The sequence below is a fragment of the Bradyrhizobium sp. RDM12 genome (genome assembly GCF_051917485.1).
GTDB lineage: Bacteria > Pseudomonadota > Alphaproteobacteria > Rhizobiales > Xanthobacteraceae > Bradyrhizobium.
Genome location: NZ_CM133064.1, coordinates 6,704,005 through 6,761,675 on the forward strand (window position 1 = coordinate 6,704,005; position 57,671 = coordinate 6,761,675).

43 protein-coding genes and 7 pseudogenes (2 of these 50 only partly in view) are annotated in these 57,671 nt (G+C 64.3%); 16 read left to right on the forward strand and 34 right to left on the reverse strand.

Annotation, left to right across the window (positions count from 1 at the left end; translation table 11 throughout):
- From ACTGJ9_RS32755 to ACTGJ9_RS32770, 4 genes are all read right to left on the reverse strand, one after another.
- Positions 1-704, reverse strand: partial view of a TRAP transporter large permease gene (locus ACTGJ9_RS32755; RefSeq protein WP_456674417.1) — the 5' portion only. Its footprint begins 637 nt before the window's first position; 704 of the gene's 1,341 nt are visible here — the first part of the coding sequence; the start codon lies at positions 702-704; the stop codon falls past the left edge of the window.
- Positions 701-1,279, reverse strand: a complete 579-nt coding sequence (locus tag ACTGJ9_RS32760; protein WP_456674418.1) for a TRAP transporter small permease — start codon at positions 1,277-1,279, stop codon at positions 701-703. The genes ACTGJ9_RS32755 and ACTGJ9_RS32760 overlap by 4 nt, the downstream gene beginning before the upstream one ends.
- A 214-nt stretch (positions 1,280-1,493) precedes the next feature.
- The gene (locus ACTGJ9_RS32765) at positions 1,494-2,501 is read right to left on the reverse strand and encodes a TRAP transporter substrate-binding protein (protein WP_456674419.1); all 1,008 of its coding nucleotides are present in this window, start codon (positions 2,499-2,501) and stop codon (positions 1,494-1,496) included.
- Positions 2,502-2,560: 59 nt separating this feature from the next.
- Positions 2,561-4,279: an IlvD/Edd family dehydratase gene (locus tag ACTGJ9_RS32770; protein ID WP_456678700.1), complete on the reverse strand. Its 1,719-nt coding sequence runs from the start codon at positions 4,277-4,279 to the stop codon at positions 2,561-2,563.
- A gap of 174 nt (positions 4,280-4,453) precedes the next feature.
- Between ACTGJ9_RS32770 and ACTGJ9_RS32775 the strand changes: the two are divergent.
- Positions 4,454-5,129 (forward strand): annotated as a pseudogene (locus ACTGJ9_RS32775) (GntR family transcriptional regulator).
- Between the two features lie 15 nt (positions 5,130-5,144).
- On the opposite strand, the gene ACTGJ9_RS32780 reads toward ACTGJ9_RS32775, so the two are convergent.
- A complete protein-coding gene (locus ACTGJ9_RS32780; RefSeq protein ID WP_456674420.1) occupies positions 5,145-5,966 on the reverse strand; it encodes an NAD-dependent epimerase/dehydratase family protein in 822 nt (273 codons plus the stop codon).
- 89 nt (positions 5,967-6,055) lie between these two features.
- Between ACTGJ9_RS32780 and ACTGJ9_RS32785 the strand changes: the two are divergent.
- A pseudogene (locus tag ACTGJ9_RS32785) lies at positions 6,056-7,032 on the forward strand (SMP-30/gluconolactonase/LRE family protein).
- A 209-nt stretch (positions 7,033-7,241) separates the two neighbouring features.
- On the opposite strand, the gene ACTGJ9_RS32790 reads toward ACTGJ9_RS32785, so the two are convergent.
- Together ACTGJ9_RS32790 and ACTGJ9_RS32795 are read right to left on the reverse strand one after the other, a co-directional pair.
- Positions 7,242-8,672 (reverse strand): aldehyde dehydrogenase family protein, encoded by a 1,431-nt coding sequence (locus ACTGJ9_RS32790; RefSeq protein ID WP_456674421.1) that lies wholly within the window; start codon positions 8,670-8,672, stop codon positions 7,242-7,244.
- A gap of 302 nt (positions 8,673-8,974) precedes the next feature.
- Positions 8,975-11,338: a transketolase gene (locus ACTGJ9_RS32795; RefSeq protein WP_456674422.1), complete on the reverse strand. Its 2,364-nt coding sequence runs from the start codon at positions 11,336-11,338 to the stop codon at positions 8,975-8,977.
- A 134-nt stretch (positions 11,339-11,472) separates the two neighbouring features.
- Here ACTGJ9_RS32795 and ACTGJ9_RS32800 point away from each other — a divergent pair, with 134 nt between their 5' ends.
- Positions 11,473-11,934, forward strand: coding sequence for an Lrp/AsnC family transcriptional regulator (locus tag ACTGJ9_RS32800; protein ID WP_456674423.1), 462 nt, complete (start codon positions 11,473-11,475; stop codon positions 11,932-11,934).
- Positions 11,935-11,938: 4 nt separating this feature from the next.
- Here the strand turns inward: ACTGJ9_RS32800 and ACTGJ9_RS32805 are convergent, their stop codons facing one another.
- The 8 genes and pseudogenes from ACTGJ9_RS32805 to ACTGJ9_RS32840 form a co-directional block, all read right to left on the reverse strand.
- Positions 11,939-13,018, reverse strand: a complete 1,080-nt coding sequence (locus tag ACTGJ9_RS32805) for a zinc-binding dehydrogenase (protein WP_456674424.1) — start codon at positions 13,016-13,018, stop codon at positions 11,939-11,941.
- A 60-nt stretch (positions 13,019-13,078) separates the two neighbouring features.
- Positions 13,079-14,026 (reverse strand): DMT family transporter, encoded by a 948-nt coding sequence (locus ACTGJ9_RS32810; RefSeq protein WP_456678701.1) that lies wholly within the window; start codon positions 14,024-14,026, stop codon positions 13,079-13,081.
- 188 nt (positions 14,027-14,214) lie between these two features.
- Positions 14,215-15,053, reverse strand: a pseudogene (locus ACTGJ9_RS32815) (aldo/keto reductase).
- Positions 15,054-15,099: 46 nt separating this feature from the next.
- Complete coding sequence (locus ACTGJ9_RS32820; RefSeq protein ID WP_456678702.1) at positions 15,100-16,002, reverse strand: SMP-30/gluconolactonase/LRE family protein; 903 nt, start codon at positions 16,000-16,002, stop codon at positions 15,100-15,102.
- Between the two features lie 220 nt (positions 16,003-16,222).
- Positions 16,223-18,925, reverse strand: a complete 2,703-nt coding sequence (locus tag ACTGJ9_RS32825; RefSeq protein WP_456674425.1) for a molybdopterin-dependent oxidoreductase — start codon at positions 18,923-18,925, stop codon at positions 16,223-16,225.
- 15 nt (positions 18,926-18,940) lie between these two features.
- The gene (locus ACTGJ9_RS32830; protein ID WP_456674426.1) at positions 18,941-20,158 is read right to left on the reverse strand and encodes an NAD(P)/FAD-dependent oxidoreductase; all 1,218 of its coding nucleotides are present in this window, start codon (positions 20,156-20,158) and stop codon (positions 18,941-18,943) included.
- Between the two features lie 10 nt (positions 20,159-20,168).
- Positions 20,169-20,597 carry a globin family protein gene (locus ACTGJ9_RS32835; RefSeq protein WP_456674427.1) on the reverse strand — a complete coding sequence of 143 codons (429 nt, stop codon included), beginning with the start codon at positions 20,595-20,597 and terminating at the stop codon, positions 20,169-20,171.
- A 123-nt stretch (positions 20,598-20,720) separates the two neighbouring features.
- Complete coding sequence (locus tag ACTGJ9_RS32840; protein ID WP_456678703.1) at positions 20,721-22,103, reverse strand: MFS transporter; 1,383 nt, start codon at positions 22,101-22,103, stop codon at positions 20,721-20,723.
- Positions 22,104-22,790: 687 nt separating this feature from the next.
- Here ACTGJ9_RS32840 and ACTGJ9_RS32845 point away from each other — a divergent pair.
- Together ACTGJ9_RS32845 and ACTGJ9_RS32850 are read left to right on the forward strand one after the other, a co-directional pair.
- On the forward strand, positions 22,791-23,630 hold the full coding sequence (locus ACTGJ9_RS32845; RefSeq protein WP_456674428.1) for a formate/nitrite transporter family protein: 840 nt from the start codon (positions 22,791-22,793) through the stop codon (positions 23,628-23,630).
- 59 nt (positions 23,631-23,689) lie between these two features.
- Positions 23,690-25,416: pseudogene (locus ACTGJ9_RS32850) on the forward strand (protein kinase domain-containing protein).
- Positions 25,417-25,512: 96 nt separating this feature from the next.
- On the opposite strand, the gene ACTGJ9_RS32855 reads toward ACTGJ9_RS32850, so the two are convergent.
- On the reverse strand, positions 25,513-26,382 hold the full coding sequence (locus tag ACTGJ9_RS32855; RefSeq protein ID WP_456674429.1) for an SDR family oxidoreductase: 870 nt from the start codon (positions 26,380-26,382) through the stop codon (positions 25,513-25,515).
- A gap of 103 nt (positions 26,383-26,485) precedes the next feature.
- On the opposite strand from ACTGJ9_RS32855, the pseudogene ACTGJ9_RS32860 reads away from it, so the two are divergent.
- A pseudogene (locus ACTGJ9_RS32860) lies at positions 26,486-27,377 on the forward strand (LysR family transcriptional regulator).
- Positions 27,378-27,400: 23 nt separating this feature from the next.
- Here ACTGJ9_RS32860 and ACTGJ9_RS32865 read toward each other — a convergent pair.
- Entirely contained in the window at positions 27,401-28,318 is a 918-nt protein-coding gene (locus ACTGJ9_RS32865; protein WP_456674430.1) for a dioxygenase family protein, read from the reverse strand.
- A gap of 171 nt (positions 28,319-28,489) precedes the next feature.
- Here ACTGJ9_RS32865 and ACTGJ9_RS32870 point away from each other — a divergent pair.
- Positions 28,490-29,758: pseudogene (locus ACTGJ9_RS32870) on the forward strand (serine hydrolase domain-containing protein); the annotation flags it as partial.
- 159 nt (positions 29,759-29,917) lie between these two features.
- Here ACTGJ9_RS32870 and ACTGJ9_RS32875 read toward each other — a convergent pair.
- On the reverse strand, positions 29,918-30,151 hold the full coding sequence (locus ACTGJ9_RS32875) for a hypothetical protein (RefSeq protein WP_456674431.1): 234 nt from the start codon (positions 30,149-30,151) through the stop codon (positions 29,918-29,920).
- A gap of 136 nt (positions 30,152-30,287) precedes the next feature.
- Here ACTGJ9_RS32875 and ACTGJ9_RS32880 point away from each other — a divergent pair, with 136 nt between their 5' ends.
- A complete protein-coding gene (locus ACTGJ9_RS32880) occupies positions 30,288-30,629 on the forward strand; it encodes a DUF1236 domain-containing protein (RefSeq protein WP_456674432.1) in 342 nt (113 codons plus the stop codon).
- A 345-nt stretch (positions 30,630-30,974) separates the two neighbouring features.
- The gene (locus ACTGJ9_RS32885) at positions 30,975-32,432 is read left to right on the forward strand and encodes a sensor histidine kinase (protein ID WP_456678704.1); all 1,458 of its coding nucleotides are present in this window, start codon (positions 30,975-30,977) and stop codon (positions 32,430-32,432) included.
- A 4-nt stretch (positions 32,433-32,436) separates the two neighbouring features.
- On the opposite strand, the gene ACTGJ9_RS32890 is transcribed toward ACTGJ9_RS32885, so the two are convergent.
- Both ACTGJ9_RS32890 and ACTGJ9_RS32895 read right to left on the reverse strand, forming a co-directional pair.
- Positions 32,437-33,168 carry a cytochrome c biogenesis CcdA family protein gene (locus ACTGJ9_RS32890; protein ID WP_456674433.1) on the reverse strand — a complete coding sequence of 244 codons (732 nt, stop codon included), beginning with the start codon at positions 33,166-33,168 and terminating at the stop codon, positions 32,437-32,439.
- Positions 33,169-33,376: 208 nt separating this feature from the next.
- Complete coding sequence (locus ACTGJ9_RS32895; protein ID WP_456674434.1) at positions 33,377-33,643, reverse strand: hypothetical protein; 267 nt, start codon at positions 33,641-33,643, stop codon at positions 33,377-33,379.
- 531 nt (positions 33,644-34,174) lie between these two features.
- Here ACTGJ9_RS32895 and ACTGJ9_RS32900 point away from each other — a divergent pair.
- The 5 genes from ACTGJ9_RS32900 to ACTGJ9_RS32920 all read left to right on the forward strand — a co-directional run bounded on the left by ACTGJ9_RS32900 (position 34,175) and on the right by ACTGJ9_RS32920 (position 38,690).
- Positions 34,175-35,224: a LysR family transcriptional regulator gene (locus ACTGJ9_RS32900; protein ID WP_456674435.1), complete on the forward strand. Its 1,050-nt coding sequence runs from the start codon at positions 34,175-34,177 to the stop codon at positions 35,222-35,224.
- Between the two features lie 29 nt (positions 35,225-35,253).
- On the forward strand, positions 35,254-35,625 hold the full coding sequence (locus ACTGJ9_RS32905) for a helix-turn-helix domain-containing protein (RefSeq protein WP_014497036.1): 372 nt from the start codon (positions 35,254-35,256) through the stop codon (positions 35,623-35,625).
- 489 nt (positions 35,626-36,114) lie between these two features.
- The gene (locus ACTGJ9_RS32910) at positions 36,115-37,347 is read left to right on the forward strand and encodes a L,D-transpeptidase family protein (protein ID WP_456674436.1); all 1,233 of its coding nucleotides are present in this window, start codon (positions 36,115-36,117) and stop codon (positions 37,345-37,347) included.
- Between the two features lie 107 nt (positions 37,348-37,454).
- Positions 37,455-38,270, forward strand: a complete 816-nt coding sequence (locus ACTGJ9_RS32915) for an enoyl-CoA hydratase (RefSeq protein WP_456674437.1) — start codon at positions 37,455-37,457, stop codon at positions 38,268-38,270.
- A 132-nt stretch (positions 38,271-38,402) separates the two neighbouring features.
- Entirely contained in the window at positions 38,403-38,690 is a 288-nt protein-coding gene (locus ACTGJ9_RS32920) for a hypothetical protein (protein WP_456674438.1), read from the forward strand.
- Positions 38,691-38,739: 49 nt separating this feature from the next.
- Here the strand turns inward: ACTGJ9_RS32920 and ACTGJ9_RS32925 are convergent, their stop codons facing one another.
- The 9 genes and pseudogenes from ACTGJ9_RS32925 to ACTGJ9_RS32965 form a co-directional block, all read right to left on the reverse strand.
- On the reverse strand, positions 38,740-39,138 hold the full coding sequence (locus ACTGJ9_RS32925) for an ASCH domain-containing protein (RefSeq protein WP_456674439.1): 399 nt from the start codon (positions 39,136-39,138) through the stop codon (positions 38,740-38,742).
- A gap of 48 nt (positions 39,139-39,186) precedes the next feature.
- On the reverse strand, positions 39,187-40,266 hold the full coding sequence (locus ACTGJ9_RS32930) for an isocitrate/isopropylmalate dehydrogenase family protein (RefSeq protein WP_456674440.1): 1,080 nt from the start codon (positions 40,264-40,266) through the stop codon (positions 39,187-39,189).
- Positions 40,267-40,430: 164 nt separating this feature from the next.
- A complete protein-coding gene (locus tag ACTGJ9_RS32935) occupies positions 40,431-41,498 on the reverse strand; it encodes an alcohol dehydrogenase (RefSeq protein ID WP_456674441.1) in 1,068 nt (355 codons plus the stop codon).
- A gap of 79 nt (positions 41,499-41,577) precedes the next feature.
- A pseudogene (locus tag ACTGJ9_RS32940) lies at positions 41,578-42,547 on the reverse strand (ABC transporter ATP-binding protein).
- On the reverse strand, positions 42,544-43,536 hold the full coding sequence (locus ACTGJ9_RS32945; RefSeq protein ID WP_456674442.1) for an ABC transporter ATP-binding protein: 993 nt from the start codon (positions 43,534-43,536) through the stop codon (positions 42,544-42,546). Before ACTGJ9_RS32945 ends, ACTGJ9_RS32940 begins: the two are co-directional and overlap by 4 nt.
- On the reverse strand, positions 43,533-44,270 hold the full coding sequence (locus ACTGJ9_RS32950) for an ABC transporter permease (protein ID WP_456674443.1): 738 nt from the start codon (positions 44,268-44,270) through the stop codon (positions 43,533-43,535). The genes ACTGJ9_RS32945 and ACTGJ9_RS32950 overlap by 4 nt, the downstream gene beginning before the upstream one ends.
- 117 nt (positions 44,271-44,387) lie before the next feature.
- Positions 44,388-45,338, reverse strand: a complete 951-nt coding sequence (locus ACTGJ9_RS32955) for an ABC transporter permease (RefSeq protein ID WP_456674444.1) — start codon at positions 45,336-45,338, stop codon at positions 44,388-44,390.
- Between the two features lie 7 nt (positions 45,339-45,345).
- Positions 45,346-46,890: an ABC transporter substrate-binding protein gene (locus ACTGJ9_RS32960; RefSeq protein ID WP_456674445.1), complete on the reverse strand. Its 1,545-nt coding sequence runs from the start codon at positions 46,888-46,890 to the stop codon at positions 45,346-45,348.
- 127 nt (positions 46,891-47,017) lie between these two features.
- Complete coding sequence (locus tag ACTGJ9_RS32965; protein ID WP_456674446.1) at positions 47,018-48,214, reverse strand: CaiB/BaiF CoA transferase family protein; 1,197 nt, start codon at positions 48,212-48,214, stop codon at positions 47,018-47,020.
- 196 nt (positions 48,215-48,410) lie between these two features.
- On the opposite strand from ACTGJ9_RS32965, the gene glgA reads away from it, so the two are divergent.
- Complete coding sequence (glgA, locus tag ACTGJ9_RS32970) at positions 48,411-49,826, forward strand: glycogen synthase GlgA (protein ID WP_456674447.1); 1,416 nt, start codon at positions 48,411-48,413, stop codon at positions 49,824-49,826.
- Between the two features lie 116 nt (positions 49,827-49,942).
- Here the strand turns inward: glgA and ACTGJ9_RS32975 are convergent, their stop codons facing one another.
- The 5 genes from ACTGJ9_RS32975 to ACTGJ9_RS32995 all read right to left on the reverse strand — a co-directional run bounded on the left by ACTGJ9_RS32975 (position 49,943) and on the right by ACTGJ9_RS32995 (position 56,890).
- Positions 49,943-50,893 carry an oxygenase MpaB family protein gene (locus tag ACTGJ9_RS32975; protein WP_456674448.1) on the reverse strand — a complete coding sequence of 317 codons (951 nt, stop codon included), beginning with the start codon at positions 50,891-50,893 and terminating at the stop codon, positions 49,943-49,945.
- An 85-nt stretch (positions 50,894-50,978) separates the two neighbouring features.
- Positions 50,979-52,328: an MFS transporter gene (locus ACTGJ9_RS32980; RefSeq protein ID WP_456674449.1), complete on the reverse strand. Its 1,350-nt coding sequence runs from the start codon at positions 52,326-52,328 to the stop codon at positions 50,979-50,981.
- Entirely contained in the window at positions 52,325-52,840 is a 516-nt protein-coding gene (locus ACTGJ9_RS32985) for a PRC-barrel domain-containing protein (RefSeq protein ID WP_456674450.1), read from the reverse strand. Before ACTGJ9_RS32985 ends, ACTGJ9_RS32980 begins: the two co-directional genes overlap by 4 nt.
- A 22-nt stretch (positions 52,841-52,862) precedes the next feature.
- Positions 52,863-55,067 (reverse strand): amylo-alpha-1,6-glucosidase, encoded by a 2,205-nt coding sequence (locus ACTGJ9_RS32990; RefSeq protein WP_456674451.1) that lies wholly within the window; start codon positions 55,065-55,067, stop codon positions 52,863-52,865.
- Between the two features lie 59 nt (positions 55,068-55,126).
- Positions 55,127-56,890, reverse strand: a complete 1,764-nt coding sequence (locus ACTGJ9_RS32995; RefSeq protein ID WP_456674452.1) for an ABC transporter ATP-binding protein — start codon at positions 56,888-56,890, stop codon at positions 55,127-55,129.
- Positions 56,891-57,164: 274 nt separating this feature from the next.
- On the opposite strand from ACTGJ9_RS32995, the gene ACTGJ9_RS33000 reads away from it, so the two are divergent.
- Positions 57,165-57,671: the start of a glycosyltransferase family 4 protein gene (locus ACTGJ9_RS33000; RefSeq protein WP_456674453.1), read on the forward strand. It continues 564 nt past the right edge of the window; the window shows 507 of its 1,071 coding nt (coding positions 1-507); it begins with the start codon at positions 57,165-57,167; its stop codon lies beyond the right edge, outside the window.

The following is a 57,671-nucleotide window of genomic DNA, read 5'->3' on the forward strand; positions in this document are numbered from 1 at the left end:
CAGCCGGTCAGGATGCCGCCGAGCAGAATCACCGGGATCATCAGCGGCAGCGCCGCATCGCCGGCCGCGAACACGATTTGCCGCAGCGGCGCGCGCGGCTTGCGCAAGCCCGAGGGGCCGAAAAAATAGCAATAGATCATCAGGCCGAAGCCGATCATCAGGCCCGGCACCACGCCCGCCATGAACAGGCCGGCGATCGAGACGTTGCCGACGGCACCGTAGACCACCGCGGTGATGCTCGGCGGCACCAATGCAGCGATGGTCGAGGCTGACGCGATGATCGCGGCGATGAACGCGGGCTCATAACCCTCGCGCTTCATCGGGCCTCCCAGCGCGCGGCTCATCACGGCGACGTCGGCCGTGGTCGAGCCCGACATTTCCGAGAAGAACATGCTGAAAACGACCACGACCTGCGACAGCCCACCCCTGATATGCCCGACCAGCGACACCGAGAGATTGGCTATTCGCACCACCACATTGGCCGAGCTCATGAGCTCGCCGACCAGCAGGAAGAACGGGATCGCCAGCAGCGCCTCGGAGTCCACACCGTCAAAGATCTTCTGGATGATGGCGGCGAGCGAGACATCGGACAGGATCGCACCGATGAACACGCCGGCCATCAGCGAGAACGGCACGGGCACGCCGAGGTAGCCGAACGACAGGAAGCAGATCGACATCAACGCCAGGACGACGGGTGCGCTCACGGCTGCGCCCTCGTTTGCGTTTCGGTCGAGGCAGGCGCAGCACCCTCGTCCGGCGGCTCCGGATGGTCAAAACCGTTGCGCAGACCGTTGACGAGCTGCTCGATCGTGAACAGGCCGACCAGGACGCCGGACAGCGGAATGATCGCGTAGAGCGAGGCAATCGGCGTACCCGATGGCAAGCGGAAGCTGCCGAATCCGCGCAGATAATTCTGGTAGCCGTACCAGATCAGGCAGAAGGCGACGCCGAGCACGATGAGGCGGATGATGATTTCGACGATGATCCTGGGCGCGCCATGCATCGCCTCGGAGATCGCTGTGAGATAGAGGTGATCGTTGCGCCGCGTCGCGACGGCCGTCCCGATGAAGATCGCATAGATGAACAGCGTCGAGGTGACCTCCTGCAGCCATAGCCAGGGATGGCCGATGGTGCGGGTGACGATGTCGGCCGTGACCGACAGCGAGAAGCCGAAGCACAGCACGCCGCAGAGGATCATCAGCGCGAGCTCGAGCCAGTCGAGCCAGCGCCATTTCAGGTAGCGCTGGCGTTGCAATACGAGCTTGTCGGCGATGGCCATTGGCTTCCTCGTCGTCCGAGCCTAGTGCGGAATGATGTCAGATTGAATCGGAGGCTGCGGGTTGGCTGAACCTCTCCCGCTTGCTTGCGGGAGAGGTCGGCGCGGAGCGCCGGGTGAGGGCTCTCTCCTCATTGGGAGTCTCGCCGTGGAGGCACCCTCTCCCCCACCCTCTCGCGCAAGCGGGAGAGGGAGCGCACCGTCTTCCGGCATCACGCTAGTTGATCGATCGGACCAGGTCCTTGACCTTCACCGCGTGCGGGCCGAGCTCCTTGGCGAGCTTGTCGAGATAGGGATCGGCGATCGCAATGAAGCCGGACTTGTCAACATCGGGAACGATCTTGACCCCGATCGATTTCAGCTTGACCTGCGATTGATGCTCGAGCTCGATGGCCTTGGCCGGCTGGGTCTTGTTGACCTCGTCGGCAGCGGCCTGCACCCAGCCCTGCTGCTCCGGAGTGAGGCTGTTCCAGAGCTTGTCGCTGACCCAGACCAGACTGTTGTTGGCCTCGTGCTCGGTCATCGAGAGCACCGGCGCCACTTCGTAGTGCTTGTTCGCGAGATAGACGTTGACACCATTCTCGGCGACATCGACCACACCGGTTTGCAGCGACGTATAGACGCTCCCGAACGGCATGTGCACGATCTGCGCGCCATAGGCCGGGAACATGGTGTCCTCGGTCGGCGTCGCCTGCACCCGCACTTTCAGGCCCTTCATGTCCTCGACTTTCTTGATCTCCCGTTTGGAATACATGTTGCGCAAGCCAAGCGTCGCGAGCGCAATGACGTGTGTGCCCTGAACTGTCTCTGCAATCATTGCCTTGACCGCGCTTGCCACTTCGGGGCTAGCCATCGCCTTGACGAGATGGTCTTCCGAGCGGAACAAATAGTGCATCGACATGACGCCCGCCTGCGGTGAGAGCGTCGCGGCGTTCGCAGACGAGGAAATGCAGAACTCGATATCACCCGCCTTGACGAGTTGCAGCACCTGAGGCTCCTGCCCTAGCTGCGCGCCGGGATACTGGTCGATCAGCATCGTGCCCTTGCTGAGTGCCTTGAGCTTGTCGCTGAAGATGTCACCGAGAATGCCATAGCCAGTGGTCTTGGGCTGGTCGTAGGCGAAGCGATAATGCTTCACCTCCTGCGCCGACGCCCCCGTGACGAAGAGAACAGCGGCAGTCGCCGCCAGCCCGCGCAAGAATCTTGGCATGGATCGCGCAATCATCGTTTCCCCTGTTATGGTTCGCCGCTTTGGCGGTCTGAACTACGCTTCTGGGTGGTCGATCACCCCTTTTCAGTCTTTGGTCCAGTCCTCTGCATAAAGTCGAAGTCGCAGCCCTCGTCGGCCTGCAGGATGGTCTTGTCGAACAGCCAGGCGTAGCCGCGCTTGACCTCGTCCGGCGCGGTGGCCGGCTTCAGGGCGGCGCGCCGGCGCTCCAGCTCGGCGGCATCGACCAGCAGCTCGATGCTGCGCTTGGCCACATCGAGGCTGATCTTGTCGCCGTTCTTCACCAGCGCCAGCGGGCCGCCGACGGCGGATTCCGGCGTGATGTGCAGAACGATGGTGCCGAACGCGGTGCCGCTCATGCGCGCATCCGAAATGCGCACCATGTCCTTGGTACCGTTCCGTGCGAGCTTCTTCGGGATCGGCAGATATCCCGCCTCGGGCATGCCAGGCGCGCCCTTCGGACCGGCATTGCGTAGCACCAGAACGTCGTCGGCGGTGACGTCGAGTTCGGGATCGTCGACCCGCAGGGTCATGTCCTCGACGGATTCGAACACCACCGCGCGCCCGGTGTGCTGCAACAGTTTTGCGCTCGCAGCCGATTGCTTGATGACCGCGCCGCGCGGCGCGAGGTTGCCGTGCAGGACGGCGAGGCCGCCTTCCTTCTTGATCGGGTTATCGCGCGACCGGATCGCGTCCTGGCCGGGCACATCCTCCGCATTCGCGACGACATCGCGCAGCGTTTCGCCCGAGATCGTCTTGGCGTCGAGATCGACGAGATCGCCGAGTTGTGCCAGCAGTTTCGGCACGCCGCCGGCGTGATGAAAATGCTCCATATAGTGCTCGCCGGACGGCTTGAGATCGACCAATACCGGCACCTCGCGGCCGATCTGGTCGAACACTTCGAGATCGAGCCGGTGCGGCGAGCGGTGCGCCATCGCGGTCAAATGGATCAGGCCATTGGTCGAGCCGCCGATCGCCTGCAGCACGACCTGCGCGTTCTTGAAGGAGGCTGGCGTCAACAACTCGCTCGGCTTCGGGCCCTTGGTCCTGGCCATTTCGGCCGCAACCCGGCCGCTGGCCTCGGCCAGACGAAAACGCTCGGCATGCGGCGCCGGAATCGTCGCGCTCATCGGCAGCGACAGGCCCATGGCCTCGATCATGCAGGCCATGGTCGAGGCCGTGCCCATCACCATGCAGGTGCCGACCGACGGGGCAAGGCGGCCGTTGACGGCTTCGATCTCCGCATCGTCCATTTCGCCGGCGCGATACTTGCCCCAGAGACGGCGGCAATCGGTGCAGGCGCCCAGCACCTCGCCCTTGTGATGCCCGACCACCATCGGACCGACCGGAATGACCACGGCCGGCAGGTCGGCGCTGATCGCGGCCATCACCTGCGCCGGCAGCGTCTTGTCGCAACCGCCGATCACGATCACCGAATCCATCGGTTGGGCCCGGATCATCTCCTCGGTGTCCATCGCCATCAGGTTGCGCAGATACATCGAGGTCGGATGCGCAAAGCTCTCGGCGATCGAGATGGTCGGAAACACGAACGGCATCGCGCCCGACAGCATCACGCCGCGCTTGGCGGCCTCGATGATCTGGGGGACGTTGCCGTGGCAGGGATTGTAGTCGCTATAGGTGTTGGTGATGCCGACGATCGGGCGCTCGAGCGCGTCGTCGGAATAGCCCATGGCCTTGATGAACGCCTTGCGCAGGAACAGCGAGAAGCCGGCATCGCCATAGCTCGTCAGACCCTTGCGCAAACCACTCGTCATCATGCCGCTCCTTGCGTTGCCATTGTGGTACAACCTGCCCCCTGATTGTCAATAAGATAGGGCTGGACTGCCGCGCTTTCTGCTCCTGATAGCGCTCACCGATACAAATTATTGACAATCCGGGCTCGCGCTGCTCCACAAGGCGGGACCGGCGAGGCGCCGGAGGCTCAGGGCATGTCCGACATCCGCACCGCAGACGCCATGACTATCCGGCGCGACGATCCCGATGACGTGGTGGCGCGGCTGGAGGAAGACATCATCTTCGGTCGCCTGCGCCGGGCGCGCGCCTGACCGAGGACGCGCTGATGTCGGCTTACGGCACCTCGCGCCACTTCGTGCGCCAGGCGCTGGTGGATGCGGAACGCCGCGGCATCGTCCGCCGCGAGAAGAATGTCGGCGCCACGGTGCGGTTCTATTCCGCGGAGGAGGTCCGGCAGATCTACGAGGTCAGGGAGATGTTGACGCGGCAGGCCGCGCTGATGATCCCCTGCCGGCGCCGCAAGGCCTGATCGACGAGTTGATCGCGCTTCAGTCGCAGTATTGCGCCAAGGCGAATGTGCGCGACCTGCGCGGCATCCACGAGGCCAACGATGCCTTCCACGTCGCGCTGTTCGCCGCCTGCGGCAATCCGTATCTGGTGCGCTCGGTCCAGGACTATATGAGCCTGACGTTGCCGATGCGCGCGAAGAACCTCGCCGATCGCGAGGGCCTCGCACAGTCGCGCCGCCAGCACGAGCTGATGATCGAGCTGCTCAGGGGCCGCGACAGCTGGGCACTGGCGCAGCTGTGTGTGGACCACATGCAGTTCAGCAAGGCGGATTATCTGACAAGGATTGCGGCGGAGAGCTAACGCTGCCGTTCAAGACTACCGCTTATTCCAATCAATGATCCGGCTCGTGTCGCCGTCGAATTCGTTGCTGCAGAACGCGCCGCCCTGATAGTGGTCGCCGATCGGATCCGGCTTCAGCTTGGCCTGCTCGGCCATCGCGTGCGCCACGTGATCCTCGGAGCGGCCGGTGGGGCGGTAGCCGAATTCGTAGGCGCGGTGGTTATCCCACCAGGCGCGCTCGTTCAGCGAGACGCCATAGAACACCTCGAAATGGATGTCGGGATGTTCGAGCCCGATCTGGCAGAGCTGCACCAGGTCTTCCGGCTTCAGCCAGATCGAGATCCGGCGAAGGTCCAGCGGCACGTCACCGAAATTGCCGATGCGGAGGCACGTCACTTTCAGGCCGTGCTTATCAGCATAGAGCGCGCCGAGAGCTTCGCCGAACACCTTGCTGACGCCATAGCGGCCGTCCGGGCGCGCGGTGACGTCGGTGTCGATCCTGCGGTGGCGCGGATAGAATCCAACGGCATGGTTCGAGGACGCGAACACCACGCGCTTGACACCCTTGCGATAGGCGGCCTCAAACAGATTGTAGCCGCCGATGATGTTGGCCTGGAGGATGTCGTCCCAGGGGCCCTCGACCGAATAGCCGCCGAAATGGATGATGCCGTCGACGCCCTCGCAGATCGCCTCGATCTGCGCGAGGTCGGACAGGTCGGCCGCCTTGAACTGCTCGTTCGCCCCGAGATCCCCGGGCGGGCGGATGTCGGAGAGCAGGAGGTCCGGATAGATCGGCGGCAGCAATTTCCGCAGACGCGTTCCGATTCCGCCCGAAGCTCCGGTCATCAAGATGCGCATGTCATTCCTCGTCTTTGGCGACAGATTTGCCGTCACGTGTCTCTAATGATAGCTGGATTGTCCAGAGGGAACGAAACGAGAGAACCGACATGAATGAGGCATCGCCCCACACCCAGGAGCGGTCAGGCTGGCGGCCGGCGAGCTACTATCCCGATCCGGCCATTCAGGCGCTAGATCCCCGCTTCGAAAAATACTGGTTGAAACTGTCGGCCGTGGAGCGGCTGGCGAGCGGCCTCCGCTGGGCCGAGGGCCCGGTCTGGTTCGGCGACGGGCGCTATCTGCTCTGCAGCGACATCCCGAACCAGCGCATCATCAAATGGGAGGAAGAGACCGGCGCGGTGTCGGTATTCCGAAAGCCCTCAATTTCGCGAACGGCAATACGCGCGACCGCCAGGGACGGCTTGTCACCTGCGAGCACGGCGGCCGCCGCGTGACGCGTACCGAATATGACGGCGAGATCACGGTTCTGATGGAGTCGTTCAACGGCAAGCGGCTGAACTCGCCGAACGACGTCGTGGTCAAGTCCGATGGCTCGATCTGGTTCACCGATCCGACCTTCGGCCTGCTCGGCAATTACGAGGGCTACAAGGCGGACTCCGAGATCGACCCGAACGTCTACCGGCTCGATCCTGCGACCCGCAAGGCGACCATCGTCGCCGAGGGCGTGCTGGGCCCGAACGGGCTGTGCTTCTCGCCGGACGAGAAGATCCTGTACGTGGTGGAATCGCGTGGGCAACCGAACCGAAAGATCCTCGCCTATGACATCTCGGTCGACGGCAGCACCCTCTCCAACAAACGCGTCCACATCGACGCCGGTCCGGGCACGCCCGACGGCATGCGCTGCGACATCGACGGCAATCTCTGGTGCGGCTGGGGCATGGGCGATCCCGAGCTCGACGGCGTCGTGGTGTTCGCGCCCGACGGCGTCATGATCGGCCGCATCGCGCTGCCGGAGCGCTGCGCCAATCTCTGCTTCGGCGGCGTCAAGCGCAACCGCCTGTTCATGGCGGCGAGCCAGTCGATCTACGCGCTGTATGTGAACACGCAGGGCGCAGTCGGGGGATAGGTTCTCCGCGCCCTCCTCCGTCGTTGCGAGTCTCGTAGGGTGGGCAAAGCGAAAGCGTGCCCACCATGTCTTGTTCGTCGCGGAATGGTGGGCACGTCGCTATGCGCCTTTGCCCACCCTACGGCGCCTCGCATTGCCGAGACACTTCAGCAAAACAAACGCCGGAGCGGTTGCCCGCGCCGGCGTCATGTTGGTTCAGGCGCTCAAACCTACGCCGCGTTGAAGCCGGCGACGGCCTTCACTTCGAGGAAGTCCTCGAGGCCGTACTTGCCCCACTCGCGGCCGTTGCCCGACTGCTTGTAACCGCCGAACGGCGCGGTGCGGTCGTTGGGCACGCCCTGGAGATTGACATTGCCGGCGCGGATCTGGCGACCGACGCGCTTGGCGTCCTCGACCGAAGCGCCCGTGACGTAGCCAGCGAGGCCATACGGCGTGTCATTGGCGATGTGCACGGCCTCCGCTTCGTCCTTGGCGCCGAGGATGGTCAGCACCGGTCCGAAGATTTCTTCACGGGCGATCGTCATATCGGGCGTGACGTCGGCGAAGATGGTCGGGCGGACATAGAAGCCCTTGTTGACGCCCTCGGGCAGACCGGGGCCGCCGGCGACAAGCGTTGCGCCCTCGTCGATGCCCTTCTTGATCAAGCCCTGGATCTTGTCCCATTGGCCACGATTGACCACGGGGCCGATCGTCGTGCCTTCGGCGCGGGGATCACCGGCCTTGGTCTTCTCGGCGACGGCTTTCGCGATCGCGGCGACTTCCTTCATCTTCGACAGCGGCACGATCATGCGCGAGGGCGCGTTGCAGGACTGGCCGGAGTTGTTGAACATGTGCATCACCCCGCCGGTGACCGCCTTCTGCAGGTCGGCGCCTTCGAGGATGACGTTCGGCGACTTGCCGCCGAGCTCCTGGCTGACGCGCTTCACGGTGGGCGCCGCGCGCTTGGCAACGTCGATGCCGGCGCGGGTCGAGCCGGTGAAGGAGATCATGTCGATGTCGGGGTGCTCGCTCATGGCGGCACCGACCTCGGGGCCGAGGCCGTTGACGAGATTGAACACGCCCTTCGGCACGCCGGCTTCATGAAGGATTTCCGCGAAGATCAGCGCCGAGGTGGGCGTGAACTCCGACGGCTTCAGGATCATGGTGCAACCGGCGGCGAGCGCGGGCGCGACCTTGCAGGCGATCTGGTTGAGCGGCCAGTTCCAGGGCGTGATCATGCCGACCACACCGATCGGCTCGCGCAGCACCATGGCGGTGCCGACCGGCTCCTCGAAATGATAGTTCTTGAGCACGTCGAGCGTGGTCATGAGATGGCCGAGGCCGGCGCCGGCCTGGAGCTTTTCGGCCATCGGCAGCGGCGCGCCCATTTCGTCGGAGACGGCGACCCCGATCTCCTTGAGGCGACCCTTGTAGACCTCGATGACCTTGGTGAGCAGCGCGACGCGCTCGTCGCGGCTGGTCTGGGAGAACGTCGCAAAGGCGCGCTTGGCGGCGGCGACAGCCTTGTCCACGTCGGCCTTGGAGCCCAGCGCAACCTCGTACATCGCCTCTTCCGTCGCCGGATTGACGACCGGCGTGGACTTCTTGACGGCGGGATCGACCCAGGCGCCGTCGATGTAGAATTGCATGCGATTGACCATCGTTAACCTCTTCTTGGGGGCTTGGGGGGCGTTTCGGCAGGCATCCTTGCACGAAAGCCCCGGCAATTGAACCCGCCATATGCGGGGCCAGCGTTGCGGCGGACGCGCGGAATATGGGACTTGGATTAAACCGAGGCAAGCGCACCATGGGTCCCGGCTCAGCGTCGCGACATTTCATGTCGCGCCGCGTCCGGGACACGAGATTAGAACGAGTGCAAACACCTCTCGTGCCCCGGACGCAGCGCAGCACTTCTTCAGTGATGCGCTGCAGATCCGGGGCCCACGCGACCCGGTCACCCCGACTACACCGCCATCTTCCGATGCAGCACCGGTGCGCCGGTGGTGAGGCTTTCCGCCGCATCGATGATCGCGTTGGCGTCGATACCGTAGTGTCGATAAAGGTCCGCGATGCTGCCGGTCTGGCCGAACTGCTCGACGCCGAGCGCCTCGACGCGATGGCCGCGAACGCTGCCGAGCCAGCCGAGCGCGGAAGGATGGCCGTCGATCACCGTCACGATGCCGCAATCGCGCGGCAGTGGCGCCAGCAGTTTTTCGATGTGGCTGAGGTGCTGCACGCCGCGCCGGTCGCGCCGCAATTTTCGCGCGGCGGTCCAGCCCGAGTGCAGGCGGTCCGCCGAGGTAATCGCGAGCAGCCCGATGTCGCGCCGGCTCTCGCCGATGAAGCCGGTCGCCTCGATCGCCTCCGGCGCGACGGCGCCGGTATAGGCGATCACGAGTTCGGCATTCGGACCAGGCTTGCGCAGCCAATAGGCGCCGTCGGTGATGCCCTGCTTCAGCTCCGGCGTCATGATCCGCTGCGCTTGCTCGATCGAGCGCGTCGAGAGCCGCAGGTAGACGGAACCGCCCTCGCCCGGATCGCGCTGCATGTGCTCGAAGCCCCAGCCCATGATCACGGCGAGCTCGTCGACGAAGGCCGGCTCGAACGAGGCGAGCCCGTCCTGCGCCATGCCGATCAGCGGCGTCGCGATCGACTGGTGCGCGCCGCCTTCGGGCGCAAGCGTAATGCCCGACGGCGTCGCCGCCACCATGAAGCGCGCATCCTGGTAGCAGGCGTAATTCAGCGCATCGAGACCGCGCTCGATGAAGGGATCGTAGAGCGTGCCGATCGGCAACAGCCGCGCGCCATTGATCTGGTGCGACAGGCCGAGCGCCGACAGCATGATGAACAGGTTCATCTCGGCGATGCCGAGTTCGAGATGCTGGCCCTTGGGCGAGAAGTCCCAATTGAAGGTGGACGGAATTTTCTCGCTGCGGAATAAATCCGCCTTCTCGCCGCGCGCGAACAGGCCACGCCGGTTCACCCACGGGCCGAGATTGGTCGAGACGGTGACGTCGGGCGACGTCGTGACGATCCGTTGTGCCAGTTCGCTGTCACCGCGCGCAATCTCGTTCAGCACGAGGCCAAAGCCCTGCTGCGTCGACATCTGCGGCGCCGGCTTGAACGCAAGCTGCTGCGGCACCTCGATGACGGGCCCCGTCAGCCGGCGGCCATCCTTGTTGAACGGCACGCCTGCGAGGAACGCATCGAGCTCGGCGGCATCCTGCGCGAGACCCTCATACTTGTCCCATTCGTGGCCGGGCCGGATGTTCTGGCTCTCGCGATATTTCTCCATCTGCGCGACCGTCATCAGGCCGGCGTGGTTGTCCTTGTGGCCCTGGAACGGCAGGCCGACGCCCTTGATGGTGTAGGCGATGAAGCAGACTGGGCGATCATGGTCGATCGATTCGAATGCCTCCAGCATGCTCGCCATGTCGTGGCCGCCGAGATTCGACATCAGCGCGAGCAGATCGTCGTCGCTGCGGCGGTCGATCAGCTTCGTGATCGGCCCCTGATCGCCGATCTCGTCATACAAATGCTTGCGGAAGGCGGCGCCGCCCTGGAAGCACAGCGCCGCGTAGAGCGCGTTCGGGCAATTGTCGATCCAGCGCTTCAGCGCCTCGCCGCCGGGCTCGGCAAAGGCCTCGCGCATCAGGCGGCCGTATTTCACGATGACGACGTCCCAGCCGAAATTGCGGAACATGGTCTCGAACTTTTCCCAGAGACCTTCGCGCACGACGGCATCGAGCGACTGGCGGTTGTAGTCGACCACCCACCAGGTGTTGCGCAGGCCGTGCTTCCAGCCTTCGGCCAGCGCCTCGAAAATGTTGCCCTCGTCCATCTCGGCATCGCCGACCAGCGCAATCATCCGCCCCTCGCGGCGATCGTCCATCCAGCCATGCGCCTTGACGTAGTCCTGCACCAGCGAGGCAAACAGCGTCTGCGCGACACCGAGACCGACCGAGCCTGTCGAGAAGTCGACATCATCGACGTCCTTGGTGCGCGAGGGATAGGACTGCGCGCCCTTGAAGCCGCGGAAGTTCTCGAGCTTCTCGCGGCTCTGCCGGCCGAACAGATATTGGATGGCATGGAACACCGGGCTCGCATGCGGCTTCACCGCGACGCGGTCCTCGGGGCGCAACACGCTGAAATACAGCGCCGACATGATGGTGGCGAGCGAGGCCGAGGAGGCCTGATGTCCCCCGACCTTCAGTCCATCCGTGTTCGACCGGACGTGGTTGGCATGGTGGATAGTCCATGACGACAGCCACAGCGCCTTGCGGGCCAGCGCGGTCAATGTGTCCAAACGGGCGGTATCGACGGGCATGGCAATGCTCCCGGAATCTCCATCGGAAGATAATACGCCTGCGGGCCGCGCCAGATTTCTCAATTTTTCGCGTCATATCCACGAAATTGGGATATCATTCCAATGAATGCACTGAAAACCCAGGTTTTATCCCAATGCCCGAGCTCGACGCCATCGACCGCAAGATCCTCAGCTCTCTCCAGATCGACAGCCGCCTGACGATGCAGGAACTCGCCGACAAGGTCGGATTGTCTGTCTCGCCCTGCCATCGCAGGGTCAAGCTGCTGGAGGAGCGCGGCGTGATCTCGCGCTATATCGCAACCGTGGACCAGAAGGCGCTGGGGCTGCATGTCAGCGTGTTCATCTCGATCAAGCTGGCGCGGCAGAAGGAGGAGGACCTCAATCGATTTGCGCGGGCGATCTCGAAATGGGACGAGGTGCTGGAGTGCTATCTGATGACCGGTAACCGCGACTACCTCCTGCGCGTCGTCGCGGCCGACCTCGCCTCCTATGAGACCTTCCTCAAGACCAAGCTGACCCGGCTCGACGGCATCGCCTCGATCGAGTCGAGCTTTGCGCTCAGCCAGGTCAAATATTCGATCGCGCTGCCGGTGTAAGGCATCACCGCCACGGCTGCACGATGATCTTGGTGTGCGTCTCGGGATTGGCGAGATCGGCGAACGCCTTGGCGACGCCGTCGATGCCCACTTCCGCCGTCACCATCGCCGCGGCATCCACCTGCCCTTCTGCGATCAGGCGCAGCGACGCCGAAAACTCCTCCGGCGTGTAGCCGAGAACGTACTGAACATTGAGCTCCTTCATGATGCCGAGCATGGGCTCACATCTGTCGCTCTCCATGCAGACTCCGACCACGACGATCTTGGCGTCGCGCGGCGCACCTTCGAACACCTGCTGCAGCAGGCCGGGTACACCGACGCATTCGAAGATGACCGCGGGCTTCAGCGCCGGCAGCATGGCCTGGAGCGGCGGCCGCGCCGCCTTCTCCGCCTCCGACATCTGCGCGTGCTCGGCCCAGGTCGCATAGGGCTGCGACGTCAGGGGATCGACGATGATGTCGGCACCGAGCTGAGCTGCGAGGGCACGCCGCGCCGGCGAATAGTCGGCCGCGACGATCGGATGCAGCCCCTTGATCTTCAGAGCTGCGATCACCGCGAGCCCGACCGGCCCGCAACCGATCACGAGCGGCACTTCGCCGCCACTGATATTGGCCTTTGCGACGGCGTGAACGCCGACCGCGAGCGGCTCGGTCAACGCGGCATGTTCCGGCGCAAGGCCATTCGGCACCTCCAGCAGCAACGGCTCGCTGAGCAGCATCGCTTCCGCATAGCCGCCGACAAAGTCGTTGGAATAGCCGATGCCCTTGATGCCCTCCGGCGTCAGGAGTGCGGGCAGCGAGCACACATGCGTGCCGGGCTTGAGCTTGCGCGTCGTGCCGGGGCCGTAGTCGACGATCTCGCAGCAAAACTCGTGGCCGAACACGACATCGCGCGACAGATCCATCGGCGTTCGCCCGGTCTTCTTCGCCATCTCCACCATCCGCGGCGCGTGCTGGCGCGCATGCAGGTCGGAACCGCAGATGCCGCAGGCGAGCGTCTTGACCAGCACCTGGCCGGGGCCCGGCTTCGGCTCGGCCATCCGGTCGACGACAATCTCACCGTTCCTGAAAATCGCAGCGCGCATCCGGCTCCTCCCCGTTTGTTGGAGCCGTTGATAGCACAAAGCGGGACGTTTGGACTTGCGTCAGGGGTTCGGGGAACGCTCTTCCAGCACCAGCAACAGCAGCTGAGCGCGGCGGATGCGTTCGCGATGGGCGATGTAGAGACCGCTGGCGACGATGAAGGCCGCGCCCGTGACGGTCCAGACATCCGGCAGCTCGCCGAACAGGAAGAAGCCCAAAATGCTGACCCATAGCAACTGCGTGTACGAGAACGGCGCCAGCACCGAGGCGTCGCCATAGCGATAGGCGAGCACGACGATCCACTGGCCGACGGTGGAGGCGACGCCGATCACGATGCCGAGTCCGATCGCGGTCCAGCTCGGCGTGACCCAGACGAACGGCACCATCACGCTGAGGATCGCAACACCGGTGAGAGCCGAGTACGCCATCGTTGTGAGGACCGCTTCCCGCCCGCTCATCATGCGCGTCATGATCAGCGCGGCAGCCCAGCAGAACGCCGAGACGATCGGGAAGAAGGCAGCGACGTGGAACGCGCTCGAACCCGGCCGCAGAATGATCATCACGCCGATCAGCCCGATCGCGGTCGCGATCCAGCGGCGCATGCCGACCATCTCGCTGAGGAAGATGATCGAAAGCGCGGTGACGAACAGCGGCGAGACGAAACCGGTGGCAGAGGCTTCCGCGATGGGAAGGAAGCGCAAACCGGTGATGAAGAACAGCGAAGAGCCGAGCAGCGCGACACCGCGCATCAATTGCAGCCCGAGACGCTCGGTCCGCATGGCATGCAGCGGCGAGCCCGGCAGCATCACCGGCGTGAACATCAGCGCGAAGGTGACGAAGCGGATCCAGGTGATCTCGATCGACGGCAGGCTCGTCGAGAGATATTTCGCGGTGACGTCGGAGCAGCCGAGAAACACCGTCGACAGTAGCACCAGCGCGATCCCCTTGAAGGGATGATCGACGCGCGCAGGCGCGCGGCGCGTCTGCTGCTTCTTCTCCGGCACGGGCATGGAAACACTGTCGAGCCTTGCGGCTGCGGCGGGCGGCGGTGTCACGGCTGAAACCTGGGAAAAAGACGATTCGCGAACGGTCGTAAAAAACGACAAATGCACCGCTTTCACAACTTCCGAAAACAGGATGCCGATATGCGCTCACGTCCGCGCGCGTCAATACTCCATTAACAATAGGCTTTTGTGCACTACAACATGGGCAAGCTGCGCGGCTTCGGACCGCGCGGAAACGCCGCATCCAGCGCTGAAATCTCCTCTTTCGTCAGCAAGAGATCGCCGGCAGCCGCATTTTCGCCGGCGTGTTCCGCGGACGACGCCTTCGGAATCGCAAACACCGTATTTGCACGGGTGAGGAAGCTCAGCGCGACCTGGCGCGGTGTCACGCCACGCGCATCCGCGATGCGCGCCAGCACGGCGCCGCCCTTGCTGCGCTCATCGGGAAAATCATCGTGTCCGAACGGCGAATAGGCGACGACCGCGACGCCGTGCTTCTCGCACCAGGGGATGACGGCATGCTCGATCGCACGTTCCTTCAGATGATAGAGCACCTGATTGCAGGCGATCTTGCCTTCGCCGGAAACCTCGAGCATCTCGTCGAGATCGTCGGCGTCGAAATTGGAGACCCCCAGGATCTGATCTTGCCGGTCTCCACCAGTTCCTCGAACGCGGCGGCGGTGTCTTCAAGGTCGTACGAGCCGCGCCAGTGCAGCAGATAGCAATCGAGCCGGTCCGTCTTCAGCCGCTTCAGCGAGCGTTCGCAAGCGGTGATGGTGCCGCGACGGGACGCGTTGCTCGGCAGCACCTTTGACACCAGGAACACTTCATCCCGACGGCCGGCGATCGCATCGGAGATGACGAGTTCGGCATCGCCATACATCTCGGCGGTGTCGATATGGGTCATGCCGAGATCGAGCCCGCGCTGCAGCGCCTCGACCGCGCGTTTGCGATCGCCATGGTCGAGATACCAGGTGCCCTGCCCGATCACGGAGACGTTGGCGCCGGTCTTGCCGAAGGGCTTTGTGTTCATGTTCGTCTCCGATGCCACTTTTTCGCTCTGGCAACTGCCAAGCGGCTCAGGAGTTCAATCCGCTGATGTCCGCAACCAGCACGCTGCCGGTCGCCGACTCCGTGATATAGAGCCGATCCTTCTTCGCACCACCGATGGCGACATTGGTGCAGTTCGGCCCTGCGCACGATTTGATCCGGGCGATCAGTTCACCATTCGGTGCGAATACGAAGACGTGGCCGAGCGAGGCGTGACAGACGAACAGGCGGCCGTTCGCATCCATGGTCATGCCGTCGGGGCCTGATGTGCCGAACAGCCAGCAGAAGCGGCCAACCTTCGACACGCTGCCATCCTTCATGAACGGCAGCCGCCACACCGCATTGTCGCGTGTCATCGCGACGAACAGCACGGTCTCGGTCGGATCAAGCACCAGTCCGTTCGGGCTGATGCCGGTGTCGATCAGACAATCGAGCCGGCCGTCCGGCGCCAGCTTATAGACGCGGCCGCTTGCGTCATGCAGGCCGGTCTGACCCTGGTCGGTGAAATAGATGTCGCCGTTGGAGGCGAGATGCAGATCGTTGCAGCCGCGGAACGATTCCGAATTGCGCGCGGTGAGGAGAGGCTTGATGCGGCCGGCCCTGGCGTCGAGCTCCATAATTCCGTGCATGTAATCGGCCACCAGGATGCGACCGTCAGCGGCGATCTTCAGCCCGTTTGGCCAGCCCTCATACTCGATTACGAGCGACCACGTCCCATCCGGCGCGATGCGGAAGATGCGACCGAAGGGAATGTCGACGATGTAGAGATTGCCATCCCCGTCGAACGACGGCCCCTCGATGAAGCTGTCCGTCGGCACGCCCGGCCGGTTGGCGTCAGCCCAATCCGTCCGCACGCCCTTGCGGCGGAAATTGTCGGGCATGGCGGAAAAGATCTTGGTTTCGATCAGGCGCGGTGGCGTTTCCAGGTACATCATAGCTTTTATGATTGTTGAGGGGCGAGAGCGCGCAAGATAGGGCACAATCGCCGGCGCGTCGATTGGGGAGATGGGCGCGCCCCGACGACGGCAGGAGATATCTCGAGCACTGCATCCACGCCGTCATTGCGAGCGTAGCGAAGCAATCCAGAATCCCTCCGCGGAAAGACCCTGGATTGCTTCGCTGCGCTCGCAATGACGATAGAAAGAGTTGGGCCTACCCGGCCGCGCCCGCGAGCCTGGCTTGCTTCGCCGCCACCTCGGTCGTCGCAATCAGCCGCTTCAGCTCGGGGATGCAGGAGCCGCAATTGGTGCCGGCCTTGAGCTTGGTGCCGATTTCGGCGGCGGTGCGGGCACCGCTCGCGATGGTGTCGCAGATGGTGCCGCGGCCGATGCCGAAGCAGGCGCAGACGATCGGGCCGGTCGCCGCGGCGCCTTCGCTCGACTTGCCCGATAGCAGCATGCGGCGCTGATCGTCGGTGACGTGATCGGCCGCAAACACGCTCTTCACCACCTCCCAGTCGCCGGCATCGTGCGCGGGGCCGACGAACAGACAGGTCTCGATGCGATCGCCCGCAAACGAGGCCGCGCGATAAACGCCGCCGCCGAAATCGCGGTACTCGGCCACGTCCTCGCCGGCGAGGCCGTCGAGCCAGGCCGGCCAACGCGACAGATCGGCATTGTCGGCGAAGAGATAGCCGAAGCCGCCGGCGACGGTCGCGCGGGTCCACAACAAATTCGGCGGCAGATCAAGCTGTTTTCGCGTGAGCGCGAAGCCGCGGAAGACGTATTCATAGGGCGCGATCGCAGCCGGCGTGGCCTTCGACTCCGGCTGGCCCGAGAATGGATCGGTGAACGGCGCGACCAACGCACCGACGCGGCCGTGCGAGGCATTCATTGCGCTCCAGTGGATCGGCGCGAACAACGCACCGCGCTGCTGCCGATCGCTGACGACGGCTTTCAAAATGCACTGCCCGTAATCGGTGGTGATGCGGGCATAGCCATCATGGGCGATGCCGTATTTGTTGGCGTCGTCGGGGTGGATCTCGACGAAGGGCTCGGGCAGATGCGCGCCGAGCCGCTTGCTCAGCCCCGTGCGCGTCATGGTGTGCCACTGGTCGCGGATGCGTCCGGTGTTGAGCCGCAGGGGACGCGACGGTCCCGTCTCGCTGCGCAGTGCCGGCACCTCGGGCGCGACGAAGCGGCCCTTGCCGTCATTGGTGAAGAAGCCGCCTGTCGCGAAGAAGCGCTCGCCCGGCGCTTCACCTTCGCGCGCCGGCCATTGCACGGGCTTCAAGGCGTCAAAGGCTTCGTCGGACAGCGACGCCAGCGCGCCGATGTCGAAATCGCGGCTGCCGTTGTTCTCGAAGGCCGAGAGCGCGGCATGTTCGCGGAAGATCTCGGCGGCGGATTTGTAATTAAAGCTATCGCCGAAGCCGAGGCGTTTTGCGGTCTCGCTGAGGATCCACCAATCGGGGCGCGCCTCACCGGGTGCGGGGAGGAACGAACGCTGGCGCGAGATGCGGCGCTCGGAGTTGGTCACCGTGCCCGACTTCTCGCCCCAGGCCAGCGCCGGCAGCAGCACGTGCGGGCCGGCCTCGACCGTGTCGTTGGACAGCACGTTCTCGGATACCACGAACAGCTCGAGCTTCTTCAGCGCCTCGTGCACGAAATCCGCATCGGGCAGCGACACCGCGGGATTGGTGCCCATCACCCAGAGCGCCTTGACCTCGCCGCGATGGATCGCCTCGAACAGCTGCACCGCCTTCAGCCCTTCATGGGTGGCGATGCGCGGCGCCTTCCAGAACCGCCTGACGCGATCGATGTCGGGCGGCGTGAAGTTCATGTGCGCGGCGAGCTGGTTCGCGAGGCCGCCGACCTCGCGGCCGCCCATCGCGTTGGGCTGGCCGGTCAGCGAGAACGGCGAGGCACCGGGCTTGCCGATGCGCCCCGTCGCGAGATGGCAATTCAGGATCGCATTGACCTTGTCGGTGCCCTGCGCCGACTGGTTGACGCCCTGCGAATAGAGCGTCACGACACGCTCGGTCTCGCGAAACATCCTGAAGAAGGCGGCGACGTCCTGCTCGGAGAGGCCGGTCGCCAGCGCGGCCGCGGTGACGCTGCCGGCGATGTTGCGCGCGCGCGCCAGCGCATCATCAAAGCCGGACGTGTTCTGAGCGATATACTCCCGATCCAGTGCGCCGCTGTCGGCGAGATGGACCAACAGGCCCGAGAAAAGGGCGGTGTCGGTGCCGGGCTTGAGGCCGAGGAACAGATCGACGTCGCTCGCGGTATCGGTGCGGCGCGGATCGATCACGATCATGCGCGCGCCGCGCTCCTGCCGGTTTTTCAGCATGCGCTGGAACAGCACCGGGTGGCACCAGGCCGCATTCGAGCCGACGAAGACGAGCAGATCGGCCTGGTCGAGATCCTCATAGCAGCCCGGCACCGTGTCGGCGCCGAAGGCACGGCGATGACCGGCGACCGAGGACGACATGCAGAGCCGCGAATTGGTGTCGACATTGGCGGTGCCGACGAAGCCCTTCATCAGCTTGTTGGCGACGTAGTAATCCTCGGTGAGGAGCTGGCCCGAAAGATAGAACGCGACCGCATCGGCACCGTCGCGCGCGACGATATGCTGCATGCGATGGGCGACATGATCGAGCGCATCGCTCCAGGCGACGCGCTCCAGCACGCCCTTGCAGCGGATCATCGGATACAGCAGCCGGCTCTCAAGCCCGACGGTCTCGCCGAGCGCAGAGCCTTTCGAGCACAGCCGGCTGAAATTGGCGGGGTGATCGGGATCACCCGCGATCGCGGCGCCACCCGCGGCATCGGGCGTTGCGAGCACGCCGCAGCCGACGCCGCAATAGGGACAAGTCGTCTTGGTAGCGCCGAGGCCAGGGTCGATCGCCGTCATGTCAAGCCGCCTCCTTCACGCCGCCTTGGACGGAAGCCCGAGCGCGCGGCCGAACATCATGTCCGCGCAGATCCCGGCGATCTTCTCGCGGGTGCGGATCAGCTCGAGATACCAGAGTGCATCGGCGGTATCGCCGATCAGCACGGCGCCCGTGAGGCATCCGTCGGCAATAACAAGCTTCTTGTAGGTGCCGCGCCTGCGGTCCGTCAGCACGAGACTCTCGCTGCCCTCGCCGCCGATGAAGTCGCCGGCGGAAAACACGCTGACGCCGGAGACTTTGAGATTGGTCGAGACCACGCTGCCCTGATAGGCGGCGGGGCGGCCGCCGAGATGGCGCGCCAGGACGCGCGCCTGCTCGTAGGCCGGCTCGACCAGACCGTAGCAGGTGCCGCGATGCTCGGCGCACTCTCCGAGCGCGTAGATGTCGGGCGATGCGGTCTGCATCTCGTCATTGACGACGATGCCGCGGTTGACCGCGATGCCTGCCTCCTTGGCCAGCGCGATGTTGGGTCTGATGCCGGCGGCGAAGATCACGGCGTCAGCTTCGATGCGGCTGCCGTCGGCAAGCTCGACGGCTTCGACATGGCCAACGCCGTGGATGCACTTGGTGCTGGCATTGAGCATAATGCGAATGCCCTTGCGTTCGACCAGCGTCCTGAGCAGATCGGCGGCCGGCCCGTCGAGCTGGCGCTCCATCAGCCGGTCCATCAGATGCAGAAGCGTCACGGGCGCGCCGGCCTTGGCAAGGCCGTAGGCCGCTTCAAGGCCGAGCAGGCCGCCGCCGACCACGACGACGCGCTTCTTCGCGGCGGCCAGCGTCAGCAACAGGTCGACATCGCGCGTGTCGCGAAAGGTATGGACACCGGCAAGATCGGCGCCCGGCACGTTGAGCCGCAGCGGCGTTGATCCAGTGGCGAGCACCAGTTTGGAATATTCCATGCTCTCTTCGCCGGCGATCTTGAGCTCGCGGCGGCCGGTGTCGATCTCGGTGACGCGATAGCCGTAGCGCACGGTGACGCCGCGATGGCGCCACCAGTCCGCCGGGCGTAGCTCGATCTCGTGCGAGCCGGTCTCGCCGGCCAGCACGGAGGAGAGCAGCACGCGGTTGTAAGCGAGCCGCGGCTCATCGCCGATAACGGCAACCGCGTAGCGGCCGAGTGCAGTCTTGGCGAGCTCATCGACAAGACGCGCGGCCGCCATACCGTTACCGACGATGACTAGCGGTTCACTCACAAGCTATCTCCTATTCGGCGGCCTGCGATTGTGCGCCGTAGGCCTTGGAAATCATGTAGCCGGACAGCACGCCATAGGCGTCGGTCCAGGCGGTTGCGAGTTCAGGCGTCCAGGCTTCGCCGAGGCCCTTCTCAAGAGTCCACAGCAAGGTCGCGCCGACCACGGGATAGTGCTCGGCCTTGGCGCCGTAGCCGACGTGACGCTTGGCGAGCGCCGAAGCCGCCGGAAGGATCGTCTCCAGATTCGACAGGCCGCCCACGACGGCGGCGAGCATGCCCATCAGCTTCTTGCGCTGCTCGGTCATGTCTTCAGGAAACATCGCGCGCACGGACGGCGCGACCTCGAACAAGCGATCATAGAACAGCTGCGAAGCTGCTTCGGAAATCGGCGCGACCTTGGAAAAGCTTTGCTGCACGAGGGCGATCTGCTGAGGTGTCATGATGGTTTCCCGTCTGTTTCGGTCTGCCTTTGTCCGCGTCATTGCGGAGAAAGTTCATGGATCAAACGTCATCAGAGCGGCCTCTCCCCGCGTACGGGGAGAAGCGAGATTCCTACCAAGCGATTAGACTCGCGCTTCGGCGAGGCTTGGCGCGCCTTCGGCCTGCGGGCTGCGACGCAGGTAGAACCACCAGGTCAGCCCGAGGCAGACGGCATAGAAGGCCAGGAAGATGGCGAGCGCGACCTGCGGGCCGCCGGTCATCGCGATCGACTTGCCGAAGCTGCTCGGGATCAGATAACCGCCGACGGCGCCCACCGCGCCGATAAAGCCGACAGCCGCACCGCTCTCGATGCCCGCGGTCTTCAGCGCCATCGCGCGCGCCGCATCGCCCTTGCCGCGCACCTTGAACAGGTTCTGCTCGCGGAAGATCGAGGGGATCATGCGATAGGTCGAGCCGTTGCCGATGCCCGTCGTCAGGAACAGGATCAGGAACATCGCAAGGAAGCCGGTGAAGTCCTTCTGCCCGACGAAGTACAGCACGCCGATCGTGGCCGCCGCCATCGCGATGAAATTCCAGAAGGTGATGATGGAGCCGCCGACCCTATCGGCGAGCCAGCCGCCGAACGGACGCGACAGCGAGCCGACCAGCGGACCGAGGAACGCGATCGAGATCGTGACCGTGGGAAACTGGGTCTTGATCAGCAGCGGAAACGCGGCGGAATAGCCGATGAACGAGCCGAACGTCCCGATGTAGATGATCGCCATGATCCAGGTGTGCTTGCGCTTGACGATGGCAAGCTGGTTCTTGATCGACGACTTCGCCGAGGTCAGGTTGTTCATGAAGAACACCGCGCCGAACACCGCGATCGCGATCGGCAACACCCACATCAGGCCGGCGTTCTGGAGATAGACGCCGCCGACCGGCGCTGCCTGGAACAGGTTGATAACGGCGAGCGTCATCAGGATCGGCGTCAGCAGCTGCACGCTGGACACGCCGATATTGCCGCCGGCCGCGTTCAGGCCGAGTGCCCAACCCTTCATCCGGTCGGGAAAGAAGAAGGAGATGTTGGTCATGCTGGACGCGAAATTGCCGCCGCCGAGGCCGGCGGTCGACGCGATCAGCAGCATCAGCCAGAACGGCGTTTCGGGCTGACCGACGAAATACGCAAGCGCCAGCGTCGGGATAAACAGCACGGCTGCGCTGAAAATCGTCCAGTTGCGCCCGCCGAACGTGGTGACCGCGAACGTGTAGGGAAAGCGCATCAAGGCGCCGATCAGACCCGGCACGGCCACGAGCTGAAACAGTTCGTCGGTCGAGTAGTGGAAGCCTGCCTGCGGCAGCTTGGTCGCGACGATGCTCCAGATCAGCCAGACGGAGAAGCCGATATGCTCAGCGACGATCGACCAGATCAGGTTACGCCGGGCGACGACTTTGCCGCCCGCATTCCAGAACGCCTCATCTTCGGGGCGCCAGTCGGAAATCCACGTCGGATTGCCTTCCTTCAGTGGAAAAGTCCCTTTCACTAGGAAGCGGGACACCGACTGACGCGGGGCGCAAAGATGCACGCTCGGGGAAGCCCCCGTTCTCGGCGGTGTCACGATTTGAATGATTGCTCGATGACGGCGTCGATGGCGTCGAAACCTCTATTTCAAGCTCCATGCCAAGTCGGCCAATGGTAGAAAAGGAAGTAAATTCAGTTACTTGCGACGATGGTTAAAAAATAATCATGCGTATAATTGCATCAAAAACTTGCGCGCCGCTCATTTCTTGAATGCGGATTCGCCCGCTGATTGTGCGTCGCACAAGACTTGGGCAGGAGCCCGTTTTCGCGCCAGTTCGCCGCGGATAGCGGTCGAACGCGACGGTCTGCAGCAGGGCTATCCGCTTCCAGCACGAGCAAATTAGGCTCGGAATGCTGCCGGCAGTGCCGGATCATCTGGCACATCGATTGCTTTCGTTCTGCCTAGTCAACGATGACTGACAGTGAGCCGGAGCGCGAAGCCACCGAAGGCCACTGGGAAGCCTGTTCGCTGGTCCGCCAAGGCGCGGTCATCGTGACGCTGTCCCTTGCGCACCTCGATGTCCCTCTCCGTTCGCGCCCCATCCCACTGGGCGCGAAAGCTCACTGATCTGACAAGGCGTCGATCCAGCACGGGCGGGGTCGATCATGCACACGAGCAAAGGAGCTGTTGATGTCGTATCTCGCACCCTCGGAATTCGTCACCAAGATGGTGGACGCAGGCGAATCCAAGATCTTCATGTCCACCAGGGATACGGTCATCCGCGCCTACATGGCCGGCGCCATCCTGGCACTCGCCGCCTGGTTCGCCGTCACGATCAACGTCAACACCGGCCAGCCGATCATCGGCGCCCTGCTGTTTCCGGTCGGATTCTCGATGCTCTATCTGTTGGGCTTCGACCTACTGACCGGCGTGTTCGTGCTCGCGCCGCTCGCACTGATCGACAAGCGGCCCGGCGTCACGCTCGGCGGCGTCTTGCGGAACTGGGGCCTCGTCTTCATCGGCAATTTCGCCGGCGCCCTCACGGTGGCCTTCATGATGGCCTTCGTGACGACGTTCGGATTCACCCAGGATCCGGACAAGGTCGGCGCCGCCATCGGCAATATCGGTGAAGGCCGAACCCTCGGCTACGCAGCGCATGGCGCCGCCGGCATGGCGACGCTGTTCATCCGCGGCATGCTCTGCAACTGGATGGTCTCGACCGGCGTCGTTGGCGCCATGATCTCCACGACCGTGCCGGGCAAGGTCATCGCGATGTGGATGCCGATCCTGGTGTTCTTCTACATGGTGTTCGAGCATTCCGTGGTGAACATGTTCCTGTTCCCATCAGGCCTGATGCTCCATGCCAAGTTCTCGATCATGGACTATTTCATCTGGAACGAGATCCCGACCGTGCTGGGTAACCTCGTGGGCGGTCTCGCCTTCACCGGACTGACGCTGTACACGACGCATGTCCTGACGAAGCCGAAGCGCGAACCGGCTGCGAAGGCGCAGACCCGCGCCGCGGCCTGATCGTCAACAAAGGGAGGCTCGCCTGATAAGGTGAGGCTCCCTTTGGATTGGTGGCGAGCATGGGCCGGGGCTTGCGAATTTCGATCGGGCAGCACTCCGACAAGGGGCGCAAGCCGGTCAATCAGGACTTTCACGGCGCGCTCATCCCGGCGGAGCCGCTGTTGAGCCTGAAGGGGATTGCCGTCGTCCTGGCCGACGGTATCTCGAGCAGCGCGGTGAGCCAGGTGGCGAGCGAGTCCGCGGTCAAGAGCTTCCTGACCGACTATTACTGCACGCCGGAGTCCTGGACGGTGAAGACCTCGGCGCGACGCGTGCTGGAAGCCACCAATTCATGGCTCCACGCCGAGACGCGCCGCAGCCAATACGCCTATGATCGCGACAAGGGCTATGTCTGCACCTTCACGGCCATGGTCGTCAAATCGACCACGGCCCATATCTTTCACGTCGGCGATTGCCGGATCTACCGCGTCGCCGGCAAGGCGCTCGAGCAGCTCACCGACGATCACCGCATCATCGTCTCTTCGGAGCAGACCTATCTCGGCCGCGCGCTCGGGATCAACCCGCAGATCGAAATCGACTACCAGGCGCTCCAGATCGGGCAAGGCGACATCTTCCTGCTGGCCACCGACGGCGCCTACGAGTTCGTCGATCATCGCTTCGTCAGCACCGCGCTCGCGACGCACGCGGACGATCTCGATGGAGCGGCGAAGGCCATTGTCGAAGAAGCCTATCGGCGCGGCAGCGGCGACAACATCACCGTCCAGATCCTGCGCATCGAAGAAGTGCCGCCGACCGGCTCATCCGACATTTTTGGCGGCACAGCCGAGCTGCCACTGCCGCCGCTGCCGGAGCCCCGGGCGCTGTTTGACGGCTACCGTATCGTCCGCGAGATTCACGCCAGCAGCCGCAGCCACATCTATCTCGCGGTCGACACCGAGACCGAGGAGATGGTTGCCCTGAAGATCCCCTCGATCGACCTTCGCGACGATCCCGTCTATCTGAAGCGGTTCATAATGGAGGAATGGATCGCGCGCCGGATCGACAGCCCGCACGTCCTCAAACCCGCTCGCGGTCCAAGCGGCGCAACTATCTCTATGTCGCGACCGAATTTATCGAGGGGCAGACCCTGCGGCAGTGGATGCTGGACAATCCGCGCCCCGACCTCGAGACCGCGCGCGGCATCGTGGACCAGATTGCCGCGGGCCTGCGCGCCTTTCATCGCATGGAGATGCTGCATCAGGATCTGCGACCCGACAACGTCCTGATCGACAAGACGGGCACCGCGAAGATCATCGATTTCGGGGCGGTCAAGGTCGCCGGTGTCGTCGAGGCCGCACCGGGCGACGCCGAAATCCTCGGCACGGTGCAGTACACCGCACCCGAATACTTCCTTGGTGAAGGCGGCTCTCCCCGATCGGACATGTTCTCGCTGGCAACCATCTGCTACCAGATGCTGACCGGAAAGCTGCCCTACGGCGCCCAGGTCAGCCGTATCAGGGGACGATCGGACGCGTGGAAGCTCAGATATCGTCCGGCCAGCCATGACGACCGCGCCGTCCCGGTCTGGATCGACGGCGCGCTGCGCAAGGCGCTGCATCCCGACCCCAACAAGCGCCACGAGGATATCTCCGAATTCATCTACGAGCTCAGGATCCCGAACCCGGCCTATCTCAGCACGCGGACCACGCCCCTGATCGAGCGCAATCCGCTCCTGTTCTGGAAACTGACCACGATAATCCTGGCCTGCGCGATCGTTGTCCTGCTCGCCCTGCTGCACGCACGCTAGCAGGGCCGGTCTCGGTCAGGCCGGCTCGGCCGCCTTCACCATGTGATCAACGGAGAACGATGCAGCCAGGCATCGTTGTCGGGTATGGCCCTGCCCTCAAGCCGTCGCCGCGATCTCGGAGACGAAGTCTCGATAGGAGCGCAGGTGACGGCCCAGCAGCGCGGTCAGACGTGCGGCGTCGCCGGCCTCAGGAACCATTCCGTCCGTGAGAAAGCGCTCGCACATCAGCCGCATGTCGTAGGCCATCCAGCCCGGCATGAACTGCCTGAGGTTCTGCTCGAACCTGCCGGCGTCGTCGCCGCCATAGGCGATCGTGCGGCCCAGCACCTCAGACCAGATGGCGGCAATATCCGCGCCGGTCAGCGTGTCGGGACCGACGAGATTGATCCGGTCAAGCGGGAGCGGGCCGGCGGCCTGTTCGCGGCGGATCAGCTCGATGGCTGCGATCTCGCCGATGTCGCGCGCATCGATCATGGCGAGCCCCTTGCTGCCGATCGGCATCGGATAGACACCGTGTCCGAGCACGACGTCCTTGATCGTGAGATCGTTGTTCATGAAGTAGGCCGGGCGCAGGATGGTGGCGTTGAAACCCATCTGCTCGATCATGCGCTCGACACCGAACTTGCCCGCGAAGTGCGGCACGTTCACGTAGAGATCGCTGTGGATCACCGACAGGTAGACGATCCTCTCAATGCCCGCCTCGCGCGCGAGGTTGAACGTAATCAGGGCCTGCGTGAATTCATCTGCCACCACTGCGTTGAGCAGGAATACGGTGGAGACGCCCGACAACGCGCCGCGCAGCGAGTCGACATCGAGCAGGTCGCCCTGCGCGACGGTGACGCCGGCCGGGAAATTGGCCTTCGCGGGATCGCGGACGAGGGCGCGCACATCGGCGCCGCGCTTCACGAGTTGTTCGACAACGTGGCGGCCGACGGTGCCGGTTGCGCCGGTAACGAGGATGGTCATGGGGATCACTCCGGTTGGGGTCAAAAGACACGCCGGAAAATAGCGATCCACATTTGGCCCAATAGACGCTATATCTAGACCTACCGTCCCACTGGTGGAACACATGGACCTCCTTGCCCTCGCTGACTTCAATCTCGTCGCCCGGCACGGAGGGTTCGGACGGGCCGCGCGCGCCGCTGGGCGGCCGAAAGCGACCCTGTCCCGCCGGGTCGCGGAACTGGAAAGCAGCCTCGATTTGCGCTTGTTCGAGCGCGGAGCGCGCGCCCTGAAGCTCACCCAGGAAGGACGGGCCCTTTTCGAGCGAACGGGGGCGTTGCTCACCGAGCTCGACGAGACGGCGGCAGCGATCGCTTCGAGGGGAAAGTCCGCGAGGCAGGTTGCGGATCAGCGCGCCCTTGCTGTTCTCGCAAACTGCGATGGGCAAGCTCGCGGCCGGGTTCGCGCTCAGATATCCGGAGGTCCGCCTCGAGGTCACGACGGAAGATCGGAGCGTCGACATGGTGGAGGAGGGCTATGACCTGGTGATCCGGGTCAATCCCGATCCGGATGAAAATCTTGTCGGACGAATGTTTCTGCGCGATCGGCTGGTGGTCGTGGCGAGCCCGAACCTGAAACGGCCGAGGGGCGATCACTCTGTGCCGGCTGTCATACGCGGAGCGGGCGACCAGCTAACCACCTGGGAAGTGACGGTGCCAAAAGGAAGATCGCGCTTTGCGGTTGATCCGGTGCTTCGCCTGTCATCGCTCGTCATGGTCCGCGATGCGGTCCGGGCGGGCGTCGGCGCCGCACGCCTTCCAGTGTCACTGGTCAGTCACGACCTCGCTGCCGGTACGCTGGTGCATTGGGGCGACATCGACGGACCAGAGATCGCGCTGTGGACGCTCTATCCGTCACGACGGCTCTTGAGCGCGCGCGTATCCGCCTTTCTCGACTTTATGAAGGAGGCCTTTCCCCAGGGCACACCCGACGAGCTTGCCGCCTATATCGGACGGTGAGAAGCGGCGCGCCAAGCCGACCGTCAGGCCGGCTCGGCCGCCTTCGCTCCCAGCGGTTTCGGCGCGATGCCGCCGCCCGGCTTGAGGTGGAATTCGTAGGTCATCAGGTGCCATTGTCCGCTCGCCTTGCTGCCGTCGGGCATCTCAAGGTCGTTGCGCGCCTCGACCTTGGCGACGAGGTCGTCCTTGACTCCGAACACCACGTCGGAATCCAGATATTTGTCGCCGTCCATGAAGACGTGGGTGATCAGCGGCTCGTAGCCCTTGGCATTGACCAGGAAGTGCACATGCGCGGGGCGCATCGGGTGGCGCTTGGTTTGCACGATCATCTCGCCGACCGGCCCGTCCGTCGGGATCGGATAGCTGCACGGCAGAATGGTGCGGAAGAAGAATTTGCCGTCGCTGTCCGTGATGAAGCGCGCCCGCGCCGAGGCTCCGACCTCGTCGTAATTCGCCTTCTGTGAATCGTAGAACCCGTCATCGTCGGCATGCCAGACGTCGACGGGGACATTCGCAAGCGGCTTGCCCTCGAGATCGGTGACGCGGCTCTGCACGAACATCCGGTCCCCGGTGAGATTGTTCGGCGAGATGTCCGTGCCGTGGGCCGTGACCTTGTGCTCGCCGACATAGAACGGGCCGAGCACAGTGGTCTGGGTCGCGCCGTCGCGGTCACGATGGTTGACCGCGTCGACCAGCATGGAAACGCCGAGCACATCGGACAGCAGGATGAATTCCTGGCGGGTGTCGGTGCATTTCTGGCCGGTGCGGGTCAGGAAATCGATCGCGTAATCCCATTCCTCGAAGGTGAGACCGGTCTTGCTCACGTAATCGTGCAGCGACTTCACCAATTCCTGGAGCAGGAATTTCGCGCGCGCATCAGGCGTGTTGTCGAAGCTTTTGACGACGGCTTCGGTGAGTTCGGTCTCGTTAAACTGGGTCATGGTGCTTTTGCCCTGAGTTTTCTCGTTGGCCCGTTAGGATCGTTCGGGCTCCCTGGAGGCGTTCCAGACCGGACCCTACACCAGTCGCCGGTCTCACGTTAAGTGCGACCCGCTTGGAATGAGGCCGTCATTTCGGCTATCAACTTCCCCAGAAACTGCCCGGAGGAACTAATGCTCGCCCCGACCCCCGCCTCGCCCGAATCCGTGGGCATGTCCAAGGCCGCCCTCGACCGCGTCGATGCACATCTGAAGAGCCGCTACATCGATGCCGGCCGTTTCCCGGGCACGCATCTGCTGGTCTACCGCCGGGGCAAGCTCGCGCACAGTTCGGTCCAGGGCTTTGCCGATATCGAGCGCAAGGCGCCGGTCAAGGACGACACCATCTATCGCATCTATTCCATGACCAAGCCGCTCACCAGCGTCGCCTTCATGATGCTGGTCGAGCAAGGCCTGGTCGCGATCGACGAGCCTGTCGCCAAATATATTCCGGAATGGAAGAATCTCGGCGTCTTCGTCGCCGGCACCTCACCCGCCTTCCTGACCCGGCCGCCGTCCCGGTCGATGCTGATCGTCGACCTGCTGCGCCATACGTCGGGGCTCACTTACGGCTTCCAGCAGCGCTCCAACGTCGATGCTGCCTATCGCGCCGAGAAGATCGGCGAGGTCGAGAAATCAGGCACGCTCCAGACCATGATCGAGAGCCTCGCAAAAATCCCGCTGGAGTTTTCGCCGGGCGAGGCCTGGAACTATTCGGTATCGACCGACGTGCTCGGCTATCTCGTCGGCAAGATTTCCGGCATGCCGTTCGAGCAGTTCCTCAAGACGCGGATCCTCGATCCGCTCGGCATGACCGACACCGATTTCCACGTGCCGGCCTCGAAGGCGCATCGCTTCGCCGCCTGCTACAACGCCGATCCCAACGGTGGCTTCACGTTCCATGCCGGCCAGCGCCGCGAGGGCCTGACGCTCCAGGACCATCCGACCAAAAGCTCCTTCCTCTCACCGCCCTCCTTCATTTCCGGCGGCGGCGGCCTGTGCTCGACGGTTGCGGACTATCTCACCTTCTGCCGCGCGCTGCTCAACGGCGGGGAGATCGGCGGTGTGAGGCTGATCGGGCCGAAGACACTGGCACTGATGACGACCAATCACATTCCAGGTGGACGTTTCCTGCCGGAGGTCTCGCGCTCGCTGTTCTCCGAGGCAACCTATAACGGCATCGGCTTCGGCCTCGGCTTCGCCGTCACCATGCGCCCGGCGGAGACACTGATCGCCGGCAGCCCCGGCGAATATAATTGGGGCGGCGCGGCCACGACCTCGTTCTGGATCGATCCCGCCGAGGAGCTGATCACCATCTTCATGACGCAAGTACTGCCATCGAGCGCCTATCCGATCCGGCGCGAGTTGCGCAGCATGGTCTATGCCGCGATTACCGAGAGCAACTCTAGACCGCGAAGTCCTGAATGCGACGGGGCTTTCGCGAACCTTGCGCAGCCCCGCCGCTATTTGCTCAATAGAAATGACCGATCAGATAAATGCCGCCGCCGATAACCAGCACGGCTGGTACGGCCTAGAAAATAAGAACTGGCATTTGTCTCCTCATCAGTTTGACGTGCAGACCTTGACGGTCTTCATGCCGCTTTCCGCCTCGGTGCGCGATTTGTAGATCGTGCCGGACGGGCTGACGACGGTCATGGACGTGTCCGTCGGCTTCTTGTCGACGACGGTGCATTTCTTCGTCTTCACGTCCTGCACGACGTAGAACTCGTCGGCCGCGAACGCCGGGCCGGCGAGCGCCGCGATCATCACGGCTGCAGTTACGATTCTGAGTGTCATGGTTCCTCCTCCAGTTGCCGAAGCCCATTCGCGTCGGCAATCGACAACGGGAAAAAACCGCAATTTGTTCCGAACGGCTGGAACAGCCTCTGCGGTGCCGGGTTGGTGCGGCGCTTAACTCTGCGAGGAGACCAGAATGAAAAAGTTGTTCATGCTTTCGGCCGCCGCTGTTCTGATTTCGACCGGCGCATTCGCGCAATCCACCGTCGTCACCACGACGGGAGCGGGTCACGCGGCGGTGCAGATCGAGCCGGAATATCGGACCAGGATCAAATCCTACGTCACCGAGCACCATCTTCGCCCCGTGACGACGAAGGAGAAGATCGTCGTCGGTAGTACGGTTCCGCACGATGTCGAGCTCGAGTCCGTACCGGCGGACTGGGGCCCCTCGCTCACCAAGTATCGCTACGTCTACTCCGGCGATCGTGTGATGCTGGTCGATCCCGCTACGCGCGCGGTCGTGCAGGAAGTCGATTGATCGAGAGCAAACCAACAGGACGGTCGCCGCACCGGCGGCCGTCCTTCTGGAGATGGGCGGATGACGTCTCACCATCGAGGAGCACGGATTGCGGGCCTCAGCCTCGCCGTCGTTTATGCGGTTTGCTTGCTGCTGACGGCAATCGGCATGACGTGAGCCTTGCGGGCGCGATTGCGCCGCAAAATCCAATCTCGGAACGCCTACGAAAAATCCCATGGCGCGATGCGGATCGTGCCCCTATGGTCCTGAAAACCATAATCTGGCGCCACGGCGCTGGAACCGGGACGTGCGCGTTTGCCAAAGTTCACCCTGCCGGTCCGGCTCGCTCTCCTGGTGACGGGAACGATGTTGCCGTTGATCGTTTTCGCGGTCGGCCTCGCTTATTCCAACTATCGCCAGGACCGCAGCGACGCGACGCGCCGGGTGCTCGAGACCGTGCGTAGCATGCGCCTGGTGCTCGATTCCGAGGTGCAGCGGATGACGGGCGGCCTGCAGGTCCTCGCGCTCAGCGAGTCCCTGCACAATGGCGACTTCGACAGTTTCCGCCGCTCGGCAGTCGGGTTCATCAGCCAATATGGCGAGGACAGCGTCCTGCTGCTGGCCGACAAGTCCGGGCATCAGCTGTTCTCGACACGAACGACCGACACGACGAGCCTGCCGCCGCGTAACAATCGCGATATCGTCGAACGGGTCTTCGCGAGCAAGACGCCGCAATTTTCCGATCTGTTCACCGGCGCGGCCAAGAAGCGCCCGATCGTCACGGTCGAAGTCCCTGTGCTGCGCGACGGCGAGGTGGTCTACGCGCTCTCCTTCAGCCCGCCGATCGATATCTTCCAGCATCTGGTCGAGCGGCAGCGGCCCGACGCGCAATGGACCGTATCGCTGCTCGACAGCAAGGGCGTCGTGTTCGCGCGCGTCCCCAATCCGAACGAGACCTTCGGCAAGCAGGCCTCGGCGTCGCTCCATGAGGCGATGTTCCGCGCACCCGAGGCGGTTCTGTCGAGCGTGTCGCTCGACGGCGTGGCCCTCGCCTCGGCCTATGCGCGATCGCGGCTGACCGGCTGGACCATCGCCGCCGGTGTCACCGAGAGCTCGCTGATCGCGCCGCTCTGGCGCAACATCGCGATCACCGGCCTGATCGGCGGCGTGCTGCTGCTGGTCGGCCTCACCTTTGCAGTCAGGATGGCGACCACGATCGCGCGCGGCGACATGCTGCACAATCTGCTGATCGAGGAGCTCAACCACCGCGTCAAGAACACGCTGGCGCTGATGCAAGCTATCGCAGTGCAGACTTTTCGCAGCGCCAGCCGCGACGAGCGGGCCAAGTTCGAGGGGCGCCTCGGCGCGCTGGCCGAGGCGCACAATCTCCTCAGTCAGGAGAAGTGGGCGGGCTCGGAGCTGCGAGACGTGATCGCACGCGCGCTGCAGCCGTTCCTGCTCGCCAATCCCGATCGCATCAGGATGGCCGGCCCCGCCGTGCCATTGTCGCCGCGGCTTGCCGTCGTGCTGTCGATGATCGTGCATGAAATCGCGACCAACGCCGCGAAATACGGCGCGCTGTCCAGCGAGACGGGCCGGGTGACCCTGGACTGGGAGATATTGGAAGATACGCCGAAGCCACAGCTCCGGCTGATCTGGACCGAGACTGGCGGCCCGCCGGTGACCGCGCCGGTGCAGCGCGGCTTCGGCTCGCGCCTGATCGAGCGCAGCGCGCGCGACCAGCTCGGCGGCGAGGCAACGGTCGACTTCCTGCCGCGCGGCGTGGTCTGCACGGTCATCTGCGCGCTGGACGACAAGCGGTGAACGCCTAACCGATCGTCTGCAGCGCCGGAAACGTCTCCAGCAGCCAGATGCTCACATTGGAGACCGCGCCCGTGAGGAAGCCGATGCCGGTGATGACCATCAACACGCCCATGGCGCGCTCGACATTGACGAGCTGGCCCTTCATGCGCGCGAACAGTTTTGAAAACTGCTCGATCATCAGCGCCGCAACCAGGAAGGGAATGCCGAGTCCGGCGGAATAGACCGCGAGGAGCCCCGCGCCTTTCGTCACGGTCGCCTCGGCCGCGGCAATCGAGAGGATCGCTGCGAGGATCGGGCCGATGCAGGGCGTCCAGCCGAAGGCGAAGGCGAGGCCCATCACATAGGCGCCCCAGAGGCCGACGGGTTTTGGCGCAGTCAGGCGCCCCTCGCGCATCAACAGGCCGATCCGCGTCAGCCCGAGGAAGTGCAGGCCCATGATGATGATGACAATGCCCGCAAGGATCGACAGCTCCGCCGACCAGGCGCGGATCAGTCCGCCGATCAGCGAGGCGCTGGCACCGAGCGCCACGAACACCGTCGAGAATCCGAGCACGAACAGCAGCGCCGCCATCATGACCGCGCGCTTGGAGGCCGACACCGGCTCGCCGCTCTCGACATGCTCGATCGTGGCGCCGGTGAGATAGATCAGATAGGGCGGGACCAGGGGCAGGACGCAAGGCGAGAGGAAGCTGACGAGGCCGGCAATCAGCGCCGCCGTAATCGAAACATGTTGCATGATGCAGTCGGAGCCATCCCGGGCCCTCGGGCAGCGCGCCGGGAATGGGCGCATGGCCGGAGCCAAACCGGCTCTGGTGTAGCCGATGCCGGGGAATGCGCAACAGAGGCGCGATCAAACCAGGGCTCCTCCCGATGCCGTCTGCGATCACAGATGCGGCATCGGGACGCGCACAAATCTCGCCAAAAAGCGAGATTCAGCGGCGCGGCTACTTCACCACGCGGAGCAGCGGACGCCGGGGCTGGTCCTGCGTCTGCTTGGAGGGGGGCAACGGCTCGCCGGCAGCGCTCCGCAACATTTCGTCGCACAGCGCCTTGAGGTCGTCACTGTTAATTCCTTTGAGCTTCATCCTGACGTCGAGGATGACGATCGAGAGCAGCTCAGCCGACTCGCGGCTGTTGCTCTCGTTGAGAACCTTGCGGCACCCCTCGAGCGTCTCGAGCACCGACTGCAATTGTTCGTCTGAATGCGACACGGCGTTCTTTCCGTTAGTTCGGGCGGCGAGACGTGCTTGAAACGATCCCCTTGGCCCCCAAAGCGCGACAAGGATAACATGAAGGGTCCGTGCCCCCGAAGATGATTTCAATGTGTTTCTGCGTCGAAACCGCAGTTCCAGACGGCATCGCCAAGCGGCGCAGGTCGAAACGGTCAAAGCTGAAGTGCTTGAGGCTAAAGCGATTGAAGCTGAAACGATTGAAACTGAAACGCGTGAAACTGAAACGCCTGGGCCCGCGCGATCGATCCATCCCGCGTGCGCGCGCGGCATTTCGCACGTCGCCCTCCGGTCCACATGGACCCCGCAATCCCGCAGCCACTATAAGGCTCGCAACGGAACGCACCTGTACCCCTCTTCCGGGCAACAATTAGCCCGATTCCCAACCCCAAACACACTGAAATACCACTTCGGGTGCAGTAAGTATGGCGTTCAAAAACTCACCGTTCCCCAACCCGTCGTGGTTGTGGTTTACGTAAGATTCTGCCAGTTTAGCGCCCCGAAGGGACTTGTATGCACTCCTTGGCGGAAAGGGGCGTTCCACTGGAGGAACGCCTAAAGACCAACATCAGCGGCCTCTCCGATTGGGATGCGGCCCGCATCTTCCTGGAAGTCGTTCGATGCGGCAGTTTCCGCTCGGCGGCCGAACGCTTGTCTCTGTCGATCAATGCTGTCCGCCGCCGGATCGATGATTTTGAGCGCCAGACCGGCACCACCCTGTTCACACGCGATGTCCACGGCACCCATCTCACCGATGAAGGCGCGCTGGTGGTCTCCGCCGTCGAGCGCATGGAGGCGGCAGCCTTCGACGTGTTGCGCACCAGCGATTCGACCGGCAACGCCCTCACCGGCGAGGTCCGCGTCGCCGTCACCGAGGGACTGGGCACCTTCTGGCTTGCCCCACGGCTGGTGGAATTCCAGCAGGCCTATCCGAATGTCCTGGTCGACCTGCACTGCGCGATGCGCTCGGCCGATGTCTCCCGCCACGAGGCCGATGTCGCGATCCATCTGTCGCGGCCGTCGGCGCTCGACGTCAAGCTGGTGCGGCTCGGCCGCATGCATTTGATGTTCTGGGCCTCCAGGAGTTACGTCGAGAAATATGGCGCGCCGCATTCGGCTGCGGAATTGATCAAGCACCGCCTGGTGCTGCAATTCGCCGACCAGATCGCCGCCAAGGAAACCTTTGAGAGCTTCTTCCCGGGCGTTCCGGAACGTGACCTTCTGGTCATGAAGACGAACGTCTCAAGCGCCAACTACTGGGCTGTCGCGAATGGAGCCGGAATCGGCGTATTCCCGAGCTATGCCATTGCGCTTGGCGGGAAGTTGATTCCACTGGAGGTCGAGCTGAACCGACCGCTGGACATCTGGTTGTCCTACCACCCCGGTAGCGGCCGGATTCCCCGCGTGCGGCACATGATTGATTGGCTGATCGAAGCTTTCAATCCGGCTCGCTTCCCGTGGTTTAAGGAAGAGTTCGTGCATCCGCATGAATTCAAGGACTCGTATATGGGCGAACCCCTGACCCAGCTCTTCGGGGGATTTTCAACCGAAGAACAAAGGTGAAAACCAAAATGAAAGCAGCGGCGAAAAGAATGAAGCAGCGCAGTGCCGGCAAGCCGGACATTGAGCTGGGCAAGCGGATCCGTCTGCGGCGCGTCGAGATGAAGATCTCGCAGGCCGAGCTCGGTGAAAAGCTCGGCGTGAGCTTCCAGCAGGTCCAGAAATACGAGAAGGGCGTCAATCGCGTCGGCGCGGCTCGGCTTCAGCAGATCGCCACCGCCCTCGATGTGCCCGTGACCTTCTTCTATGACGGCGACAACAAGGCCCGGGAAGTCGAAAGCCTCCTGTTCCTGGACTCGGCTTTCAGCCTCCGTCTGCTGCGCGCCTACAGCAAGATCAAGGATCAGACGGTGCAGCGTCAGCTCGTCTCGCTGATGGAATCGATCGCGGCGAACGAAGCCTGATCGACCGACGGCCTGGCCTTCACCGCCAATGTTCAATCCGCCGCGTCGCGGGGGCGCGGCTGGATTGGACGAGGCGGGATTGGCAGGATGAAGCCTGATTGGCAGACCAAAGGCTTGCGCGCCTTGCGCGCGCGGCCTTCGATTTTGGGGCGGCATGACCGCCCCTTTTTTGGCATTCGTCGCAGTTTACGCGAACCCGTCCCAACCTTGTTGCGACCCAATCGAGAGCCTCCGCGCTGGACGCGCGGGGGCCTCGATGCGCTTAATGGGACTGCAACCCTGATGCCCTAGCTTTTCGCCGATCGCTGATCGGCGCATGCAGCACGGCGGCCGGGAATTGCCTCATGGGGAAACCGGACAGATGTCGAAACGCCATGCCGTGATCCTTGCCACGGGCCTCCTCGTCAGCGCCTCTGCGTTCGCGCAGACCGAGACCACGGGCCAGGCCGGGCCCAAGGCCGGTAGCTCGTCCGCCCCCCGTCCGGCGCGGTGCCGGCGGCCGCCAATCCGGCTCACACCGCCGCTCCCAAAGTCGCTCCTGCAGCACCGGTTTCGACCGCCGAAAGCCGCTCGGCCGCAGCGCTCGCGCTGACGCATGAGCCGACTTACGACGAAGGCACCGCCCAGCGCATCAAGGACGCGGCGCTGAGCTATTCCGATCTTGCGGTGCGCGGCGGCTGGCCGACGATCTCTGCGGATGCCAAGTTCGCGCTCAGCGTCCAAGGCGCCAATGACGACCTCCTGCGCAAGCGATTGATTCTCTCGGGCGACCTCGCTCCCGAGAAGGCGAGCGGCGCTTTCGACCAGGACCTCGCGGACGGTGTGAAGCGCTTCCAGGCCCGGCACGGTCTCGCGCCGACGGGCACGATGACGCCGCGCACGCTCGCGGCCATGAACGTCACGGTGCAAAAGCGCATCCGCCAGCTGGAAGCGTCGCTCGAGCGGCTCGAGAACACCAGTTTCAGCTTCGGCCCGCGCTATGTCGTGGTCAATATCCCCGCCGCCTTCGCCGAGGCGGTCGAGAACGACGTCGTGGTGCGGCGCTATCGCGTCATCGTCGGCAAGACCGAAAAACCCTCGCCGACGCTGTCCGCGCAGATCACCGGCGTGGTGCTGAACCCGACCTGGACCGTGCCGTCCTCGATCGCCAAGACGGAGATCTCCGCACATATGCGCAAGGACCCGACCTATCTGTCGCGCATGCACATGGAGGTGCTGGACGGCCACGACAACCCGATCGATCCGCATTCGGTCGACTGGTCGGGCACGCACACGCCGAACTTCACCGTGCGCCAGCAGAACGGCACCTTCAACGCGCTCGGCGCGGTGAAGATCGACATGCCGAACTCCTATTCGGTCTACATGCACGACACCAACCAGCGCAATCTGTTCAGCGACGATTACCGCTTCGATTCCCACGGCTGCTCCCGCGTCGACAATGTGCGCGATCTCGCCGCCTGGCTGCTCAAGGACCAGCCGAAATGGAGCCGCGCCGCGATCGATGCGGAGATCGCAACCGGCCAGCATCAGGAGGTCGCCATGGCCAGGAAGGTGCCGGTGGCCTGGATCTATCTTACGGCGTGGATGACCAAGGACCAGACCATCCAGTTCCGCAACGACGTCTATAATCAGGACGAGCAGTTGCTGGAGGCGACCGCCGAGGAAGTCGCGTTCTTCAGCAATGCCGGCAACCATCCGCTGACCGCACATATGGCGCAGTAGGCATGCAATCGCGGCACGGGCGGATGCAGCCCCCTCGGCCTGCCGCGGTTGACCTGGGCCTCGGCCCGGTCGCACATTGCGCCTCGTCAACGAAAAGCGAGCGCACGATGCCCGATCTCTCCCATGAAACGCCCTACGCCGACGGCAAGATCCTCACGGAGGTCGCCGACGGCGTCGGTGTGATCACCTTCAACAACCCCGAGAAGCGCAACGCGATGTCGCTGGAGATGTGGGAGGGATTTGGCGAAGCGCTGACGGCCTTGCGCGACGACGATGCGGTGCGCGTCGTGATCATGCGCGGCGCCGGCGGCAAGGCGTTCGTCTCCGGCGCCGACATCAGCCAATTCGAGAAGAACCGCCATAATGCGGCGGCCTCCGAGGAATACGGCAAGCGCAGCGCCGCCCAGCGCGCGCTGCTCGCCGATTACCCGAAGCCGACCATTGCCTGCATCCAGGGTTTTTGCCTCGGCGGCGGCATGCAGGTCGCGATGCTCGCCGACATCCGGATCGCCGCGCACGACAGCCAGTTCGGCATTCCTGCAGCGAAGCTCGGCATCGCCTATGGCTTTGACGGCTTGCGGCACCTGGTGTCGCTGGTCGGCCCGTCCTGGGCGCGGCTGCTGATGTACACGGGCATGCGCATCGATTCCACCGAAGCGCTGCGCATCGGCCTCGTCGAACGCGTCATTCCGGACGACCAGCTTTGGGGCGAGACCATGGCGATTGCCGCAACGATCTCGCAGAACGCGCCGCTCGCGATCAAGGCCGCCAAGATCACTATCGCAGAAGTGCTGAAGGATGAAAGCGCACGCGACATGGCTGCGATCAAGGCGATCGGCACGGCCTGCATGGACAGCGCCGATTTTCGCGAAGGCCGGCAGGCGTTCATGGACAAGCGCAAGCCGCAGTTTCAAGGGAAGTGACGTTGGGCCAATAAGCTGAGCGAGCGAAGCTGAACCTTTGTTCACCAAGATTAAATTCCTCTGCGTCCTGCGCTGCGATAGCAACCAATTGATCTGTTGTAGGTTCTCCCGCCACCAACGAGGGAGATCGCGATGAAACTTAGACTTGCTGTTCTTGGTCTGGCTGCCCTGGGCAGCGCCGCGCTGGCGTCGGGACAAGCGCTCGCGGCGATGCCGAACGGCATACCGCAGGCCGATCAGGTCGCAGGCGGTCCGGCCGCGCATGTCGATCAGGTGCGCATGGTCTGCAACGCCTGGGGCCGCTGCTGGTGGCGCCCGAACTATTACGGCGCCTACGGCTATTATGGCGGCCCGCGCCGCTTCTACGGCTACGGCCCGCGTCCGTGGGGCTGGGGCCATCGCCACTGGCACCGCTGGTGAATGACGAAGGGGCCGAGAGGCCCTTTTTCCAGGAAGGCCTCGCACGCGGTCAATCGCCCAAAGCCTCGATCAACCGAAAACGCTCGCACATAAGCATCATGTCTTCGCTGAACCGCCCGAGCCGGCCGAAATAGGTGCGATGGGCGTTGCGCCAATAGGCCAGGCTTCGATCACCCTCGCCCTCATCGTAGGCAAAGGCGGCGTCGACGCCGTTGAAGCGCCGGTAGGTGACCTCGACGGTTTCGATGACGCAGCGCGGTTGTCCGCGTCCATCGCGCACGACCCAGCGCTCACCGGGCGTCGAAACGTTGGGCTCGTCTTCCGTGCTGCAGGTCGCCGTCTTGACGCCCTTGATGACGAGTTCGAGCAGCTCATCGGCAAGCGCCGGACTGTCGCCGAAAGCAAAAGTCCGGAGATCTTGATATCGTTCGGGCACCGGCTTGTTCATGGTCGTCCAAGCCCCTCAGAGACGACGCCTTGCGGCGGCGATCCGCTCCTATAGTGCTGCAAGGACCGCCTTGCCAATATCCGCCGTACCGTTGCTGCCGCCGAACTCCATCGGCTTGAGGCCGCCGGCATAGACCTGATCCACAGCGCGTTCGATCTGCTCGCCGGCTTCCGCCGCGCTCTCGACGCCGTGCTTGTCGGCAAGCCAGTCCAGCATCATCGCCGCGGACAGGATCATGCCGGTGGGATTGGCCTTGCCCTGCCCCATGATGTCGGGCGCGGTGCCATGGCACGGCTGGAACACGGCGTATTTGTCGCCGATGTCGGCCGACGGCGCCATGCCGAGGCCGCCGATCAGGCTCGCCGTGATGTCGGAGACGATGTCGCCGAACATGTTCTCCATCACCATCACGTCGAAATCCCAGGGACGCTTGACCAGCATCGCCGCGCAGGCGTCGACATAGAGGCGATCGGTTTTCACCTCGGGATGCTTCTTCGCGATCTCGTCGAAAATGCCGCGGAAGAACGCAAACGCCTTGAACACGTTGGCCTTGTCGACGCAGGCGAGGCTGCCCTGCTTGCCGCGCGCCTTGCGCCGCTCGGCGAGGCGAAACGAGAAATCGAACAGGCGCTCGGAGGTCTTGCGCGTGATCACCATGGTCTCGCGCGCATCCTCATGGGTGACCACGCCCTTGCCCATCGAGGCGAACAGGCCTTCGGTGGACTCGCGGATCACGACGAGATCGATGCCGCGCTTGTCGGCGCCGACGATCGGGCTCGGCACGCCCGGAATGAGCCGCGCCGGGCGCACGCCTGCATAGAGGTCGAAGATGAAACGGAGTTCGATCTGCGGTGCGATCTCGGTGTTGTCGGGGTAACGCACCGACGGCAGGCCGCAGGCGCCGAGCAGGATCGCGTCGGCTTCCTCGCAGAGCTTGATGGTCGTATCCGGCATCGACTTGCCGGTCGCGAGATAATTGTTGGCGCCGGCTGGAGCATCGGTGAAGCGGAAGCGCAAGTCCGACTTCGTTTCGATCCTGCGCAGCACCTCGAGCGCGGGCCCCATGACTTCCGGACCGATGCCGTCGCCGGCGAGCACGGCGATGTGGAAGGCGTTGTTTGCGGACATTAAGAATTCCTGTGCAAAGGAAGATATGGCTCGTCATTGCGAGGAGCCCGCGACAAAATTGCGAAGCAATTTTGCGCTGGTGCGACGAAGCAATCCAGGCTGTCTCCGCCGATGGATTCCTGGATGCTTCGCGCCGATCGCAATGACGGAGGAGAGAGCAGTTACTACGGCGTCAGCACCGTGCGCCCGACCACTGCGCCCTGCTGCAACTGCACCAGTGCATCGTTGGCCTTGTTGAGCGGCGCCTTCGTCACCGGGATCGGCGCTACGTTCTTGGCGCGGACGAGATCGAGCAGCTCCTGCGTCTCGCGCAGGTTTCCGACATAGCTGCCCTGGATCGTCACCGCCTTGATCGGAATCAGCGGCAAGGCCCAGGTCGCGCCGCCGCCGAACAGGCCGACGATGACGAGCTTGCCGCCCTTGGTCAGGCAGTCGAAACCAAGCTGGGTCGTCGCTGCATTGCCGACGAGGTCGATCACGGCGCGGATCGGCCCGCCCGCCTTCTTTGCCAGTTGCTCCAGCGCATCCGACGCCTTGGGATCGACGGTGGCAAGCGCGCCGGCGTTTTCCGCCGCCTCGCGCTTCCTGGCGTCGATGTCGACCATGATCGCGCCCTTGCCGCCCATCGCCTTCAAGAGCGACAATGCCATCAGGCCGAGACCACCCGCGCCGAACATCACGATCGGCGTATCAAAATGCTGCTCGACCTTCTTCAGTGCGCTGTAGGTGGTGACGCCCGAGCAGGCATAGGGTGCGGCCGACGCGGGATCGAGCCCTTTCAGGTTGAGCAGATAGCGCGGATGCGGCACCAGCATGTGATCGGAATAGCCGCCGTCGCAATAGACACCGAGCGAGCGGGGCGTCAGGCACATGTTCTCGTCACCGGCGAGGCAGGTGGCGCATTTGCCGCAGCCGATCCAGGGATAGACCAGGCCGACGTCGCCAAGCTCGAGGCCGCCCTGGTCGGTCGGCTTCACGTCGGGCCCGAAGGCGAGCACTTCGCCGACGGTCTCGTGGCCCATCGTCAGCGGCAGATTGATGCCGCGGTCTTTCAGCGACAGCGGCTTGCGGCCATGGCCGAGATCGTAGCCGCCTTCCCAGATGTGGAGGTCGCTGTGGCAGACGCCGGCGGCCTTGACCTTGATCAGCACCTGCGCGCCTGACGGCTGCGGCGTGGCCTCGTCGAACTCCTGCAGCGGCGCCTTGAAATCAGCGACCTTGAAACTCTTCATGGCGTCCTCCCGGCATATTTCTTCGTCGCGCCACCATGCCACGGGCGGCGATGTGAGACAAACCCTGAGCCGTATTTGTTCAGGCCAGCGGATGGTGGCAAGCCGCGAACTGGCCGGGCGCGACCGCGCGCAACTCCGGTATCTCCGCGCTGCATCGCTGATCCGCGCGCGGGCAGCGGGTGCGGAAGCGGCAACCGGACGGCGGCGCGATCGGCGATGGCGGCTCCCCGATCGCCACACTTTCGAGGGGACGCACGTCCGGATCGGGTACCGGGATCGCCTGCAACAACAGGTCGGTGTAGGGATGCGCAGGCTTCGCGAACAACTGCTCGGACGGGCCGACCTCGCAGAGCCGGCCGAGATACATCACCGCCACGCGATCGCTCACCGCTTTGACCACGGCAAGATCGTGCGCGATGAACAGCAGCGTCAGGCCGAACCGCGCCTTCATCGCTTCCAGCAGATTGAGGATCTGGGCGCGGATGGAGACGTCGAGCGCGGAGACCGGCTCGTCGCAGACAATGAACTCGGGGTTGAGCACGAGCGATCGCGCTATGCAGATCCGCTGGCATTGGCCGCCGGAAAATTCGTGCGGCAGGCGACCCGTCACGAGATCGGGATCGAGCCCGACCGCGGACAGCACCTCGTGAACGCGCCGCTTGCGCTCGGCGGCATCCCTGACACCGGCGATGATCAACGGCTCGGCGACGATGTCGCCGATGCGACGGCGCGGGTTGAGCGAGGCAATCGGGTCCTGGAAGATCAGCTGCACACGGCGGCGCATCTTGCGTAGGGCCTCGCCTTCCATGGCCGTGAGATCTTCGCCGTCGAACAGCACGCGGCCACTTTGGCGCGACGCAACTGCAGCACCGCGCGACCCAGGGTCGACTTGCCGCAACCGGATCGCCGACCAACCCCAGCGTCTCGCCGCGCGCGACGTGAAGGCTGACACCGGAGACGGCGTGCACGGTCTTGTTACCGAGACCATATTCGACGACGAGATTGTCGACGTTCAGCAGCGGCTCGCTACGCGCGGCGAGTTGCATCATGCGACAATCCCTTCCGCCATCTGGATCGGGTGGAAGCAGGCGTAGAGATGTCCCGGCATCTCGGCGCTCTTCAATTCGGGCTTGGCTTCGTGACAGCGCCCTGTGGCATAGCGGCAGCGCGGCGCGAACGAGCAGCCTTTGAGCGGCCGCGTCGGATCGGGTGGACGGCCGGAGATGGCGGGCAGCGGTGTATGCGGCGCGGTCTCCAGCTTCGGGATCGCCGCCAGCAGCGCCTCGGTGTAGGGCATGTGCATGCGCTTGAACAGTGCCTGCGTCGGCGCGCGTTCCACCACCCTGCCCGCATACATCACCGCGACCTCGTCGGCGCGGCCGGCGACCACGCCGAGATCGTGGGTGATGATGATCATCGCCATGTGGCGGCGACGCTGCTCACGGGCCAGCAGATCGAGAATCTGCGCCTGGATGGTGACGTCGAGCGCCGTGGTCGGCTCGTCCGCAATCAGGAGCTTCGGCTCGCAGGACAGCGCGATCGCAATCGCGATGCGCTGGCGCATGCCGCCGGAGCATTGATGCGGATACTGCGCGAGCCGCTGCTCCGGTGCCGGAATGCCGACGGCAGTCAGCAGCTCGATGCTGCGCTTCCGCGCGGCGGGCGCCTCGAGCTCGATGTGCTCCTGGATCGTCTCCATCAACTGCGTGCCGATCGTGAGCACCGGATTGAGCGAGGTCATGGGATCCTGGAACACCACCGCGAGATCGCGTGCGCGCAGGCGCCGCAGGCTTTCAGGCGCAAGCCGCACCAGGTCCTGGCCATCGAATATCACGCGCCCGGAGAGCTTCGCCTTCTTTGGCAGCAGTTGAAGGATCGCGCGCGAGAGCATCGTCTTGCCGCAGCCGGATTCACCGACGATCCCCAGCGTGCGGCCTGCCTCCAGCGACAGATCGACATGATCGACTGCACGTAAGTTGCCGCGCGGGGTCGGCAGCTCGACCGCGACCTTCTCGATCGTGAGCAGCGGTGGACTCACAGCGCCCCCTGACGCGGGTCGGTCAGCGCCCGCATGGTATCGCCGACGAGGTTGAACGCCAGCACCGTCAGGAACAATCCGGCCGCGGGCAGGAAGGCCAGCCGCGGCGCCACGTCGAGGCTGTCGCGGCCCTCGCCGATCATGCTGCCCCAGCTCGCCATCGGCGGCGGCACGCCGAGCCCGAGAAAGGACAGCGCTCCTTCGACCACGATGGTGACGGCGACGCCGAGCAGGAAGAAGGCGAGCAACGGCAGGATCACGTTCGGCAGCAGCTCGCGCAGCAGGATGCGCGCGTGGCTGGCGCCAAGCGCCTCTGCCGCGATCACGAATTCGCGCCGCGCCAAGGTCAGCGTCGCCGCGCGCGCCACCCGCATGAAGGCGGGAATGCCGAGCACGCCGAGGATGATGATGAGATTGGGAACGGACTGGCCGAGATAGGCGGTCACGGCGAGCGCGAAGATCAATGGTGGGAATGCCAGCAGCACGTCCATGCTGCCGACCACCAGCGTCTCGAACCGGCCGCGGAAATAGCCGGCAAGCAGGCCCAGCGCACCGCCAATACCAAGTCCGATCATCGGCGCGATCAGCCCGACGGTCAGCGATACCCTTGCGCCAAAGATCAACCGGGCGAGCTCGTCGCGGCCGAGGCCGTCGGTGCCGAGCCAGTGCTCGCTCGAAAAGGCGGCGCGGCGCTCCAGCATGTCCATGTCGGTCGGGTTCTGCAGCGGCAGCACCGGCGCGAGGATCGCGAGCGCAAGATGACGGCGAGCCAGAGGCTCGCGATCCAGAACAGCAGGCCGAGCTTGCGTTTGCGCCGGACCGGCGCCGACACCTCGTGCTGCATCGAGAGCTCAAGCGTGGCCATGGCGGATCCTCGGATCGAGCACGGCGTAGAGCATGTCGACGATGAAATTCACGATGACGAAGCCGCAGGCCACCAGCAGCACCACGCCCTGGAGGATGACGAGGTCGCGGGTGTAGATCGCGGCGACCAGCAGCCGACCGATGCCCGGCAGCGCAAAAATCGATTCCACGATCAGCGTGCCGCCGAGCAGACGGCCGATATTGATGCCCGTGACCGTCACCAGGGTCAGCGACGACGGTTTCAGCGCGTGCACGAACAGGATGCGCGAGGGCTTGAGGCCTTTTGCTTTTGCGAGCGCGATGTAGTCCTCCTGCAAGGTCGCGATCATGTCGGAGCGCAGCACCCGCATGATGCCCGGCCATTCCGCCAGTGCCAGCGTCAGCGCCGGCAGCACGAAGAAGCGCAGATTGGCGAGCGGAGCCTCGGTGAACGGCACATAGCCGGTCGCCGGCAGCCAGTGCAGCTCGACCGCGAACAGATAGATCAGCAGGATCGCCAGCAGAAACGACGGCATCGACAACATCGCAAAGGCGCCGCCGGTCATGAAGCGGTCGAACGTGCCGCCGGCGCGCGCGGCGCAGGCGATCGCGAGAGGAACGCCGATCAGAAGGCCGATGAACTCGGCCATCAACATCAGCTCGAGCGAGACCGGAATGCGCTCGGAGACCGCCTGCAGCACGGTTTGCCCGGTGCGGAACGAGCGGCCGAGATCGCCCTGGAGGATATGGCCGAGCCAGCTCAGGTAACGCCACCACAACGGCTGGTCGAGCCCCATGTCATGGCGGAGCGCCGCGAGATTTTCAGGCGTCGCCTGATCGCCGAGGATGACGAAGGCAAGATCGCCCGGCAGCAGCGAGGCGATCAGGAAGGTGAGCAGCGAAACCGCAAGCAATACCGGCAGGATCGCCAGCAGCCGGCGCGCGATGAAGTTCATCATCGTGCGGTCATTCCAGCCAGGTGTTCGAGACGTCAATCACGCTGTTGTAGATCTTTGGGAAGCCTTTCAGCTTTGCGCTCGACAGCGCGTAATAGGTGTTCTGGAAGGTCCAGAACCAGATCGCCTCCTTGTTGATCAGGCGGCTGATCGCGCAATAATCGTCGGTGCGCTGGCCGATATCGGCCGTGACGCGCGAATGGTCGAGCAGCCGGTCGAGCTCCGGATCGGAGAAGCCGGCGAGCGCGAGCGGGCTGCCGGTGTGGAAGTTCGCATACATCTGCGGATCAGGGTCGGCGAGATCGACGATGCGCCACGGCGTCAGCTGAAATTGGCGCGAGAAGGCGCGCGACGGAATCGTCGCCTGATCGACCTGGTCGATCTCCATATTGGCACCGACGCGCTTCCAGAATTGCTGCAGCACCTGGCCGATCACGCGCCCGCGCGGCGTTGCCGTCACCAGCATCTTGAAGTCGACCGGCTTGCCATAATCCTTCAGCAGCGCCTTGGCCTTCTCGACGTCGTAAGGCAGCGCGCCATCGTCCTTGCACTTGACCCATGAACCGTCGCCATAGGGGTTGGTCGCCGGACGGCTCAAGCCGTTGCTGATCGCCTGCGACATCTTGGGGCGATCGATCGACATCACCAGCGCCTGCCGCACCCGGACGTCGTCGAACGGCGCGACCTTGGTGTTGAAGGCATAGACTTGCGCGCCCGAGCCCTTGTAGGTGTGTACGGTCAGCTTGGGGTCCTTCTGCGCCTTCAGGATGTTGTCGGCGTCGTTCTCATCGTCCCAGATGATGTCGACCTCGCCCGATTGCAGCGAGGCGAAGCGCGACTGCGCGTCGGGCAGCGGCTTCAGGACGATGCGGTCGAGGTAAGGATGGCCCTTGTTCCAGTAGTCGGGGTTCTTCTCGAGCACCATGCGATCGCCGGCAGTCCATGATTTCAGGATATAGGGACCGGTGCCAACCGGGTTGCGGTTATAGTCGTCGCCCTTGGTCTTCCATGCTGTCGGCGACTGCACCACGTTGTTGGTGCTCTGGATGCTCATCGTTGCCGGCAGGTTCACGGCGGGGTCGGTGAGATTGTAGACGATTGTGTATTCGTCCGGCGCCAGCACTTCCTTGACGTTGGTGATGTAGAAGGCGCAGCGGCACTTGTTGGCCGGGTCCTTTTGCCGGTCAAAATTCTCCTTGTAGGCCTGCGCGTTGAACGGCGTGCCGTCGTGGAATTTCACGCCTTGGCGCAGCTTGAAGGTCCAGCTCTTGTAGTCGTCGGAGTGCGTCCAGGATTCCGCGAGCTTCGGCGCGGCCTCGCCCTTGTCGTCGAGCGTGGTGAGCGTGTCGAAGATCCCCGCGGCAGCGGTGAAGCCCGAGGAGTCGAAGACGCCGACCTTGAGCGGATCGAAGCCGGGAATGTCCAGCTCCTGGCCGACCGTGATGCTGCCGCCGGCCTTCTGCGCCTGCACGGGAGACGACAGCGGAAGGAGCGCAAATGCCGCGACAAGGAAAATCGGCGCGCGCTTCCGCGCCGTGGCAGCAATGTTCGTCATGGTTCCTCCCGGGATCCTCGTCCGATGTTTCGGATCGCTGATGACTCGGGCGAGATTGGCGACAAATGCTCGCCACGGCAAGAGGAACACACGGGGTTCGATGCCGCATGCGCGCGGCGTGATGCGCTCAGCTCGCCGCTTCTGTTTTGCCAGACGGAATTGGCGCGCCGCCGCTGAGGCCGATTTCGTCGCGCAGCGCATCCGTGTGCTCGCCGAGCCCAGAGATCGTCTTGCCCGGCGCCGTGTCAGCGCCCGTCATCCGGAACGGCAAATTGAGGACCTGGAACGAGCCGCCTCCATCCTCCACCGACGAGAGCGCCTGCCGGTGCGCGAGCTGGGGATCGGCCAGAGCTTCCTTGATGGTGCGATAGGCCGAGGCCGGCACGCCGGCAGCACTTAGAGCCACAAGGCATGCATCGGTCGTGAGCCGCTTCGACCAGGCTTCGACGCCATCCATCATGTCGGCCCAGTTCTCGCGCCGCGGGGCATAGGAGGCGAAGCGCGGATCGGGGATCCATTCGGGCCGGCCGATCACGCCCATCAAGGCCTGGAACGTCTTCTCGCTGGCGACGGTGATCATGACGTAACCGCTGGCGGTCTCGGTCGGCCCGAACATCGGGCGCGGCGGCGGCTTCACCGCGAATTGCGAGCTCTGCAATTCGATCACCGTCAAGGTCAGCATCGATTCCAGCATGGAGACGTCAATGTGCTGGCCGAGCCCGGTCACTGTGCGCTGATAGAGCGCGGATGCAATCGCGCCAAAACCGTAGGTGCCGGTGACGACATCGGCATGGTAGATGCCGCAATAGTCCGGACGATTGCGGCCGGGCTGGTGGGCGAGATGCGCCATGTCGTAGCCCGAGGCGGCATGGATCACCGGCGCGTAGGCCGGCAGCTCGGCCGAGGGACCGGTCTGGCCATAGCCCGAGATCGAGCAATAGATCAGCCCGGGATTGACCGGACGGAGGCTGTCATAGTCGAGCCGCAGCCGGCGCATCACGCCGGGGCGAAAATTCTCGACCAGGATGTCGGCGCTGGCGACCAGCCGGCGGACCGCCTCCCTGCCGTCCTCGGACTTGAGATCGAGCACCACGCTCTTCTTGCCGACATTGAGCTGGCCGAACACGGTGCTGCAGCCTTTGCGCAACGGCGGCCGCGTCCGCATCGTCTCGCCGCCGTCGGTTTCGATCTTGATGACCTCGGCGCCCATGTCGGCCAGCATCCGCGCGCAATGGGGGCCGGCGATCGTGGTCGAAAAATCCAGGACCCGCAGGCCCGCGAAGGCCTTTGTCGTCGTCCCCTCATGCTTGTCTGGTAGCTGCATGCGCGGCCACGTCTCCTTGGCGTCCCTTAGGAACTATCGATGTTCCCTCTTGTTGGTGCGCCGACCCTAGAGGGCGGAGGCTAAGTAGGAAAGTCTTTACCGAACGAGCGCGTCTCGTGGGCAGGCTGAGTTTTCCAGGGGCAACTGGACCCGATCTTGCATAGAAGCAACCGGGATCGGAAGAGGGCAATCGTTCTTGAGGGTCTTGTTCGTTACCACGGAGATGGACGACTTCGTCCGCGTCGGCGGACTTGGTGCCGTTTCCGCTGCCCTCCCTCGAGCGCTCCGTCCCTTCGCCGATATCCGGATCATGCTGCCCGGCTATCGCGACATCATCGAACAACTCACGCATATTCAGGTCGTTGGACGCTGCCCGGCTTTCGCGGAGATGCCGGCCTGCTCGCTCGGCCGGGCTGCCACCAAGGACGGCCTGCCGGTTTATGTGCTGTTGTGCTCGCAACTCTACGACCGTCCAGGCAATCCCTATGGCGACGAGTCCGGGCGCGACTGGCCGGACAACGACATTCGCTTCGCACGCCTTGCCTCGGCGGCCGCTGAGCTTGCCATGGGCAAGCTGGACAAGAATTGGGCAGCAGATCTGGTCCATGCCAATGACTGGCAGGCCTCGCTCGTGCCGGCCTACCTCACCTGGCGCGGCGCCAGACTGCCGTCGATCCTGACCATCCACAATCTCGCCTATCAGGGTCTCTTCCCGAAAGACTCGCTCCGGCGGATCGGCGTCCCCGAAAGCTCATTCCACATCGACGGCGTCGAGTTCTACGACCAGCTCTCCTTCCTCAAGGCTGGCCTTGTCTATGCTTCCCACCTCACGACCGTCAGCGGCACCTATGCGCGCGAGATCACGACGGAGGAATTCGGCTGCGGCCTCGAAGGCCTGCTGCGCGTCCGCTCCGAAGCGTCCGAGCTCACGGGCATCCTCAACGGCATCGACGAGAGCTGGGACCCGCGCTCCTGCGCCCAGCTCGCGCAACAATTCGGCGCCGGCGACTGGGTCGGCAAGAGGGCCAACGCGGACTACGTACGCAAGCAGTTCGGCCTCGCGGTCTCGCGCGGGCCGATGTTCGCGATCGTCGCGCGGCTCGTACACCAGAAGGGTATCGACCTCGTGCTGTCGGCTGCCGACGAGATCATCGATGCCGGCGGGCAGATCGTGGTCACCGGCTCAGGCGAGCCCGCGCTCGAGCAGGCGCTGATCGACGCCCATCGCCGCCGTCCCGACGCCATCGGCGTCACCATCGGCTTCAACGATGCCCAGGCGCGGCGCATTTTTGCCGGCAGCGATTTCACGCTGATGCCCTCGCGCTTCGAGCCGTGCGGGCTCAGCCAGATGTATGCCCAGCGTTTCGGCTCGCTGCCGATCGGTCACCAGACCGGCGGCCTCGCCGAAACCATCACCGACGGCGAGACCGGCTTTTTGTTCTCAAGACCCTCGCACGAGTCTTTGCTGGGCGGCGTCCGCCGCGCCTTCTCCGCCTTCATGGCCCATGACCAGCTCGACACCATGCGCCGCAGCGCGATGGGCCGATCGTTCTCGTGGAGCATCTCGGCCGGAAGCTACAGCGCGCTGTACCGGAAGCTGGCGGCGGTGTGAGGCTGAGCGTTTCCTTACACTCCGTCATTGCGAGCATAGCGAAGCAATCCAGACTGTCTCCGCGGAGGCAGCCTGGATTGCTTCGTCGCAAGGGCTCCTCGCAATGACGGCGAACCTCACCCCTTCCCGTGCACGTCCATCTGTGGCCGGCCGATCCAGGCGCGGTTGAGGCAGCGGGTCATCCAGTCCGGCCGTGGTTCGCCGCGCAGCCGGGCCTGCGCTTCCTGATAGGGGCCGACGTAGCGCAGGCGATCCGGCAATTCCGGATAGATCCGCTTGATCCATCGCAGCGCGCTGTCGGCGGATTTGGCGGCGCGCTCATCGAGCTCAAACCCGAAGCCTGCGCGCAGACGCTCCGGCAGCAGGCTTGCCGTAAGCGCGCGATACCATCGCGGCGGTCGCAGCCACGGACGGGCGCCGCCAAAAATCTGCGCGGCGATCTCACGTGCGGCAGGACTGACAGTCAACGTGTCCGACTGCGTCAATGCTGCGGTGTAGGCCGCGAAACCGGACCAGTCCGCCGGCAAATCATCCGCCGTCAGCCCAAACAGCGCGCCAAAGGTCCGGCTCTCGGTCCAGTAGCGCTCGCGCTCCTCCACCGCGAGCGGCGGCAGGACCAGATCGTGCGCCATCAGCGCGGTCTCGACCAGCGTGGCATGGACCCAGCGCAGCGCCGGAATATCGTTGGCGCAATAGCGCGAGCCCGCCGCGAATGGGCCGACGGTCTCGGGCATCTCGCCGACGATCATGGAATGGCGCCGGTGCAGTTGCCGGGACGACAGCATGGCGCGGTCGAGCGAGCCGAACACCATGGCAAAGACGATGTCGAAGGTACGGTGGAAGCGCCCGATCGGATCGGCAAGGGTCTTGGAATGCTCGGCGATGGCGGCCGCGACCCAGGGATGCGCGAGTTGAAGCAGCAGCGCACGGCCGGCACCGAGAAAGATGACAGCCTCCCGATCGATCCGCCAGGTCACCGTGTCAGGACCGAACACGCCGGGCACCGGTCCCGCCGCATGGGCGCGGACTTGATCGAGAGCCAATTCCAGGTCGTTCCCGGTCACCAATTGCAGAGCCTTTCGACAGCGAACAAAGCCGACGATCCGTAGGGCCTGTGGCGATTCGATGAAGCGAATGGCCGGCTGATCTCGTTCAGCCGGCCATTTCTTTCGCGGCGACGCCGGTGCGCCGGGTCTCCGGCATCACGAACAGGATCAGCAACAGTCCGGTCGCTGCGATGCCCGCCAGTCCGAAAAACGCGGTGGCATTGCCGAACTTGTCGCTGACATAGCCGCCAAGCGCGGTGCTCAAGGACGCACCGAGGCCGGTCGCGGTGCCGACGATGCCCTGCGCCAGATTGAAGTGTCCGCTCCCGAAAGCGACGTCGGCCACGATCAACGGGATCATCACCGCGAACACCGCGGCCGTGAAGCCGTCGAACACCTGCACCAGCACCAGCAGATAGGGATCGCGCACGGTCGCAAACAACACGCCTCGGATCGTCAGCGCGGCGAAACCGATCAGCAGCAACGGGCGCCGAGCCCAAAGCTGCGCCTTGCGGCCGACGGTCGGCGACAGCAGCGCGACGATCGCCTGGGGCACGACGATGCAAAAGGCCACCAGCACCGTCGCCCATTGGCTCGACCGCGCCGTCACAGCACTTGCCATCAACGGCATCATCGAGGCGTTCGCGAGCTGCAACAGCAACACGCTCAGCGCAAAGACGATGAGCGGTTTCTGCCGGATCAGATGCCAGATATTGGTGTCGCCCGGAACCGGCGCCTCACGCGGCATCTCGCCGTGGCAGCGCGCGATGTCGACCTCCTCTTCGCGAATCCGCGACAGCGCGATCAGGGTCGGGATCGCCAGCAGGAAGCTGACCAGGAATACCGAGCGGCTCGAGAGAAGATAGCCGGCGGTGCCCATCACCGCGGCGGCAACGCCGTTGCCGAGCGAGGCAAAGCGGGCGTTGCGGCCGAGCCGTTCGCCGATCTTGAGCGGACCGACCAGGCCCAGGCTGATCGCCGCGATCGCCGGGCCCAGCACGCAACTCGCCGCCGCGTGCAAGGTGGCTGCGGCGACCACGACGGGAAAGATCGGCATCGCCGCATAGGCGAGCGCGCAGCAGCCGATGGTCGCGATCGCAAGCGCCGCAACCAGACGCTCGGATTTCGCGGCGTCGATGATGGCTCCGCCCGGCATCTGGCCGATCAGCGCGACGATGCCGCCGATCGACAGCACGAAGCCGATCTCGACCTGGGTCCATTTCTGCGTGGTCAGATAGACCGCGATGAAGGGGCCGAAGCCGGTCTGCACGTCGGCGAGGAAGAAGATGAACCAGTCGAGGCCGCGCAGGCTCCGGCGCGACGGCGCCGGAATACCCACGATCGATGGCCCGCCGGCGAAATTGTCCTGATCAACGCGACCGTTGCGATCCTGGGCTGCATGGTTCGGCTTCTTCGACGATAAAAGCACCGGCGGCCATCCCTCCCCGCGCCTCACTGAATCGCTTGCAGCGGTTGAAGACTGCCGGACGCGCCGAGCACGACCATCGGGGTGTCTTCCTTATATTCGGGCGCGGCCGCCACCTGCGCCTTGGTCAATTCCAGCGTGATGCTGTCCTTCTTGCTGGTGATCTTGCCGAAACGAAGCGCATTCCAGTCGACCACGATCTTGCGGCTGCCGACGCCGAGAAAGCCGCCGAAATCGATCACGGCGGCGCGGACACGGCCAGTGCGATCGACGATGACATCGACGATATGGCCCATGTCCTCGTCCGCAGCGCTGCGCACGTCCCGTCCGAGCACACCGTGGGCGTCGCTGGCGCCGATGATGGTCACCGACGGCGGTGGCGCCGCATCCTTCGGCGTGACCGGTACCACCGAAGCGGGCGGCTGCGCCGCCGGCGGCGCGTTCGCCTCGGTTGCAGGCTGCTCCTCCGCGGCGCGCGACACGGCAACCGTCAATCCCGCGACGATCGCCACGCTCAGGACCCACCATCCGGCCGTACGCATGACCCCTCCTTGCGGCGCGCTGCTAGCGCGCCAGCACGATCGACACCTGAATCTGGCCGCGCGTGCGCAGCACCTCCAGCGCCACGTCGTGGCCGTGGCGGCTGACGCGCAGATCGACGCTGGATTCGCCCAGCCGCAGATCGTGCAAGACGATCTCGTTCAAAAACGCCGGCAGATGCGGATTGCGCAGGCGGATCTCGCAGCGTGCAACGTCGAACTCGATGCCGAGCGCGGCTTCGAGCAGCGTGAACGGCGTCGCACTCGCCCAGGCCTGCGGGGCGCAGGCGACCGGATAGAGCGTCGGGCCGCGCCGCTTCTCGCGGCGGAAGCCGCAGAACAATTCCGGCAGCCGGCGCAGATCCATATAGGTCGCGGCGTCAAACAGGCCCTTGAACACGTGGGCGACCGAGTGCTTCAGGCCGTAATGGGCGAGCCCGAGCGCGATCAGCGCATTGTCGTGCGGCCAGATCGAGCCGTCGTGATACGACATCGGGTTGTAGCGCACCTCGCCGCGCGCGACGGTGCGGATGCCCCAGCCCGAGAAGAAATGCGGCCGCATTAGATCGGCAGCCACAAGACGGGCGCGATCCTCCCGGATCATGCCGCTGAACAGCACCTGCCCGGCATTCGAGGTGCGCACCTCGCATCGCCGCTTGTTGCCGTCGAGCGCGACGGCGTAGGTGCCGAGCTCCTCGCACCAGAACGCCTCTTCGAAACGCTCGGCGAGCGTCTTGGCCTCCGCCTCGAGCCTCCTCGCGACCTCAGGCTTGCCGAGTTGCAACGCGCATCGCGCGGCCAGTTGTTTTGCGGCGTAGACATAACCCTGGACCTCGGCGAGCGCGATATTGCCCTCCGCGAGCTTGCCGTCGGCATGGAAGATGGCGTCGTAGGAATCCTTCCAGCCCTGGTTGGCGAGCCCCTTTTCGGTGGCGCGCTGGTATTCGACAAAGCCATCCTGGTCGGGGTCGCCGGGACCGTCGATCCAGGCGAGCCCCGCCTCGATCGCTGGCCACAGCTCGACCAGCGTCGTCTCGTCGCCGGTACGCTCGAAATAGCGCCCCGCGAGCAGGACGAACAAAGCGGTCGAATCCACGCTCCCGTAATATTGCGAGAACGGCACCTCGCGCAGCGCCGCCATCTCGCCGCCGCGCATCTCGTGCAGGATCTTTCCGGGTGCGGCGTCAGCGAGCGGATCGACCGCCTTGGCCTGGAAATGCGCGAGCCGCCGCAGCACGCCCTTGGCGATGCGCGGGTCGACCCACAGCATCTGCAGCGCGGTGATCAATCCGTCGCGGCCGAACGTCGTCGAATACCAGGGAATGCCGGCATAGGGATAGCGCCCCTGCGGCGTCTCCGTCATCAGCATGTTGAGGTCGGCCATGGCCTGGCACAGCACCTCGTTGAAAATGTTGTTGGAGGTCTCGATGCTGGCCGCGCCGATCGTCGACTGCCGCATCTCGCGGCGATGCGCCAACAGACCCCTGAAGAAACGCGCCGGCTTCTCCGCGACCGGCCGGTTGCAGGACACGGCCACGAACAGCGATTTGGACTCATGCGGATCCAGCTCGAGCTGCCACGTTGCGGCATTCCCCGAAAGCCTGGTCGGACGCGGATCGAAATGCAGTCCGGTGGTCCGCTCGACATCGTCGAGACCGCGATATTCGAACAGCACGTCGGTCGGCCCGAGCAGCTTGCTCGTGCCGGTGCCGCGACGCGGACGCCGCTCGCCGCGCACCTCGAACAGATCGGCAAAATCGTTGTCGAACAGCAGCGTGAGCTCGAAGCTGGCGCGCTGCTCGCCGTGATTCTGCAGCCCGACGCGCTGATACGCCGTGCCGCGCCACAGGAAGATCGTCCGCACGATATGCAGCAGGTCCTTTTGCAGGACGATGCGGCCCTGACGATAAATGTCGGGATTGGTGAGGTCGACGGTCAGTCCCGAATTGTCGTCGCGCAGGTTCGAGCCGAGCAGCAACGGCTGGAGATCGTCGAGCACGAGCTCCAGCCGCGCGAGATAGCGCGTATCATGGTTGAACAGGCCGTCCGGCCCGCCGGCCGACGCTCCGATGTCGCCGTGACTGTCCAGCACGATAAACGTGTCATCGTGCTTGAGCGAGCGACGGGGTCGCGCGGCGGGCCCCGTCATCGGAATGTAGAACGCCTGCTCCGCGACGGTCTCGACCGTCTGCGATACCGAAACGATCCTGGTTGCGGCTTCGGCTGCCATAAGCGGCTCCCCTGCGGCTTGTTTCTCGAACGCGGCCACGCAAACGCAACTGCTGGGTTTTACGCGGCGAACTTCGCGAGCCGGCTCATTTCCTGCGTCACCAGCTCACGGTACGGGCCGTGGCCCTGCATCAGACGGTCGGGCGCGCCGTCCTCGATGATCTTGCCATGCTTGAGCACGATCACCCGGTCGAAATTGCGCAGCGTCGCGAGACGATGCGCAATCGCGATCACGGTGCGGCCGCGCATCAGGCGCGACAGCGCCTCGCGGATCGCCTCCTCGGATTCGCTGTCGAGCGCGGCGGTCGCCTCGTCGAGCAGCAGGATCGGCGCGTCCTTGACGAAGGCGCGCGCGATCGCGATACGCTGGCGCTGGCCGCCGGACATCTTCACACCACGGTCGCCGACCATGGTGTCGAGACCGTCCGGCAGGCTGTCGATGAAATCGCAGCGCGCCGCGATCGCCGCACGCAGCACCTCGTCGTCAGTCGCGTTGGGGCGGCCGTAACGGATATTCTCGCGGATCGAGCGGTGGAACAGGGAGATGTCCTGCGGCACCACCGAGATCGCTTCGCGCAGGCTCTGCTGCGTCACCATGGAGATGTCCTGGCCGTCAATCGTGACACTGCCCTCGTCGACATCGTAGAAGCGCTGCAGCAGCGTGAACAGGGTTGATTTGCCGCCGCCGGACTGGCCGACCAGGCCGACGCGTTGGCCGGGCTGCAACCGCAGGCTGAACCGCTCGAAGATCTTCTCACTGCCGGGATAGCCGAACGTGACGTTGTTGAACGCGATCGCGGCGCCGCTTTTCGCCAGCGGCTCGGCCTCGGGGTGATCGCGCAACTCGTGCGGCACCAGCAGCGTGGCGATCGCCTCGGTCAGTCGCGCGACATGCTGCGTGACGTCGACCAGCGCCACCGCGAGGTCGCGGGTCGCGCTCAGGATGGAGATGCCGAGGGTACAGACCAGCACGACGTCGCCGGTGGTCGCCTCGCCCTGCTGCCAGAGCGTGACGGCCCAGGCCATCAGAGCAATCGTCAAAATCACGGTCACGGCGGCGTGCAACAACCGCAGCTTCTCCAGATAGCGCAGGCTTCGCCCGCGCGCATTGACTTCCCGGTTCACCGTGGCATCGAACCGCTCATGCTCGTGGCCAATTCCGCAGAAGGCGCGGACCAGCGGCATGTTACTGATGACGTCGATCATCTCGCCGTCGACGGCGGCCGCCTTGTCGGCAAAGTCGTCATGCAACGGCTTGCCGGCCGCGGCCAGATGGAACATCGCGACCACCATGCCGCCGGCGATCACGATCAGGCCGAGCGCCATATAAGGGCTCACGGTTCCAATCAACCCGATCGCCGCAATTGTGGCGATGCACGGCGGCAACACATTCCAGATGAACATGTTCTCGACGGTGAACACCGCATTCGATGTGGCCGTAATACGGCTGGTCAGCATGCCCGGCATCCGGTCCGAGAAGTAACTCGGCGCATGACCGGTCAGATGACGAAATATGTCACGGCGTAAGTCGCCCGTGACCCGGACAAAGGTGAAGCTCGCCGTCCAGCTCGCGATGCGCCACAAGAAATTGTCGGCAGCGATCAAAGACATGAGCAGAATGAATGCCAGCCATACGCTGCCGCCATGGGAAGGTCCCGCCGACAAGCTGTCGACAAGGGATTTGACGCCATATTGCGTGCCCACCGAGCAGGCAACCGCCGCAACCACGGCACCCAGGATCACCAGGTGCGACGCCAGACGACGCCGCAAATAGCGCAGGACAAAGGCAAATGGCCTGCGCGCATATCCAGAAAGATGATCCATTCGCCGACCCCGTTGTGATGCTTCCAATTTTTTTGTCTTAGCCGATTGAACAGCGAGCGCTTCGCCTCGGTTCCCCGGCGAGACCATCACGACATGCGGATACGGACGATGTGAGAAGAGGAGATGGCATCATCGCGGCCACGCTGCAGTGTGTCGAAGAAGTAACGTTCGGGGGAAGGAACTTCGCAAATGCGAGAACGTTCCCTCCACGGCATGCCGATCCCGAACTCGGTAGGGGCATTAATTTCCATGATCACGCAGAGGAGAAGGTGAGATGCGCATCGCGCAGGTAGCTCCGTTGACGGAGGCTGTTCCACCCAAGCTGTATGGCGGCACCGAGCGGGTGGTGCACTGGTTGACGGAGGAGTTGGTTGCCCTTGGTCATGACGTCACCCTGTTCGCCAGCGGCGATTCGCAGACATCGGCAAAGCTGGATGCATTATGGCCGCGGGCGCTGCGCCTCGACGGTTCCGTGCGTGATCCCAACGCGCTGCACATGGTGCTCCTGGAGCGCGTGCGGCAGAAATGTGATGACGAGGAGTTCGACTTCCTCCACTTCCATCTCGACTATTATCCGTGGTCGCTGTTCCACCGGCAGCCGACGCCGTTCCTGACCACGCTGCATGGCCGGCTCGATCTGCCGGAACATCAGCCTGTCTTCAACACCTTCTCCAGGATGCCTGTCGTCTCGATCTCGAACGCACAGCGGCGGCCGGTGCCACAGGCAAATTGGGTGACCACGATCCATCACGGCCTGCCCGAGAATTTGCTGACGCCGAAG

Excerpts from the sequence above, each read along its gene's own strand:
- ACTGJ9_RS32965 (WP_456674446.1), bottom strand. The coding sequence starts at position 48,214 with ATGCAGCTACCAGACAAGCATGAGGGGACGACGACAAAGGCCTTCGCG.
- ACTGJ9_RS32855 (WP_456674429.1), bottom strand. The coding sequence starts at position 26,382 with ATGACCATCCTCGTTACCGGCGCAACCGGCACCGTCGGCCGCCACGTT.
- ACTGJ9_RS32925 (WP_456674439.1), bottom strand. The coding sequence starts at position 39,138 with ATGAACAAGCCGGTGCCCGAACGATATCAAGATCTCCGGACTTTTGCT.
- ACTGJ9_RS32955 (WP_456674444.1), bottom strand. The coding sequence starts at position 45,338 with ATGATGAACTTCATCGCGCGCCGGCTGCTGGCGATCCTGCCGGTATTG.
- ACTGJ9_RS32935 (WP_456674441.1), bottom strand. The coding sequence starts at position 41,498 with ATGAAGAGTTTCAAGGTCGCTGATTTCAAGGCGCCGCTGCAGGAGTTC.
- ACTGJ9_RS32985 (WP_456674450.1), bottom strand. The coding sequence starts at position 52,840 with ATGCGTACGGCCGGATGGTGGGTCCTGAGCGTGGCGATCGTCGCGGGA.
- ACTGJ9_RS32930 (WP_456674440.1), bottom strand. The coding sequence starts at position 40,266 with ATGTCCGCAAACAACGCCTTCCACATCGCCGTGCTCGCCGGCGACGGC.
- ACTGJ9_RS32865 (WP_456674430.1), bottom strand. The coding sequence starts at position 28,318 with ATGACCCAGTTTAACGAGACCGAACTCACCGAAGCCGTCGTCAAAAGC.
- ACTGJ9_RS32810 (WP_456678701.1), bottom strand. The coding sequence starts at position 14,026 with ATGCCCGTGCCGGAGAAGAAGCAGCAGACGCGCCGCGCGCCTGCGCGC.
- ACTGJ9_RS32920 (WP_456674438.1), top strand. The coding sequence starts at position 38,403 with ATGAAACTTAGACTTGCTGTTCTTGGTCTGGCTGCCCTGGGCAGCGCC.
- ACTGJ9_RS32905 (WP_014497036.1), top strand. The coding sequence starts at position 35,254 with ATGAAGCAGCGCAGTGCCGGCAAGCCGGACATTGAGCTGGGCAAGCGG.
- ACTGJ9_RS32820 (WP_456678702.1), bottom strand. The coding sequence starts at position 16,002 with ATGTACCTGGAAACGCCACCGCGCCTGATCGAAACCAAGATCTTTTCC.
- ACTGJ9_RS32835 (WP_456674427.1), bottom strand. The coding sequence starts at position 20,597 with ATGACACCTCAGCAGATCGCCCTCGTGCAGCAAAGCTTTTCCAAGGTC.
- ACTGJ9_RS32885 (WP_456678704.1), top strand. The coding sequence starts at position 30,975 with ATGTTGCCGTTGATCGTTTTCGCGGTCGGCCTCGCTTATTCCAACTAT.
- ACTGJ9_RS32845 (WP_456674428.1), top strand. The coding sequence starts at position 22,791 with ATGTCGTATCTCGCACCCTCGGAATTCGTCACCAAGATGGTGGACGCA.
- ACTGJ9_RS32995 (WP_456674452.1), bottom strand. The coding sequence starts at position 56,890 with ATGGATCATCTTTCTGGATATGCGCGCAGGCCATTTGCCTTTGTCCTG.
- ACTGJ9_RS32760 (WP_456674418.1), bottom strand. The coding sequence starts at position 1,279 with ATGGCCATCGCCGACAAGCTCGTATTGCAACGCCAGCGCTACCTGAAA.
- ACTGJ9_RS32900 (WP_456674435.1), top strand. The coding sequence starts at position 34,175 with ATGCACTCCTTGGCGGAAAGGGGCGTTCCACTGGAGGAACGCCTAAAG.
- ACTGJ9_RS32770 (WP_456678700.1), bottom strand. The coding sequence starts at position 4,279 with ATGACGAGTGGTTTGCGCAAGGGTCTGACGAGCTATGGCGATGCCGGC.
- ACTGJ9_RS32800 (WP_456674423.1), top strand. The coding sequence starts at position 11,473 with ATGCCCGAGCTCGACGCCATCGACCGCAAGATCCTCAGCTCTCTCCAG.
- ACTGJ9_RS32795 (WP_456674422.1), bottom strand. The coding sequence starts at position 11,338 with ATGCCCGTCGATACCGCCCGTTTGGACACATTGACCGCGCTGGCCCGC.
- ACTGJ9_RS32915 (WP_456674437.1), top strand. The coding sequence starts at position 37,455 with ATGCCCGATCTCTCCCATGAAACGCCCTACGCCGACGGCAAGATCCTC.
- ACTGJ9_RS32765 (WP_456674419.1), bottom strand. The coding sequence starts at position 2,501 with ATGATTGCGCGATCCATGCCAAGATTCTTGCGCGGGCTGGCGGCGACT.
- ACTGJ9_RS32880 (WP_456674432.1), top strand. The coding sequence starts at position 30,288 with ATGAAAAAGTTGTTCATGCTTTCGGCCGCCGCTGTTCTGATTTCGACC.
- ACTGJ9_RS32825 (WP_456674425.1), bottom strand. The coding sequence starts at position 18,925 with ATGACGGCGATCGACCCTGGCCTCGGCGCTACCAAGACGACTTGTCCC.
- ACTGJ9_RS32890 (WP_456674433.1), bottom strand. The coding sequence starts at position 33,168 with ATGCAACATGTTTCGATTACGGCGGCGCTGATTGCCGGCCTCGTCAGC.
- ACTGJ9_RS32960 (WP_456674445.1), bottom strand. The coding sequence starts at position 46,890 with ATGACGAACATTGCTGCCACGGCGCGGAAGCGCGCGCCGATTTTCCTT.
- ACTGJ9_RS32790 (WP_456674421.1), bottom strand. The coding sequence starts at position 8,672 with ATGGTCAATCGCATGCAATTCTACATCGACGGCGCCTGGGTCGATCCC.
- ACTGJ9_RS32990 (WP_456674451.1), bottom strand. The coding sequence starts at position 55,067 with ATGGCAGCCGAAGCCGCAACCAGGATCGTTTCGGTATCGCAGACGGTC.
- ACTGJ9_RS32805 (WP_456674424.1), bottom strand. The coding sequence starts at position 13,018 with ATGCGCGCTGCGATTTTCAGGAACGGTGAGATTGTCGTCGACCGGATG.
- ACTGJ9_RS32780 (WP_456674420.1), bottom strand. The coding sequence starts at position 5,966 with ATGCGCATCTTGATGACCGGAGCTTCGGGCGGAATCGGAACGCGTCTG.
- ACTGJ9_RS32875 (WP_456674431.1), bottom strand. The coding sequence starts at position 30,151 with ATGACACTCAGAATCGTAACTGCAGCCGTGATGATCGCGGCGCTCGCC.